Source organism: Kitasatospora sp. NPDC127060, assembly GCF_042724935.1.
Lineage (GTDB): Bacteria > Actinomycetota > Actinomycetes > Streptomycetales > Streptomycetaceae > Kitasatospora.
The window spans coordinates 1-54,938 of the sequence record NZ_JBHXEG010000025.1; the positions used below are offsets into that span (position 1 = coordinate 1).

The following is a 54,938-nucleotide window of genomic DNA, read 5'->3' on the forward strand; positions in this document are numbered from 1 at the left end:
GACGTCCCGATCACGTCCGAACCGTGGATGTCGTCGTCGTTCACGTGCACGGCCTTGTCCGCACCCATCGACAGCGCCTTGCGCAGCGCGTCCTTTGCGTCGTCCGGACCCACCGTCAGCACCGTCACCTCGGCGCCCTCGTTCGCCTCGGCGATCCGCAGCGCCTGCTCGACGCCGTACTCGTCCAGCTCCGACAGGAGGCCGTCCACACCCTCCCGGTCAGTGGTGTGGTCGTCCGCGAAACGACGGTCACCCGTCGCGTCCGGCACGTACTTCACACAGACGACGATCCTCAAGCTCATGAGCGGTTTCTCCTGTCACGGGTGCACGGATGCACTGGATCCATGGCCTCAGGTCAGGCCGAGGGTACTGAGTGCCAAGCCCGACCCGGCCGCCGTTCGCACGCCGCTAGCGCCACCTGGACCGGCAGGCCGTGTCGGATCTCTTCGACTGGCGTCAGAGGCTCCATCGAAAGAATACGGCACTCAGTACCCTTCGTAAAGGCACTCAGTACCCTACCCGGCGCCCAGCGGCCCGCCGTCCGGGCGACAAGCGGACACAAGGTTTCCGCAAGCCCACGCCAGGTCTCGTCAATGAATCCGCCAGCCGGCCCGGGGAGCATCGGTGGCGGGGCTCGTCGACGGCCCCGACCTGCGATCAAGGAGGGGGAAGGGAATGACCTTGGTGCACGGGGAACAGGACATCACGACCACCAACGGGACGCACAACGGCCACCGCGCGGACGGGAGGCCCGGTGGCGCGGCCTGGAGCAACAACGGGCCGTGGGAGACCCTGCCGGACCGCAAGCGGGTGCTGGTCGTCGCCCAGACCATGGTGTACGCCCAGCGGCTGCAGGACTTCTACGCACTGCTCGCCTCCGACCTGCGGATCCACGTGCAGTTCACGGTGGCGCCGCACATGTTCAACCGGGGTGCGGCGGAGGGGCTGCTGGCCCTCGGCGCCACCGTACTGCCCTGGGAGCAGGCCGTCCGGCGCGAGTTCGACCTCGTCCTGACGGCCGGCTCGCAGGGGATGGAGCAGTTGCACGGGCCGGTCGTGCGGCTCCCGCACGGGGCGGGCAACATCAAGCTGTCCCGGGGCGGCGGAGCGAACGGCGAACGGGCCGCCATCGGGTACGGCCCGGACTACCTGTGCTGGGAAGGCAGACTCGTCCCGAGCTCGTTCGCGCTGGCCCACCGCGAGGAGCTGGACGAACTCGGCCGCAGCTGCCCCGAGGCCCTGCCGATCGCGGAGGTGGTCGGCGACCCCTGCTACGACCGGATCGCCGCCGCACTACCGCACCGGGAGTACTACCGGACGGCGCTCGGGCTACGGCCGGAGGAGAAGCTCGTCCTGGTCTCCTCCACCTGGGGGGCCGGTTCGCTGTTCACCCGGCTCGACGCCGTCCTTCCCCGGCTGACCACCGAACTGCCCCGGCCGGGCTACCGCACCGCGCTGCTGACCCACCCGAACATCGCGGCGGCCCACAGCCCCTGGCAGGTGCGCTCCTGGGCGACGGCCACCGGGCGCGGGGCCGTGTCGGTCCTCCCTCCGGAGGCGGACTGGCGGCCGCTGCTGGTCGCCGCCGACTTCGTCATCGGCGACCACGGCTCGGTCACCCTGTACGGCGCGATGACCGGCGTGCCCGTGCTGCTGGCCGAGTTCCCGCACCGCAACGTCAACCCCCGCTCGCCCTCCGCCCAGCTCGCCCGGACCGCGCCCGCGCTCGCCCCCGGGCACCCGCTCACCGACCAACTCGCCTACGCCGCCGAGCAGTACCGCCCGGAGGAGTACGCGGCGATCGCCGACCGGATCAGCTCCGAACCCGGCCGCTTCGACCGCAACGCCCGCCGACTGCTGTACCGGGTGCTCGGACTCGGCCAGCCCGCGCACAGCCCGGCGGCGCCGCCGCTGCCGTTGCCGGCTCCGCTGGACGCCGTGCCGGACGGCCCGCTGGGCGGCCCGCTGCTGCCGGACTTCCGGCGGGCCGGATGACCGCCGACCTGTACACGGTCGTGCGGCTCGCGCCGGTGGTCGGCTCCCCGGCCGTGGTGTTCGAGGCGCTGGTGGTGTCCCCGGCCGGTGTCCGCCACGGGCTGCTGGTCGCCGACCGTCCGGGCCCGGACGGGTACGACCGGCCCGGGCCCGGCTTCGAGGACGAGCACCTGGCGGCCGACCTCACCGTGTCGGCGGGCTTCCGCCGACGGCGGCAGGCCGACGTCCTGCACCTCGGGCCGCTCCCCACGGCGGACCTCCACGTGCGGCTCGCGGAGGTGCTCTCGATGCACCCCGGATGTGCGCTGGCCACCGCCGAGACCCGGACGGGAGCGGCGCTGTTGCTCGCCCGGACGGGGGCGCGGCTCGTCCTGCCCGCCCCCGGTCCGGTCGGCGGTCCGGTCGGCGATCCGGCCGGCGGTCCGGCCGGCGGTGCGGTCTGCGCTGCGGTCCGATCGCTGACGCTCGGCTCGCTGGCACACGCATGGCTCGCGGCCGGGCGACGGCTGACCGAGCTCACCCGGATCGACGTCCTCGGGCATCCCTCCCCCGAGCCGGTGGCGGCCCGGCTCAGGACTCCGGCGCATCGAGACGGGGGGTGACGGCAGAGTCGACGGCGTACGCGGCGAGGCGGTCCGCCAGCCGGGCCGCCTCGGCCGTGGCACCCACCTCCCGGTAGCGGGCCAGGGACTCCTCGAACTGGGCACGCGCCGCCTCCGGGCGGCCACGCCGCTCCTCGACCTGCCCCGCGAACTCCAGCGTCCGCGCCTCCCAGTGCGCCGACAGCCCGGCGCGGAAACCCGCGAGAGCCTCCGCCAACCGGACCTCGGCGAGCTCGTACGCGCCCAGCAGGCCGTGCGCCAGGCCCAGGAAGGCCGTCGCGCGGGCCGCCTCGTAGTCCTCCCCGATCGAGGACAGCTCCCGGCCCGCCCGCTCGATCGGCCCCACCGCCTCGGCCGCCCGGCCCGCCAGCAGCAGCACCTCGCCGTACGCCAGCCGGGCCAGCGCCGAACCGCGCAGGTAGTCCTCCGCCTCCCGCAGCTCCACCACCCGGTGCAGGCACTCGGCGGCCTCGTCCAGACGGCCGGCCATCCGGTGGGTCTGGCTCAGCCCGTACAGCGCGTCCGCCTGGGCCAGCGGCTGGTTCGTCGCCCGGGCCAGGGCCAGCGCGTCGGCGAACCAGCGGGCCGCCTCCTCCCCGTCTCCCGCGTTCCGCAGGCCGTTCCCGCCGGAGGTCAGCATCCGCAGTTCGCCGGCCCGGTCCCCGGCCGACCGGGCCGCCCGCAGACCGATCCGGTGGGCCTCCACCCACAGCCGGGCCGGGCGCAGCCGCAGGAACAACGGCCACATGGCGTCGGCGAGTTGCCAGGCGGCAGCGGGGCGGTCCAGCTCCTCGCACCAGCGCAGGAGCTCGGCCAGCCGGTCGCGCTCCTCGTCCAGCCACTCCAGGGCGCGCACGTCGTCCGCGAACTCCCGTGCCGGGTGGATGGATCGGGTGAGGTAGTCGCGGGCGAGCGTACGGTGGCTCGGCGAGACGACCGCCTCGGCGGCCGTGGTGGAAGCGAGGTACCAGTCGACGATCCGGTCCAGGGCGGCCCGGGTCGGGTCGGCGTCCCGGGCCTCCGCCCCGCGGGCCCGGGCGTGCAACCGGACCAGGTCGTGGAAGCGGAACCGCTCCGGGCCCCTCTCCTCCAACAGGTGCACGTCGATCAGACCGTCCAGCAACAGGTCGGCCCCGGCCGGGTCGGTGTCCGCCAGGACGGCGGCGTTCTCCAGCGTGAACTCGGCGAACGGCAGCAGGCCCAGCAGTCCGTACAGCCGGGCGACCTCCGGCTCCAGCACACCGTAGGAGGCGTCCAGCAGGTCCCGCACCGTCTCGCCCCCCGCGTTCAGCGCGGCCAACCGGTCGCTTCCGCGCCCGAGCAGCTCGGCCGCCGCCGCCAGCGGCTGGGCCGGGCGTGCCGCGATCCGCGCCGCGGCCAGGCAGATCGCCAGCGGCAGCCCGGCGCAGGCGTCCACCACCTCGGCCGCGGCGACGCTCTCGTCGGCCACCCGGTGCTCGCCGACCCGCTCGGCGAGGATCTCGGTCGATGCCTCCGGCGCGAGCGGCTCCAGCGCGCGGAACACCGCACCGTCTATCCCCAGGCCGGTGAGCCTTCGCCGACTCGTCACCACGACCACCGTGCCGTCCGAGCCCGGCAGCAGCGGGCGGACCTGGGCCGCCGTCGAGGCGTTGTCCAGCAGGACGGCGATCCGCCGCTCGGCCGCCAGCGAACGCCACAGCGCGGCGCCCTCCGCCAGGCTCCGGGGCACCGGCGAGATCCCGAACGCCCGCAGGAACGCGCCCAACGCCTCGGCCGGATCGGCCGGCCCACCCGGCGCGTACCCGCGCAGATCGGCGTACAGCTGACCGTCCGGGAAGCGCCCGGCCAGGCCGCGCAACCACTGGGCGGCCAGTGCCGTCTTCCCCACCCCGGCCGGACCGGTCACCACGAAGGTTCCGTCCGGCGCGCCGCCGTCCGGGCCCAACGACCGGTCCAGCGCCGCCAGATCGTCCTCCCGTCCGATCAACCGCCGTGGACAGGGCGGGAGTTGCCGTGGCCGTGGCAGCGGCGAGGCGTGCAGGTGTACCCCGCCGTTGATCGTGCCCGCCTGCACCACCGAGCCACCGACCCCTCCGCCGCCGGTCAGCGAGTTGCGCACGACTCCGAAGGGCAGGTTGACATCCGTCACCGGCCACCACCGACCACGGCCGATCCTGTCACTGGCTCCCCCCGCCTTCGACGAATTAATCGTGTGCTTTTAGCAGATGACATGTCGTCAAGTCGAGAACATTCCCAAAGGACCATCCCCCGAACCCCATCGTGGTATAGCCGATCACCCCGAACGCATGCCATGCTCACCCGCGACACGGCAAGCTGGTAGCCAACCGGCGGGGGGCGTCACATGAAGTTCCATCTCCTGGGATCAGTTGAACTGTCGGTGAACGGAGAGCCATTGGCTCTCCACTCCGACAAACGGCGCCAACTGCTGGCTTCACTGGCCCTGGAGGCCGGAAGGCCGCTCTCCCACACCTCGCTCGCGTACCGACTGTGGGACGAGGAACCACCGCCCAGCGCGCTGACCAGCCTGTACAGCCACGTTTCCCACCTCCGGGCACTACTCAGACGCGCCGCCCTGGCCACCGGAACGGAGAACTCCAGGGAAGCCCCGACGATCGACACCCGATCGCACACGTACACCCTCCGGGCCGACTCACAACTCATCGACTGGCACCGATATCTGGACCTCTCCCAGCAAGCCGGACTTCTCGCCGAGAACGGACAGGACCACCAGGCCAGAACCGTCCTCAGCCGCGCCGAGGAACTCTGGGGCGGCGAACCCCTGGCCGGCCTGCCCGGCACCTGGGCCCGCAACACCCGCGCCACCATGGCCGACCAACGCTTCACCACCACCCTCCAACGGATCGAGATCGACCTGCGGATCGGCCGCCACCACGAACTGATCCCCGAACTCACCGCCCTGCGCGAGAACCGCCCCACCGACGAACGTCTCGCCGCCCTCCTGATGACCGCACTCCACGCAGCCGGCCGCCAGGCCGACGCCCTGGCCGTCTACCCCGCCGTCGTCCGGCTGCTCCGCGCCCACCTCGCCACCGAACCCGGCGAGGCGCTCACCCGGCTGCACCGGCTCATGCTCAACGGCGAGCCGCTGCCGGGGGCGCGGGCGCGGGTGTCCGCCGGCCCTCCGGCCGCTGCGGTGGCCACCGCCGGTCCCGGTCCCGGCCCCGGTCCGGTGGAAGCGCCCGGACGACACCGGTTGATCGGACGCCGGGACGACCTCCGACGCGTCCTGCCCGGCGCCGGAGCCGGCCAGGGCGGGGTCGTCACCGTCTCGGCGATCCTCGGCATGCCCGGAGTCGGCAAGACCACACTCGCCCTGCACGCCGCCGACCTGATGCGCGCGCACTTCCCCGACGGGTACGTCTACCTCAACCTGCGCGCCCACGTCGGCAACCAGCCGCCGCTCACCCCCGAGGCCGCCGGCGCCCTGCTGCTGAGACGCCTCGGCGTGCCCGCCACCACCATCCCGCTCGACGCCGACGAGGTCTTCACCCTCTGCACCGAGGCCCTCTCCGCCCGCCGGGCCGTCCTCGTCCTCGACGACGCCGCCAACGCCGCCCAGATCCGCCCGCTGCTGCCGCCCGCGCCGTCCGCCCTGATCATCGTCACCAGTCGCCAGCGGCTCGCCGAACTCCCCGGCTCCCGGCCGGTGTTCCTGGACGTCCTGCCGGTCGACGACGCCGTCACCCTCTTCACCAACGTGGTCGGCCCCGAGCGCTCCGCCGACCGGGACCGCGTGGTCGAGATCGTGAACCGCTGCGGGCTTCTCCCCCTCGCCATCGAACTCGCCGCCAGCCGCCTCAAGGCCCGCCCCTCCTGGACCCTCGACCACCTCGCCCGCCGCCTCTCCCGCAAGGCCCGCCTCGCCGAGATCCGCAGCGGCACGGCCAGCATCGCGCGCGCCTTCGAGGTCTCCTACCAGTACCTCCCGGCAGGCCAGCGATCCGCATTCCGGCTGCTCGGGCTGTACCCGGGACCGGATTTCGGAGTCCACGCGGCGGCGGCGCTGCTCGGACGGACGATCGATGAGACCGATGAGGTTCTTGAGGCCCTCCTGAACTGCCATCTGATCGTCGAAATCTCGCCCGAGAGATTCCAACTACACGACCTCCTGAGAGAGTTCGCGGTTGCGTTGGGCGTGGAGGAGGAGCAGCGGGAATCGGCAGTGGACCGCTTGCTCCGCTTCGCGCTGCACGCGGCTGACCAGGCGGATCGCCTGCTCTATCCCCGCAGATCCAGAACCGGACTTCCGGCGGACCGCGAATTCGATGACATGGACGATTGGTTGGGAGATATCGAGATCAATTCTCCCGCATCGGCCCGGACCTGGCTGGAGTCGGAGCACACGGCCCTGATCGCCCTGACCGCCCAGGCCCACCGGACCGGGCGCGCCGGGACCGGAGCCTGGCTCGCCCACGTCCTGGCCGGCCACCTGGACGCCGAGGCGTACTGGAGCGAGGCGCAGGAGATGCACCGGGCCGCAGCGGCCCACTGGCGGTCGGAGGCGAACGACCGGCAGGAGGCAAGGGCACTGATCGACCTGGGAGCGACCCTGGCCAACGCCTCCCACTACGAGTCCGCCGCCGAGGCGCTGGAACGCGGGCTGGCCCTCGCCCGCCGCCACGACGATCCTGATGCGACCGCGAACGCACTCAGCCTGCTGGGACAGGTGCGCTGGAACCAGAGCCGTCTCCAGGAATCGCTGGCGATCCAGGAGGAAGCACTGGGCATTCGACAGGCGATCGATGACCAGTGGAACGTCGCGCGCTGCCTGGCGAACATCGGCATCGTCCACCGCTCGATGGGGAATTACGAACTCGCGCTGGGCGCCTACAACAGGGCCTTGCCGATTTCCCGAAAATTCAGTGACCGGGTTTTCGAGCTGCGCATCCTGAACAACATCGGAGATCTCCAGCTTATCTCCGGAAACACATCGGCGGCGCGCCACACATTCGAGCAGATCCTGCACATCGGGCACGGCCACATATCCCAGTTCGACCTGTCCGTCGTCCACGTGAACCTGGCCGCCACCCTGGAAATTCCGGCGGAACTCGACTGCGCACTCTCGCTGTATCGGTCGGCATTGGAGACCTTCCGGTCGGTCGGCAGCGTCCGTTACGAGGCGGACGCCATCAACGGCCTGGGCTCGGCGTACCTCTCCGTCGGCCGGCACGAGGAGGCGCGCGACCAGTACGTCGTGGCCCTCGGCCTCGCGCGATCCATCGGCACCGCGCGGGAAGAAGCGACCGCCCTGCGGGGGCTCGGCCAGTGCGAGGCGGCGCTCGGAAACGCGGACAACGCCATCGAACATTTGCTCGCAGCCGTCAATCTTGCCGAGTCCGTCGGTATCGCCGATGAGGCGACCCAGGCCCGCATGGCACTCGTCGAGCTTCGCGCCCATCAAGCATGACAATCGCATTTTGCGTAAAACTTGCAAACGGCTAAGATCCCCAGGCGTCGGCAGATCTGCCGACGCCCCCCTTAGGCCTGCGAGTTACTCAGGAGTAGCGAATGTCAATAGGTCGTGAACCCACCTTCTGGGATATCCCCATCTGGTGTTAAGCGCCTAGGGCGACGGCCGCCTCTCCCGTGTACACGCTGAAAGTCAACGACTCCTGAAGGTACAGCTGTACCGAGTCCGCGTCGTGGGAGAGGTAGCCCACCGAGACGTCCTGCCCGAGGAAGAGCTCGAAGTCGCCGCCCCGGGTGGACAGCAGGAAAGCGCCCTCGATCGCGGGGGCCCAGATGATGTCCCCGTCGAGCAGCCGGGCCAGGTGATTGTGGATCGGGTACCCGTGATCACTGCGTTCGTTCACGGCGGTGAACGCCTCCGCGCCGAGCAGGAGTGAGTACGGGCCGCCGACACCCGCGAGGCGGAGGACGGTGAGGGCGCGGCTGACCGCCTCGGGGTACTCCCTCACGTCGCCCGGGAGTTGGACCGGCGGGTTGCTGGAGGCGGCTCGGATGCCCTCGATCTCGGCAGCCCGGTAGCCCTCGAAGACGGCGCGGTCCTCGGCGCGGGCGAGGGTGCGGGCCGCCTCCTTGACGGGCTGCCAGTCGGAGTCCCGGGAGCCGCGTTCGACGTCGTCGACGGCCGCCCGGCTGACGGTGAACGGGACGCGCAGCTCGACCACCGGGCGGGCGGCGCGGGCGTGGGCCCGGACGCCGTCGAGGGGTGGTTCGATGCCGGTGAGGTGCCCGGTGCCGACGGCGGCGAGGGTGGAGCCGCCGGGGCCGTCGAGGTCGACGACCCTGCGGCCGGCGATGTGCAGCTTGAAGGTCTGCCGGGCCTCCTCCTCGATCTCCTCCCAGGCGGCGGTGGAGACGGGGGCGAGCTCGCGGTGCAGGTTGTTCATGGCGCTGGTCCTGTTCAGGAGGTCGGCTTGAGGCTGCCGATACCGAGCGAGCCGTCCGGACGGACCCGGCCGTCGGCGGCGGCCGGGCCGGCGGCCACCACGGCGGCGGCGGGCGGCGGGGAGTCCAGGAGGTCGGCGGTCGGGACGAAGAACAGCGAGCCGGTGACGGCGGTGGAGAAGTCGAGCAGCCGGTCGGTGGTGCCGGGCGGCCGGCCGATGAACATGTTGCGCAGCATCTCCTCGGTCACCTCGGGGTCGCGGGCGTAGCCGATGAAGTAGGTGCCGAACTCGCCGCCCCGCTCGAAGGAGCCGAAGGCCATGTTGAAGCGGACGATCTTCCGCTCCTCACCGTCCGGGCCGGCGATCACGGTGAGTGCGACGTGCGAGTCGGCCGGTTTGGCGTCGTCGTCCAGCTCGATGTCGGTGAGCTTGGTGCGGCCGACCGCCCCCTCCTGCTGCTCGGTGCTCAGCGCGTTCCACTTGTCCAGGTCGTGCAGGTACTTCTGGACGATGACGTAGCTGCCGCCGGCGAAGTCCGGGTCCTCCGACCCCACCACGGCGGCGGTCTCGGCCGCTCGGCCCTCGGGGTTCTCGGTGCCGTCGACGAAGCCGAGGAGGTCCCGGTCGTCGAAGTACCGGAAGCCCTGGACGGAGTCGACCACGGTGGCGGCCCCGGCGAGGCGGGTGGTGAGTTGGCCGGCGAGTTCGAAGCAGAGGTCCATCCGCTCGGCCCGCAGGTGGAGCAGCAGGTCGCCGGGGGTGGCCGGGGCACGGTGGCGGGTGCCGGCCAGTTCCCGGAAGGGGTGCAGGGCGGCGGGCCGCGGGCCGTCGAAGAGGCGGTCCCAGAGTTCGGAGCCGATGCCGGTGACGCAGGTGAGGCCGCCCTCGGGTGCTCGGAAGCCGACGGCCCGGCGCAGTCCGGCGAGGTCGGGCAGGAGGTCGCGGACGGCGTCCTCGCGGCCGGGCTCGACGGTGAGGACGAGGAAGATCGCCGCGCCGGTCAGCGGGGAGAGGACGGCTTGCGGTTCGGGCGGCGTGCTCACGGCTGCCGCCTTCGAGAGGGCGTGCACAGGGCGTGACGAACCGGAACCAATCTGATCATGCCAATGATTACATCGCATAGCAGACACATCGGCGCGGCCGACACACAGCCGAGAGGCCCCGTCGGAGGGTGGTCCGACGGGGCCGTTGGGATGAACCCGCCTCGGACCCTCCAGAGCGGGAGGTCCTAGACCCGCAGCGCCGCCAGCTGCTCGGCGAACGGGACCACCTGCTCCGGCACGGCCGCCCCCGCCGCCGGGGCGCGCCCGGCCAGCAGGGCCGCCAGTTCGCCCGCCGCGCGGTCGATCCGGCCCGGCAGGCCGTCGGTGAGGGCGTCCCCGGCCGTGCCCCAGTCGTCGGTGGCCGCGTACACGGCGGTCGGCAGCACCACCGCGCGCAGGTAGCTGAACAGCGGCCGTACGGCGTGCTCCAGGGCGAGCGAGTGCCGGGGCGTGCCACCGGTGGCGGCGATCAGCACCGGCTTGCCCGTGAGCGCGTCGTGGTCGATCAGGTCGAAGAAGGACTTGAACAGACCGCTGTAGGAGGCGGTGAAGATCGGCGTCACCGCAATCACCGCGTCCGCCTCCGTCACCGTCCCGATGGCCTCGCGCAGCGCTGCGGCCGGGAAGCCGGTGACGAAGTTGTTGGCGATGTCCACCGCGAGGTCGCGCAGTTCGATCACCGTGACCTCGGCCTCACGCCCCTCCCCCGCGAGCCGGCGCACGGTCGACTCGGCGAGCCGGTCGGCCAGCAGACGGGTCGAGGACGGCTTGCTCAGCCCGGCACTCACCACAGCCAGCTTGAACACGGTCACCGGGAGACCTCCTCCTTCTGGTGGGCGTCCTGAGCGCCACTGACGTCCTGGGAGCCCTGGGCATCCCGGGCCGCGACCAGCGCCGCGTGGGTCGGTCCGTCCGGCACCTCGGCCGGGCGGCCCTTGGCGAACTCGGCGCGCAGCACCGGCACGACCTCCTCGCCGAGCAGGTCCAGTTGCTCCAGCACCGTCTTGAGCGGCAGGCCGGCGTGGTCCATCAGGAACAGCTGGCGCTGGTAGTCGCCGAAGGTCTCGCGGAAGGTCAGGGTCTTCTCGATGACCTCCTGCGGGCTGCCCACGGTCAGCGGGGTCTGCTCGGTGAACTCCTCCAGCGAGGGCCCGTGCCCGTACACCGGCGCGTTGTCGAAGTACGGACGGAACTCGCGCACCGCGTCCTGGGAGTTCCTGCGCATGAACACCTGCCCGCCGAGGCCGACGACGGCCTGCTCGGGAGTGCCGTGGCCGTAGTGGGCGTAGCGCTCGCGGTACAGGTCGACCAGCTTCTGGAAGTGCTCCTTGGGCCAGAAGATGTTGTTCGCGAAGAAGCCGTCCCCGTAGTAGGCGGCCTGTTCGGCGATCTCGGGGCTGCGGATCGAGCCGTGCCAGACGAACGGCGGGACGTCGTCCAGCGGGCGCGGGGTGGCGGTGAAGCCCTGCAGCGGGGTGCGGAAGCGGCCCTGCCAGTCGACCACGTCCTCGCGCCACAGCTGGTGCAGCAGCGCGTAGTTCTCGATCGCGAGCGGGATGCCCTGGCGGATGTCCTTGCCGAACCACGGGTAGACCGGGCCGGTGTTGCCGCGGCCCATCATGAGGTCCACCCGGCCGTCGGCGAGGTGCTGGAGCATCGCGAAGTCCTCGGCGATCTTCACCGGGTCGTTGGTGGTGATCAGCGTGGTCGAGGTGGAGAGGATGATCCGGTCCGTCTGCGCGGCGATGTAGCCGAGCATGGTCGTCGGCGAGGACGGCACGAACGGCGGGTTGTGGTGCTCGCCGGTCGCGAAGACGTCCAGGCCGACCTCCTCGGCCTTGCGGGCGATGGCCACCATCGCCTTGATCCGCTCGTGCTCGGTCGGGGTGCGGCCGGTGGTCGGGTCGGGGGTGACGTCGCCGACGCTGAAGATTCCGAACTGCATGCTGTTCACCACACTCCAGGAGGTCCCAGGTAGTCCAACTTTCAACCACCCTAGCACCCGGGTGCGGATCCTTATTCCCGCCGACAATGGAAGGCGGGGCGGGCGGCGACCGACCACGGGAGCGGGCCCCCCGGAAAGGCGGCCGACGATGGCGCCGTACATCGCGGTGAGCGCGCTGAGCCACGAGGGCCTGGTGCGGGAGCACAACGAGGACAGCCTCACGGTCGGCCCGTGGACGCTCTGCGCGACCGTGACCACCAACCCGCAGACCCTGCTCTTCCCGCTCGGCCCGCCCTGCGTCGTCGCGGTCGCCGACGGCCTCGGCGGCCACCCCGGCGGCGAGGTGGCCAGTGCGCTGGTCGCCCGCCGGCTGGCCGCCAGCGGAGCCGCCCTGAACGACGAGGAGGCCGTCCGGGAGGAACTGCAGGAGTGCAACCGGGCGGTCTACGCGGCCACCGCCGGGGAGCCGGAACTCGCCGCCATGGGCACCACCATCGCCGGGCTGGTGCTGCTGCCCGAGCAGGTGGTGGTCTTCAACGTCGGCGACAGCCGGGTCTACCGGGTCACCGGGGACGGGCTGCGCCGGGTGAGCGTGGACGACAGCCCGCCGCTCCCGCCCGGTCGGCGCACCACCTCGGTGGTCACCCAGACCCTGGGCGGCTCGCTCGGGCTGACCTTCGTCGAGCCGCACGTACGGGTCGCGCCGCTCGCGCCCGGCGACCGCTACCTGGTGTGCAGCGACGGCCTGACCGATCCGGTGCCCGAGGAGGAGCTGGCCGGACTGCTCGCCCGTCCGGACGAGACCTCCGACCGAGCCGACGGGAAGGCCGCCTTCGAGCTGTGGAAGGCGGCGGTCGAGGCGGGCGGGCCGGACAACATCACCCTGGCACTGGTGCGGATCGGCGCATAGCCGGGCACGCAGCCGAGCGCACAGCCGGGCAGGCAGCCGGGCGCGGTTCGCACGGAAACGCCCGGAGGCCGTGCTGACGATTCGTCACCACGGCCTCCGAGCAATTGAGTTGAGCCGCTCGCGCGGCGGCGTCGGCTACTTGCGCAGCAGCAGGATCACCCCGGCCATCACCAGTCCCACCAGCACGGCGGCCGCGCCGTACGCCAGCCGGTGCGCCTTGAGCACCGGCAGGAAGCGGTCCACCGCGTAGCGGCCCGGGCCGGTGAGCGCGAGGGCGGCGGCGCCCGCGGTCAGCAGCAGCACGTACTCGTTGCCCTTCGGGGCGAAGAAGCCGCCGCCCCAGGTGACGGCGATCGCGTTGACCATCGTGCCGACGATCGCGGCGCCCGCCAGCGGGGTCAACAGGCCGGCGGCGAGGCCGAGTCCACCCAGGGTCTCGGTCAGGCCGGCGACCACGGCCATGGTGTTGCCGGCCGGGTAGCCGCTCATGGTGAAGAACTGACCCGTACCGTCGATCCCGCCGCCCCCGAACCAGCCGAACAGCTTCTGACTGCCGTGCGCGGCCATGGTCAGGCCGAGCACCAGGCGCAGGAGCAGGAGTCCGGCGTCATAGGCATGCGGAGAGGTGGTCGCGGGCCCGGAGCCGTCCCGGGCGGAGCGGGCGGTGGGACTGGTGGCGGCGGTCGTGCTCGGGCTGCTGCTCGGCATGCGCGTCTCCATCGATCGGGGTCGGTCGTAGGGCTGTGGATGGTGGTGCGGCCGGGCAGGGTGTGACATCCCGTACCTGTTGTTGAAACTTGAACCGGCCGCTCACCCGACCGTACCGTGAAGTTCGAATTTGAACAACCTGCGCCCGGTGAACGACTCGCGCGCCCCACCGGGAGCGGGGCAGGGTGGAGACATGGCTCAACGCAGGCAACACCAGCGGGCCACCCGGCCCGGCACGCCCTATCCCGAGGCGCTCGCCGCCTTCGACGAGCGGGTCCGGCTGGTCCCGCCCGACCGGTGGGACGCCCCCACCCCGTGCGCCGACTGGTCGGTCCGCGACCTGGTCAACCACCTCACCGGCGAGCAGCTCTGGATCCCCGAGCTACTGATGGGCGCCACCCTCGCCGAGGTCGGCGGCCGCTTCGACGGCGACGTGCTCGGTGAGGACCCGGTCGCCGCCTGGACCTCCGCCGCGGAAGCCGCCCGACAGGCCTGGGAGGTGCCCGGCGCCACCGAGCTCACCGTCCACCTGTCCTTCGGGGACGTCTCCGGGCAGTACTACCTGGACCAGCTCACCACCGACCTGGTCGTCCACACCTGGGACCTCGCCCAGGGCATCGGGGCCCGCACCCGACTCCCGGCCACACTGGTGGACTTCGCCCTCGGCCAGTTCGGCGACTACGGCGATCTCTCCGGCAGCGGCCTCTTCGACCCACCGCTGCCGGTCCCCGAGGACGCGAGCCCGCAGACCCGGCTGCTGGCCCTCACCGGGCGCCGTGACGGGGGCTGAACCGGACGGGACCGGCCCGGACAGGGCCCGGACGGAACCGGACAGGGGCCGAACCGGGGCCGGACCAGGGGTTCCGCCCGGCGGCGCCGGATACTGGACAGTACGGGGGCCAGTCCTGATCCCGGACGAGAGGCGGGCGCGCCATGAACCGCAGGCCGGACATCCTCGGGGAGTTCACCGCCGACCACAAGGCCGCCACCGAGCTGCTCGACCGGACCCAGGCGGCCCCGGCCGGCTCGGCCGAGCGCGGCGAGCTGGTGACCAAGCTGACCGACCTGCTGTTCACCCACTGCGCCGCCGAGGAGGAGCAGCTCTTCCCGCTCGTCCAGCACGACGTGCCCGAGGGCGGGGCGCTGGTGTTCCGCAGCATCCACGACCACCTGGCGATCGGGCAGTACCTCGCCGACCTGCAAGGACTCGGCCCGGCCGACCCCGCCTTCGACACCCTGCTCAGCGGCCTCGCCGACACCCTCCGACGGCACCTGGCCGACGAGGAGGAGGTGCTCTTCCCCGCCGCCCGCAAGGCCCTGCCGGCGGCGGACCGCGCGGCCATGGGCGACCGGCTACGGGCGGAACGAGCCGAACTCGGCCACGCGGAACGGCCCGCCGGGCCGACATGACCCGCCGCACGGAATGACCCGCCGCACGGAATGACCCCCGGGCGGACCGACCCGCCGACTCGGCCCCGATCAGCCCTTCGGGCTGATCACCGCGAACCGGGCGCCCTCGCGGTCCCGCAGCCGGGCCACCCGGCCGTACGGGGTGTCGAAGGCCGGCCCGACCGCCGAGCCGCCCAGCTCCACGGCCAGGGCCAGCGCCCGGTCGGCGTCCGGGACGGCGAAGGACACCTCCCAGTGCGGCGGCATGCCCGCCGGGCCGCTCGACTGCTCCTTGGCCAGCGCCGCGACGCTGTGGCCCTCGGCGCGCAGCACCACCCGGTCGTGCTCCCAGCGGACCTCGAAGTGCCCCGGGTCCCGGTCGTCCCAGCGGAACACCTCGCCGTAGAACAGCGCCGCCGCGAACGGGTCCGGAGTGCGAAGCTCGATCCAGACCGGGGCGCCCGGCAGGTCCAGCTTCCGGGCGCGGCCCAGCGGGCCCTCCCAGATGCCGAACACCGCCCCGGCCGGGTCCGCCGCGAAGGCCACCCGCCCGGCATCGAAGGCCAGCGGGCCGACCGCCAGGGTCGCACCGCGCTCCCGCACCGCGTCGGCGACGGCGTCGGCGCTCTCCGTCCCGAAGTAGCTGGTCCAGGCCACCGGCACCGCCCCGAGACCGGCCACCCCCAGCCCGGCCACCGCCTCCCCGCCGACCACCGCGTGCGCGTACGGCCCGAAGCGCTCCGGCCCCGACTCGAACTCCCAACCCAGCAGCGGACCGTAGAACCCCTTGGCGCCCTCCAGGTCCCCGGCCATCAGGCTCACCCAGCACGGAACGGCCGCCACACAGCGCACCCGGGCGGCCGTCTCCTCGCCGCTCATCGCGAACCTCCTCGCCCACCCGGCCGCCGGGCCCCTCCCGACTCCCACGACCCACCGGCCGCCCGGGACGCCCACAGCCTAGGCCGACGGGGGGATCCGCCCCGGGAAGGCACGGCCGGGCTCAGCGCACCCAGTTCTTCAGCGGCTCGGTGTCCAGAGCGATGCCGACCGGGTCGGGGAGCCGGACCGTCCTGCCGAAATCGGCTTCGGCTTCGGCTTCGACTTCAGCGACCATCAGCACCGCCCCGGCGGCCACCCACTCCCCATGCCGACGAGGGCCTCGGAGGGTGCCAGGATTCCGTCCGGGCGCACACGCCCGTCCCCCGCCTCCTGAACCTGCGGGCCGTGGTTGCGCGGGAACGGCTCCGGCCTCACCTGGAGACCTGGAGGCCTGGAGGCCTGGAGACGGCCCCAATGTGACGCAGGTCACATCATGGACGGAAATTGCGGGGACAGATTCCCCGTTTCCGAGTACGTTGGAGAAAGCGGGGAGAACTTCCCCGGTATCCTGGAGGAGCAGTCGCCATGACCACCGTCGCCGCAGAGCCGGCCCGTTCCACGGGGAGTGTGCGTACGCCGAAGTTGCGTGCGGACGCCAGCCGGAACCGGGAGCGGATCGTGCTGGCGGCCCGGGACGCGTTCGTCGAGCACGGTGCCGAGGTGCCGCTGGACGAGATCGCGAAGCGGGCGGGGGTCGGCAATGCCACGCTGTACCGGAACTTCCCGGACCGCACGGCGCTGATCCAGGAGGTGGCACTGCTCGTCAAGACCCGCATCCTGGCCCTCGCCGAGAAGGCGACGGCTGAGGCGGACGCGGGCGAGGGCGGCGGTCCGTTCGAAGCTCTGCAGCGGTTCGTGCACGCGACCGTGGCGGAGAAGGTCGGCGGGCTCTGCGCCGTCTTCACCAGCACCGTCGACCCGGACGACCCGGAGTTGACCGAGACGCGGGAGCGCCTGCGGTCCGCCGTGAGCGGACTGATGGAGCGCGCCCGGGCCACCGGCGAACTGCGGTCCGACGTCGACCACGGGGACCTGTTCGTCGCGATCAGCCAGCTGTCCCGGCCGCTGCCTGGCACCTCCTGCCGACTGCTCGACGATTTCGTCCACCGCCACCTGCAACTGTTCCTGGACGGCCTGCGCACGCCGGCCCGTTCGGCGCTGCCCGGCCGGGCCGCGACCTTCGAGGACTTCCGCTCCCGGGACTGACCGATCCATCCGGACCCGACACCACTGATCCGACCCACCAGCACCCCGCCCCCGCGCGGCTGACCGGCGCCGTTGCCGGACGCCTCCGGGCGCCCTCGCACCCGTACGGCAACCTGCCGTTCCCGTACGGCAGTTGACCGTTCTCGCACACCTCGCACCGTGAAATGGGTACCCCCATGTCTCAATCCGACGCCGCCCCGCAGGCGACGCTGCCCGATCCCCGGCGCTGGAAGGCGCTGATCTTCATCGGCCTCGCCCAGCTGATGGTCGTCCTCGACGCCACCATCGTGAACATCGCCCTGCCGTCCGCCCAGACGGACCTGGGCATATCCGACGGCAACCGCCAGTGGGTGATCACCGCCTACGCGCTGGCCTTCGGCGGCCTGCTGCTGTTCGGCGGCCGGATCGCGGACCTGTGGGGCCGTAGGCGGACCTTCATGGTCGGTCTGACCGGCTTCGCCCTCGCCTCCGCGCTCGGCGGCTTCGCGGTCAACACCGCGATGCTGCTCGGCGCCCGCGCGCTGCAGGGCGTGTTCGGCGCACTGCTCGCACCGGCCGCGCTGTCGCTGCTCGCGGTGACCTTCACCGAGGCCAAGGAGCGGGCCAAGGCCTTCGGCATCTACGGGGCGATCGCCGGTGGCGGTGGCGCCATCGGCCTGATCCTCGGCGGTGCGCTGACCGAGTACCTGAACTGGCGCTGGACCTTCTTCGTCAACATCCCGTTCGCCATCGCTGCCATCGCCGGCGCCGTCCTGGTGATCCGCGAGCCCGCCGGGGGCCGCAACCGCAACAAGCTGGACATCCCCGGCGTGCTGCTGGTGACCACCGGTCTGGTCTCGCTGGTGTACGGCTTCACCCGCGCCGAGTCCAGCGGCTGGACGGCCGGCAGCACCCTGTCGCTGTTCGCCGCGGCCGTCGTCCTGCTGGCCGCCTTCGTCCTGGTGGAGCTCAAGGTCAAGGCCCCGCTGCTGCCGCTGCGCGTGGTGCTGAACCGCAACCGCGGCGGGGTCTACCTGTCGCTGGGCATGGCCGTGATCGGCATGTTCGGGCTGTTCCTCTTCCTGACCTACTACCTGCAGGTCGTGCGTGGCTACAGCCCGGTGCTGACCGGTGTGGCCTTCCTGCCGATGGTGGCGGGCATGATCACCGGCTCCACCCAGATCGGTGCCCGGCTGATGACCCGGGTCCCGGCGCGCTACCTGATGGCGCCCGGCTTCCTGACCGCCTCGGCGGGCATGTTCCTGCTGACCCACATCGGCCTGGACACCTCCTACCCGGCGCTGATCCTGCCCGGTCTGGTCCTGATGGGCCTCGGCATGGGCACCGCGTTCATGCCGGCCATGAGCCTGGCCACCCACGGCGTCCAGCCGCGGGACGCGGGCGTGGCCTCGGCCATGGTCAACACCTCGCAGCAGGTCGGCGGCGCCATCGGCACCGCGCTGCTGAACACCATCGCGGCCAGCGCCACCACCAGCTGGCTGACCTCGCACGCCGCCGCCATCGCCACCGCCGCCACCCCGGAGGCCGCCAAGGCCGTGCAGTTCCAGGGCATGGTGCACGGCTTCTCGACCGCGATCTGGGTGTCCTTCGGGATCCTGGTGGCGGCCGCCACGGTCGCCTTCACCTTCATCAACGCCGGTCGGCCGGGTGCGGCGGGCGCCGGCTCGGACGCGGGTGCGGTGAAGGTCGACGAGGTGCCGGTACTGGTGCACTGACCCTCTCGGGCCCCTGCGGGGTGCCGCCCTTCCACGGGCAACTCGGGTGCGAACGCGGCCCGTCCGGTGTCTTCCACGACACCGGACGGGCCGCTCGCGTTGTGGCGGGTCGCGCGCCAGAGCAGCTTCCACCCCCTCCGATAGAAGTGGGGACCACTCCCCGATATGGTGACCCAAGCATGAAACGGGGAACTATCCCCGTTTACTTCGGACCCGAGGTGCGTGGACATGACGCGGAATCAGAACCCAGGACGGGGGCGGCGGGCCGCCGACTGGGCGGACGGCAGGCTGGGGATCCACACCCTGGCCCGGGCCAACCTGCGGAAGATCTTTCCGGACCACTGGTCCTTCATGCTGGGCGAGATCTGCCTCTACACCTTCCTGATCATCATCCTGACCGGTGTCTGGCTGACCCTGTTCTTCAAGCCCAGCATGGGCGAGGTGGTCTACAGCGGCTCGTACGTCCCGCTCAAGGGCGTCCCGATGTCCGAGGCCTACGCCTCCACCGTGGACATCAGCTTCGAGGTGCGGGGCGGGCTGCTGATCCGGCAGATCCACCACTGGGCGGCGGTCGTCTTCGTCGCGGCCATGTTCGTGCACATGATGCGGGTGTTCTTCACCGGCGCGTTCCGCAAGCCGCGTGAGATCAACTGGGTCTTCGGCTTCCTGCTGCTGTTCCTCGGCATGCTGGACGGCTTCTTCGGCTACTCGCTGCCGGACGACCTGCTGTCGGGCACCGGCATCCGTTTCATCGAGGGCGTGGTGCTGGCCCTGCCGCTGGTCGGCACCTACATCCAGATGTTCCTGTTCGGCGGGGAGTTCCCGGGGCACGACATCGTGCCGCGGTTCTTCACCATCCACGTGCTGCTCGTCCCGGGCATCATGCTCGGCCTGCTGGTGGCGCACCTGATCCTGGTCTTCTACCACAAGCACACCCAGTGGGCCGGGCCCGGCCGCACCGAGAAGAACGTGGTCGGGATGCCGCTGATGCCGGTCTACACGGCCAAGGCCGGCGGGTTCTTCTTCCTGGTCTTCGGGATCATCGCGCTGATGTCGGCGGTCGCCACGATCAACCCGATCTGGGCCTACGGCCCGTACCGTCCGGACCAGGTGTCGACCGACGCCCAGCCGGACTGGTACATGGGCTTCGCCGAGGGCCTGATCCGGGTGATGCCCGGCTGGGAGATCGGGATATGGGGGCACACCCTCAACCTCGGGGTGCTGATCCCGTTCACGCTCTTCCCGGTGATCCTCGGCGCGATCGCGGTCTACCCGTTCATCGAGGGCTGGGTGACGAACGACGGACGGGAGCGCCACCTGCTCGACCGGCCGCGCAACGCCCCCGTGCGCACCGCTCTCGGCGCGGCCTGGATCAGCGTCTACCTGGTGATGCTCGCGGGCGGCGGCAACGACCTCATCGCCACCCATCTGCACCTGTCGCTCAACACCATCACCCACGCGGTGCGGATCGGCTTCTTCGTCGTCCCGGTGGCCGTCTTCGTGGTCACCAAGCGCTGGTGCCTGGGCCTCCAGCGACGGGACCGCGACAAGGTGCTGCACGGGCGGGAGACCGGTGTCATCAAGCGGCTGCCGCACGGCGAGTTCACCGAGGTGCACGCCGGGCTCGCGCCCGCCGAACTGCACCGGCTCACCGCCCACGAGCAGCCCCGCCCCCTCGAACTGCCGCCCGCGGTGGACGAGAATGGAGTGGCCCGGCCGACGGGCGCGCTCACCCGCACCCGCGTACGGCTGTCCCGCGGGTTCCACGGCGAGCACGCCAGGATCGCCAAGCCCACCGCCGGGGAGTACCGCGAGCATCGTGAGATCACCCAGGGCGAGGGCCACGGTCACCACTGACCCGCCCCCCGACAGAGGGAGGAGATCATGCCCGACCGAACCGAGCAGCTCGCCGACAGCAGGTACCTCCTGCTGACCACCTTCGCCGACGACGGCAGCCGGCTGGACTCCCAGCTCTGGGTGGTGCCGGACGGCCCGGCACTCGGCGTCTGGACCCCGGCCCACTCCGGGGAGGCCGAACGGATCCGCCGCCACCCCCAAGTGCTGATCGGCCCCTGCGACGCCCACGGACGCCCGACCGGCCGGCGCCTCCCGGCCCGTGCCCGGCTCTGCGACCCCGACGCGACCGCGCGCTACCGCACCTCACTGATCAACAAGTACGGCCTCACCGCGCTGATCGTGCTGGCCCGCAGCCGGTTCCGGGTCGGACTGGCCGGGACGGTCGGGATCCGGATCACGCCGAACGAGCTGGAACAGCGGCTGGTCGGGCCGGAGTGGCGGCCGCCGGGCACGTACTGCGTCAACTGACGCCCGCCGTGGGGCCGGGACCGCGCGGCGGGGACCCTGACGCCAGGCCCGTGCGGCGGGGACCGGTCCGTCAGTCCCCGTCGTCCGGCGCCCGGGCCAGGTCCCCGGGCTCGCAGGCCTCCCGGCCGGTCCCCACGTGCACGACCTTGACCGCCCGTTCGGGGCCGCCGGGCACGACCTGCTGCTCGTGCCCGCAGCGCGGGCAGATCAGCGGGATTCGCGCGCGGCTCGGGTCCCGTCCGGCCTGGTCGCCGCCCGGGTGCGGGGCGGTCACGAGAGCGGGTGGGTCGGGACCGGGCTGACCTCCTGGATCTCGCCGTGGGCCTTGGAGAGCAGCTGCGAGGCGAGGTCGTTAAGTGCGCGGGCGCCCGCGATCTCCTCTCCGACCCGCAGTTGTTCCGGGTCCGATGGGTGGCGGCTGCTGTGGCCGTGGGCGCGCAGTTCACTCCCGTCGCCGAGCCGGAGCAGGGCGGCCGCGGTCGTCCGCGGGCCGTCCTCGCGGAACTCCATCTCGATGTGCCAACCGACCAGAGTCTGCATGGCGGATCACCTCCATCGGTTACTCCTCCAGGGTGCGCCGCACCCAGCGTGAACACCAGGCCAGCCGGACCGGGGGCGGGTTGAACGCGTTCAACAATGCCGCGTAGAGTCACCGACGCACGGCATTTGAACGGGTTCAAGAGGAGGGTGTCCGCCATGGGCAAGGGCACGACGGAACTGGTCGACCTCCTGGTCCTGCTCGGCATGGGCGCCGTCCTGCCGCTCGGCCTCGCGCTCGTCGACGAACCCGGGCTGGCCCGGATCCGCCGGCTGTGGCCGCTCGCGGCCGTCCCCGGGGCGCTCTCGCTCTGGCTTCCGCGCGGCGCCCTCGCCACCGGCACCGCGGTCGCCTACGCCCTCGGCACCCTGGCCGTGGCCCTGCACGCACCCCGGCGACTGGCCCGGACCCGCTCCCTCGTCCCCGCCGAGATCGCCGTGCTCACCGCACTCGCCGCCCCCTCGGTGGCCGGGGTCGCGCTGGTCGCCGAACGCTCCGGCTATCCGCTGTTCGGCTTCGAGCCGCACATCCTCGCGCTGACCGTCCCGCACTTCCACTACGCCGGATTCACCGCCGCGCTGATCGCCGGACTGGTCTGCCGGGCCTCGGAGCCCGGCTCCCGAGCGGCCCGCTGCGCGGCCCTCAGCGTCCCCGCCGGCACCCTGCTGGTACTCGCCGGGTACTTCCTCGGCAACTGGTGGCAGTTCGCCGGAGCCGTCGTCCTCAGCACCGGGATGTGGCTGGTCGGCCTGGTCAGCTGGCGCGAACTGCGCCCCCGCACCGCGGACCGGACGGCCGCCCGGCTGCTCGCCCTCTCCTCCGCCGTGCTGGCGCTCACCATGCTGCTCGCCCTGTGGTGGGCGCTCGGCCGGGCCGCCGGACTCCCCCACCCCACCCTGAGCTGGATGGCCGCCACCCACGGCCTCGGCAACGCGCTCGGCTTCGCCCTCTGCGCGCTCCTCGCCTGGCGCCGGACCACCACCGCGAAGGACCCCCGGTGAACGACTACAGCTACCCCGAGCAGGGCGCCAGCCGCACCGGCGAACTGCCCGCCGGCTACCGCCACCTGCGGCACCGGGCCCGCATCGGCCACGGCCGCGCCGCCCTGGACGTCGCCGGGGCCGCCCTGCTCGGCTGGCGGATGCACCGCCTGGCCGGCGTGCGGATCGACGCGGAGGCCGAGGAGGCCGCCCCGGGCGTCGCCGTCCGCTGCGCGATCGGCGTCGGCCCGCTGCGGGCGGGCGCGCCCAACCGGGTGCTGGCCGCCGTCAACGGCCCGGACCGGTACGGCTTCACCTACGGCACCAGGCACGGGCACCTCGGCCGGGGCGAGGAGACCTTCCTGGTCGAACTGGCGCCGGACGGGTCGGTCTGGTTCAGCGTCACCGCGTTCAGCCGGCCGGTCGCCTGGTGGGCCCGGCTCGCCGGTCCACTGTTCCCGCTCCTCCAGCACGCCTTCGCCCGCCGCTGCGGGCGGGTGCTGGCCTCGATCGCGGCGGACGCCGGATAGCGGGATGAGACCGACCGGCACATGGTGAGTGGGCGAAGGAGCGGCGTCGGGGTGCGTGCACCGCAAGGCGGAGGAGGGAGCCCGACGCAGCGCATCGGCGACCGACGACAACGCGGCGAGGTTCCTGCCCCGGCGTAGCGCGCCCGACGCGAATTGTCAGACACGCCCCACCACCACCTCACCGTCAGCGCCCGGATGCCCCGGCTGCTGGAGGCCGACCCGGAGTCGTTGGTGCGGGCGGTGGAGGAACTGCACGAGGCGCGGCAGCTGCGGCTGGCGCGGGCGGAGCGGTACGCGGCGCAGCGGCGGGTGGAGAAGCCGGCCGGGAAGCCGTCGGCGTCGGAGCCGGCCCGGTGGAACCGGCGCCGGCCGGGCTCGCCCGACCAGGCCTGGTACCACGGGTCGGCTGGAGCCGGACCTGGCGGCGGGAGCACAAGGCCGGCGACGGCGGGCCCGATCCGCGCCGGCCCGCCCACCTGGCCACGGCCCGGGTCGGGCGGCTGGTCACGTACGACGGGCCGCACCCGCTGCCCCGAGTCGGGCCGGTCGCACTCAGGTGTGGTGCGCGGGGACGGACACCAGCAGGGCACCGGTGTTCTGCACCCGCACCTCGAAGTGGTCGATGTCGCCCGGCTGGAGGGCCGCGCCGCCGGTGGTGCGCAGCGTGCCGGCGCCGTCGCCCGGCCGGCCGTAGCCGTCCGCCGGGACGCTCCAGGTGGTGACGGTCTGCTGGTCGCCACCGTGCGAGACGGCGACCAGGCGGCAGGTCAACGGGCCCTGCACGCCGGATAGTTGCAGGCTGACCTGGCTGCCCCAGGTCTTGCCGTCGACCCCGACGGCGGCCTTGGCGCCGGTGGCCGGGTCGGTGGCGCTGAACTGTTCGGCGACGGCGACCACCGCGGGCGTGGAGTCGGCGGTGAGCACCGCGGCCGTGATGGCCGGGCCCGCCGCGACCGCCGCGGTGGCGGCCAGGGCCAGCACCAGCCGCCGCACCCGGCCGCGCCGCCGGCCGGCCGTCACCTCGGCGACCAGCCGGTCCAGGACGCGTCCGTCCGGGGCCGGCGCAGGTTCGGCCGGGTCCAGTCCGGCGGTCTTCGCCGATGTCACGTACTCGGCCAACAGCGGCTCGACGAAGCTGAGTTGGTCCACCTGCCCGGCACACTGCGGGCAGTGCGCCAGGTGCCGTTCGAAGGCGGTGCGCTCGGCGGGCTCCAGCAGGCCGAGGACGTACGCCCCGACGTCCAGGTGCTCGGAGCCGCCGGGCGGCCCTTCGGGCAGGCCGGGGGTGGAGTCGGGCCGGTCGGTCACGATGTCACTCCCCGTTCCTCCAGCGCGAGCCTGAGCGAGCGCAGTGCGTAGAACACCCTCGACCGGACCGTCCCGGCCGGGATGCCGAGTTCGACGGCCGCCTCCTTGGCGGTGCGGCCCTTGAGGTAGGTCTCGACGATGATCTCCCGGTGGGCGGGCGAGAGGTCGGCGAGCGCGTCGGCGACGGTCATCATCCGCAGCGCCTGGTCGATCTCGTCCTCGGCGGGCAGCTGTTCCAGGACCGCCGCGTCCACCTCGCGCGGGCGGGCGCCGGCGCTGCGGTGGCCGTCGATGACGATCCGGCGGGCGACGGTGACCAGCCAGGGCCGCAGCGAGCCGGCCTGCGGGTCGAGCCGGTGGATGTTCCGCCAGGCCCGGACCAGCGTCTCCTGGACGACGTCCTCGGCGCGCTGCCGGTCCCCCGCGACCAGGTGGAGGACGAAGCCGAAGAGCGGACCGGCGTGATCGCGGTACAGGGCCCTCATCAGCTCCTCGTCCGCGGCCCCCGTGCCGTACCCGGCCCGGCCGCCGCCGGGATGCTCCTCGGTCACCACTTCATCGTTGCGCAACCGGGCCTCCCGGTCCAGGGTGGTCGGCGGTCGACGGCATCAGTACCCCGGCGCCGGGGTGCTGGGCTGCGGGGTGGGGGTGGCGGGCGCCGGAGTGGTGGCCGGCATCGCCTTGCCGCCGGTCGGGGTCACCGCGAACCACTTGCCGGCCACGCCCTCACCCTTGGTGTCACCGGGCTTGCTGTCCGGCGAGTAGCGGTAGACCGGCCAGCCGTTGACGGTGACCTGCTTGGTGCCGTCGTCGCGGGTGAAGCTGCCGACCAGCTTGCTGTCGATGCCCTTGACCGTCACGTCGCCGCCGGCGTGCTCGGGCGGCCACAGGGAGGCGCAGCTACCGTTGCAGTAGGAGTCCGAGGGGTTGTTCTGGTCCTGGTCGAAGCGGTAGAGCGTGAAGCCCGCGCTGTCGGTGACGATGGTGCCGAGCTTGGGGTCGTGGGCGGTCTGCAGGGTGGCGGCGGCCGGGGAGCCGGAACCGCTCGGCGGGCCGGGCGTGCTCGATGTGCCGGACCCGGAGGACCCGCAGCCGGCGATCAGGGCCGCCGCGGCGAGGCCGGAGGCGGCGAGCACGGCGGCCCGGCGGGTACGGGGGGTGCTGCTGCGCATGGGGAGCCTCCCGGGTCGGTGAACGAACTGGACACCCCTCTGTACGGACGGTGGCGGCCGGGTGCTCAATCCGGGCCGACCCCGGAATACCCCGGCGGGCATCACCGTTGTGGCGGGCAGACGATCTGTACCGCCACCAACTTCGGAAGGGAAGGATCCGCGAGATGAGCAACATGGTCGAGCTGACCAAGGAGAACTTCGACGACATCGTCCCGGGCCCGGAGGGCAAGGACTTCGTCTTCATCGACTTCTGGGCCGGGTGGTGCGGGCCGTGCCGCCAGTTCGCCCCGGTGTACGAGAAGGCCGCGGAGCGCCACCCGGACCTCGTGTTCGCCAAGGTCGACACCGAGGCCCAGCAGGAGCTGGCCGCCGCGTTCGGCATCCAGTCGATCCCGACGCTGGCGATCGTCCGCGAGGGCGTGCTCGTCTTCTCGCAGGCCGGCGCGCTGCCGGAGCCGGTGTTCGAGGACCTGATCGGGCAGGCCCGCAAGCTGGACATGACCGAGGTCAAGCGCAAGGTGGCGGAGGAGCAGGCGGCCGGGGGCCAGGCCTGAGCCGTCCCGCTCCATCCCGGTCTGTTCTGTTCTGTTCTGTTCTGTTCTGTTCTGTTCTGTGCCGGGGCCCGGGGAGCCACTGCTCCCCGGGCCCCGGCCGTGCGGTCCCGCCCGCCGTCCGGCCGTCCGGAGGGCGGGAATCCGGAGGCGGGAGTCCGAAGACGGACCCTAGAGTCACCGGTGACGGATCCCACCGTGGAAGGAGCGGTGCACCATGAGCACGTTCGTACTGGTCCCCGGGTTCTGGCTCGGCGCCTGGGCCTGGGACGAGGTGGCCGCACCGCTGCGCGCGGCCGGGCACGGGGTTCATCCGGTGAGCCTGCCGGGCCTTGCCGAACGGGCGGGCGAGCAGGGCGAGTTCGGGCTGGCGGAGCACATCGCGGACCTGGCCGGGCTGCTGGTGCGCGAGGACCTCTGGGACGTGGTGCTGGTCGCCCACAGCGGCGCCAGCGCCCCGGTGGGCGGAGTCGCGGACCGGCTGCCGGAGCGGATCCGGCGGGTGGTTTACCTGGACAGCGGCCCGATGGCCGACGGCACCTCGGTGTACGACCTGTGGCAGCCCGACTTCCAGGCGGAGGCCGACGCCACCGTGGTCGACGGCCGCCTCCCGATGCCCTCCTGGGAGTACATGGCCGCCCACGGCTCCAGCACCGAGGGCCTGGACCCGGCCGCACTGGGGCGGATCCGGGCCCGGCTCACCCCGCAACCGGCCGGGACGTACCGGGACGCGCTGCGGCTGACCGGCGCCGGGGCGAAGCTGCCGCAGGCGCTGATCTCCTGCTCCTTCCCGCTGGAGCAGGTGCGGGCGCTGATCGCGGCCGGTCACCCGTGGTTCGCCGGGCTGGACGGGCCCAACTGGGAGCTGCGCGAACTGCCCACCGGGCACTGGCCGATGTTCTCCCGGCCGGCCGACACGGCGGCGCTGCTGGCGGAGCTCGCGGCGATCTGACCCGCTCCGCGTGTTCGCCCGCGGGCCCCGCCCCGGGCAGGATGGGGCCCACGCCGGCGGCCCGCGAAGCCGCCCCGGCGTGGACAGAGCGCACGGACCCGCGAGACCACGGAGGACGGGACATGACCAGCAGCACCGCCGAGGAGTACGACGTCATCGTCCTGGGCGCGGGCCCGACCGGCGAGAACGTGGCCGACCGGACCGTCGCCGCAGGCCTGCGCACGGTGATCGTGGAGGCCGAACTGGTCGGCGGGGAGTGCTCGTACTGGGCCTGCATGCCGAGCAAGGCGCTGCTGCGGCCGGTGGCCGCGCTCGGCGACGCCCGCGCGGTCGGCGGCGCCCGCGAGGCGGTGGGCGGCGGGCGGCTGGACCCGGCGGCGGTGCTGGCCCGGCGGGACTCCTTCGCCTCGCACTGGAAGGACGACGGCCAGGTGCAGTGGCTGCGGGACACCGGCATCGAGCTGGTCCGCGGCCACGGCCGGCTGGCCGGCGTGCGGACGGTCACGGTGGAGGCGGAGGACGGCACCGAGCGGGTGCTCACCGCCCGGCACGCCGTCGCCGTGTGCACCGGCAGTCGGCCGGTGCTGCCGGCCTCCGTGGCCGGGCTGGCGGAGGCCCACCCGTGGACCAACCGGGAGGCGACCGGCTCGCCGACCGTCCCCGGGCGGCTGGCCGTGGTCGGCGGCGGGGTGGTCGGGGTGGAGATGGCCACCGCCTGGCGGGCGCTCGGCTCCGAGGTGGTGCTGCTGGTGCGCGGCGACGCGCTGCTGCCGCGGATGGAGCCCTTCGCGGGCGAGCTGGTCGCCGACGGGCTGCGGGAGGCCGGGGTGGACCTGCGCTTCGGCACCGAGGTGACCGCCCTGGAGCGCGGCGGGGCCGACGGACCGGTGGAGCTGACGCTCTCCGGCGGCGAGCGGCTGACCGCCGACGAGGTGCTGTACGCGACCGGACGGGCCCCGCGCACCGCCGACATCGGGCTGGAGCAGGTCGGGCTGCGGCCGGGCGGCTGGCTGGACGTGGACGACAGCTGCACCGTGCTGGGCGTGGACGGCGAGTGGCTGTACGCCGCCGGGGACGTCAACCACCGGGCGCTGCTCACCCACCAGGGCAAGTACCAGGCCCGGATCACCGGGGCGGCGATCGCCACCCGCGCCCAGGGGCGCGCACTGGACACCTCGCGCTGGGGCGCGCACTCCGCATCCGCCGACCTGGCGGGCGCGCCGCAGGTGGTGTTCACGCAACCGGAGGTCGCGGCCGTCGGCCTGACCCTGGCCGAGGCCGAACGGCTCGGGCTGCGGGTCAAGGCCGTCGACCACGAGATCGGCAACGTCGCCGGGGCCTCGCTCTACGCCGACGGCTACCGCGGCCGGGCCCGGGCCGTCTTCGACCTGGACCGGGAGGTGATCGTCGGCGCCTGCCTGGTCGGCCCGGCCGTCGCCGAACTGCTGCACTCGGCCACCGTCGCGGTGGTCGGCGAGGTGCCGATCGACCGGCTCTGGCACGCCGTCCCCGCCTACCCGACGATCAGCGAGGTCTGGCTGCGGCTGCTGGAGGGCTGCCGGGGCTGAGCCTCCCCCACCCGGGGCGCGGCGCGGCGAGATGTGACCACCGGTGGACGGCGGGACACTGGCTGGTGGGGCGCGTCCGCCGCGCCCGGGGGGCCGTCCCGGGGGCCGTGCTCGTGATCAGGTGGTGTGAGGCATGACCGAGGTGTTGTTGGCCGTCGGAACCGAGAAAGGCCTCTTTCTCGGCCGCAGCCGCGACCGGCTGGACTGGGAGTTCAGCGGGCCGCACTTCCCGATGAACGCGATCTACTCCGTCTCCATCGACCGCCGCGAGGAGCGGACCAGACTGCTGGTCGGCGCCGACAGCAGCCACTGGGGGCCTTCGGTGTGGCGCTCCGACGACCTCGGCGCCAGCTGGTTCGAACCGCCGCAGCCGGCGATCCGCTTCCCCGAGTCCACCGGCGCCTCGCTCACCAGGGTCTGGCAGCTCCAGCCCGCCGGGCCGGAGGATCCCGGCGTGGTGTACGCGGGCACCGAACCCGCCGCACTGTTCCGCTCCACCGACGGCGGCGAGACCTTCGCCCTGGTCGAGTCGCTCTGGAACCACCCCCAGCGGCCCGAGTGGGGCGCCGGCTACGGCGGCCAGGGGCTGCACACCATCCTCACCGACCCGCGCGACCCGCAGCGGCTGCTGGTCGCCGTCTCCAGCGGCGGCGTCTACCGCAGCAAGGACGGCGGGGACACCTGGGCGCCCTCCAACACCGGCCTGCGCGCCGAGTTCTTCCCGGAGGAGAAGCAGTACCCCGAGTTCGGCCAGTGCGTCCACAAGATCGCCCCGGACCCGGTCCACCCCGACCGGCTCTACCTGCAGAACCACGGCGGCGTCTACCGCAGCGACGACTGGGGCGAGAACTGGCGCTCCGTGGCGGACGGGCTGCCCGCCGAGTTCGGCTTCGCCGTCGCCGCCCACCCGCGCCGGGGCGACACCGCCTACCTGTTCCCGCTCGGCGGCTCGGACGACCGGATCCCGCCCGGCCGGCGCTGCCGGGTCTTCCGCACCACGGACGGCGGCACCAGCTGGCAGCAGCTGGCCAACGGCCTGCCGGGCGAGGACCACTACGGCATCGTGCTGCGCGACGCCCTGCGCACCGACGACGCCGACCCGGCCGGGATCTACTTCGGCAACCGGACCGGCGACGTGTACGGCAGCCGCGACGAGGGCGAGACCTGGTCGCTGCTGATCTCCCACTTGCCGGACGTGCTCTGCGTCCGTGCGGCGGTGGTGAGTTGAGCCCCACCGGGCGGTGACCCCGGCTCGGGACGCAGCACCCCGCCGAACGAGACCCGTCGGCCGAAAACCTGTTGCCGGGACACTCCGGCCCGGTGAGCATGGGCCGCCGACGAACGATCTCGCGAAGTGGGGTGGGCCATGCCCGAAACGGACTGGGTGGTCAGGCACGACGGCGACGGCGTACCGGTGCTGCGGTACCAGGTGGGCGAGCGGGACGGGCGGCCGTGGGCCGACCTGCTGGAGGTGCTGGACGAATCGGTGGACGCCGCCGAGTACATCCGCGCCGAACTGCCCGGCTGGGTGGTCTCCGGCAGCCCCGAACTCGGGCAGCGCCTGCTGGCGCGGGGCGCGACGGCCCTGCGCCACGCCCACACCTTCGGGCGGGACCTCCGCGCCGACCCGCCGCCCGCCGACTGGGCCGGGTTGCCCCTGCGCGAGGGCCTGCGGGCGGTGCCCTGCGACCGGGCGCCCGAGGAGCTGTTGGAGTCCTGGCGGGCCGCCTTCGACCCCACCCACGTGGACCGCTTCCACGGCGACGACAGCCGCGCCCTGGCCGAGCGCATCGGCCCGCTGCTGGCCGGGAAGGCCATCGGCCCGGTGCTGCCCTCCAGCCTGCTCGCCGTGGACGCCGAGGACCGGGTGGTCGGCGCCGCCGTGCTGACCGACCGCGACGGCCTGCCCTGGGTCGCCGAGGTGTTCCGCCACCCGCGGCGCGGCTACCGCGGCCTCGGCGCCGACCTGCTGCGCCGGACGGTCGCGGACGCTGCCGGGCGCGGGCTGGCCGAGGTGCACCTGGCGGTCACCGAGGGCAACCCGGCCCGCCGGGTCTACGAGGCGCTGGGCTTCCGGCTGCGGGAGACCTCGCTGACCGTGATCGTGCCGGACGCCGCCTGGGTGCACTGACCACGGAGGTGGGTGACGGAACTCGTGGCGGCGTGATCGACGCCACCCCCGACCGCCGAAAACGCGCTGGTCGGAGCCGCTGTGTAGGCTCATCCGTCATGGCGAGGGTGACACGGGACGATGTGGCGCGGGTGGCGGGGACGTCCACGGCTGTCGTGAGTTATGTGATCAACGACGGTCCGCGTCCGGTGGCACCGGCGACCCGGGCCCGGGTGCTCGCCGCGGTGGAGGAGCTCGGCTACCGGCCCAACCGGGTCGCCCAGGCGATGGCCCGGCGGCGGACCGACCTGCTCGGGATGGTCGTGCCGGACGCCCGTCAGCCCTTCTTCGCCGGACTGGCCCACGCCGTGGAGCAGGCCGCCACCGAGCACGGCCGGCTGCTGCTGATCGGCAACTCCGACTACGCCGACGAGCGCGAGGCGCACTACATCCGGGCCTTCCTCGGGATGCAGGTGGACGGCCTGATCCTGGTCACCCAGGACCCGGCCGCCCCCGGACTGACCGGCTTCGACTCGGCCGACGGCACCCCGGTGGTACTGCTGCACCACCGTACGGAGAGCGCCGGCGGCGTGGCCGTGGTGGCGGACGACGAGGGCGGCGCCCGCGAGGTGGTCCGCCACCTGCTCGGCCACGGCCACACCGAGGTGCACTGCTTCGGCGGCACCCTGGCGCTCAGCCCGCTCGACCCGGTCACCGGGCGGACGACCGGCTGGGCCGCGGCGCTGGCCGAGGCCGGGCTGTCCACCGACGGGCGGCTCACCCCGGCGCCCTTCGACCGGGTCCGGGCGCACGCCGAGGCGCTCACCCTGCTCGGCCGGCCCGACCGGCCGTCCGCGGTGTTCTGCGCGACGGACGACCAGGCGATCGGCCTGCTGCGGGCCGCCGACGACCTCGGCATCCGGGTGCCGGAGGACCTCGCGGTGGCGGGCTTCGACGACATCGCCGAGGCGGTGATCGCCGGACCGGCGCTGACCACCGTCACCACCGCCCAGGACGAGATGGCCCGGGCCGCGGTGGACCTGGTGCTCGGCGGGGCGGAGCGCCGCGCCGCCGGGGCCCGGACCTTCCCGGCCCGGCTGGTGGTGCGGCGCTCCTGCGGCTGCCCGGCCGGATCCGCGGCCCGACAGCCCTGAGCCGTAGGTCGGTTCAGCTGGAAGGCCGTGCGTCAGTTCAGCTGGAAGTCGGCCTCGACCGGGTAGTGGTCGCTGGGCGCGTTGGTGTCCGGCGAGCCCGGCGCCCAGCCGGTCTGCGGGTCGAAGTCGATCTTCACGGTGGACATCGAGGCGGGCACCGGGCGGCCCGGGGCGTTGAGGTAGCCGATGTAGTCCAGGTCGTCCCGGTAGTCGGTCGGGAAGGTCTCCACGCCCGCCATGTACTGGCACCAGGAGGAGACCGGGCAGTCCATGGTGGTGCGGGCCTGGTTCGGGTCGGTGGCCGGGGTGCCGAGCACGCCGTTGACCGCGTTCTGGGCGTTGGTGTAGTCGCCGCGGCCCTGGCCGTGGAAGTACTCGACGTTGAGGTCGCCGCCGATCAGCACCGGGGCGCTGCTGCCGACGATGCCGTCGACCCAGGCGCGGATCTCGGCGAGCTGGCCGAGCCGGGTGGACTGGGTGGTGTCGGTGGAGGTGTCGGCCTCGTCGGCCTGGAGGTGGGTGCCGACCACCCAGGCGGTGCTGCCGTTCTTGTTCACCTGCACCAGCGCCGCGCCCTTGTTGGCGTGGTAGTCCCAGGTGCCGTAGGTGGAGTTGCTGAACACGTGGGCGTACTGGGCGGTGATCGGGTACTTGGAGAGGATCATCGTGCCGCCGTTGATGACGAACCACGAGCTGGAGCAGTTGCCGCTGACACCCGTCCAGCCGCCGCCGGAGCAGGTCTGGCCGACCACCGGGGTGCGGTAGGGGTAGAGGTCGGCGAGCTTGGCGTTGATGTCGGCGGTCGAGCTGTTGTTGAACTGCTCGTCCAGGACGACCACGTCGGCGTTGTGCTGCCGGACGATCCGCTCGATCACCGGGGTGCGGCGGGCCGCCTGCTCGTTCTGGGTGCTGTCGACGACGGCGGTGCCGAGGTCGACGTTGAACGCGAAGACGGACAGCGTGGTGGGGCTCGCCGCGGTGGTGGCGGACGCGCTCGGGGCGGTGCCGCCGAGCAGCAGTGCGGCGGCGGCCGCCGAGGTGAGGGCGGTGGCCGTACGACGCGAGAGCATGGGCGTTCTCCTGGGGGTCCGTCAATCCGGTGGGGCCCGGGCGGGCCGGGGTGGCCGGCCGCCGGGGATTGGCGGGGGAACGCTAGCTACTGCCCGGTACTTCGGGAAGAACGCCAGGCGATCAGTTGCGATCGCTCCTGTGGCGGCGAGATGTCTGTACAGGTCAGGGCCGTCGACCGACAAGATGTCTGTACACCCTTGCACCGGACGCCTGCGGTCGAGTGACGACCGGTCAGCCGTCCGACAGTTCGTCCGCGAGCAGGTCCATCAGCAGGTTGTCGTGCCAAGTGCCGTCCGAACCGCGCTCGTACTGGCGCATGGTGCCGACCGGGCGGAAGCCGACCTTGGTGTAGCAGCGGATCGCGGCGAGGTTGTCCACGGCCGGGTCGATCACCAGCCGGTGGTAGTGGCGCTCGTGCACCAGGTGCCGGGCCATGGTGCGCACGGCGTCGGTGCCCAGGCCCAGGCCGTGCACCGAAGGGTCCAGGAAGATGTCCATCCCGGCGTGCCGGTACTCGTCGTCGTTCTCGGCGTACCACTGCACGGCGCCGACCACCCGGCCGCCCACGTCGATCGCGAAGGTCTCGGTGTCGGGCGATTCCAAGTCCCTCGCGACCTCGTCCACCAGGTCGTCACCACCCCGCCAGCGGGCGAACACCTCGGGCGTGCTGCGGATCGCCACCAGCGCCGGGATGTCGTCGGCGGTGGCCGGGCGGAGGGTGACCAGGGTGCCGTGCAGAATCGTCCCCATATGGGGCATGTTGGCACGGAAAGCCGCGCCGGTCGAGCGGTTTGCCGGGCGCCCGGGGCGGGCCCCGGGGCCGCCGGTCGGGATGGGACGCCGGGGTGGACCGGGGGCGGACCCCGGGGTGGGGCGGGCTACCCGACGGGCTGGGTCGGGTCGCCGAGCGGGCCGAGCCAGACGGCGGTGACGGCACTGACGAAGCGGGCGCCGCAGTGGTCGTCCGGGACGACCAGCTGCGGGCCGGCCGCGTCCAGCGGGGCGCCGTCCATGCTGGTCGCGAGCAGGATCCGGCGGCCGCCGAAGTCCGGGTCGATCTCGGCCCAGGAGACCACCGCCCGGTGGCCGTCGGCGCCGACCACGTCGAGCAGGAAGCGCAGCCGCTGCTTGCGGCCGGAGAAGTCGATCCGGGGGCGGGCGGCGAGCAGGACGTCCAGCAGGGCCGGGCCCTCGTACCCGTGGCGCCGCTCACCCTCGGTCAGACAGTCGAAGCTGACCTCGACCCGGTGCGCGGGGAGGGCCCGCAGCTGCTCGACGGTCAGCTCGGCCGGCTCGTCGAGGTGGCCGTGCAGCCGGACGGTGGGCCTCGTCGGGGTCACGCCGGGTCTCGCCGGGGTCATGGCGCTCCTTCCTCCCGGGCCGTGCCACTGCGGCCCGGGAGGAGGACTACCCGAGGGGAGCTCCGACATTCGCAGTTGCGGCGCCGAATGGTCCTGTTCAGCAGCAGCCGCCATGGCAGAGCCGACTTTCAGCTCGCACCTGCGGGCAGCGCCGCTGTGCGCGCCGGGGGCGGCTACCCGGTGACCGGCCGGCCGGCGAGCAGTCCCCGGAGGTACGCCATGTGCGTGGAGGCGCAGCAGATCAGCACGGGTTCGTCGCCGTCACGACATTCGGCGACGGACCAGAGGCCCTTGATCCCGTCCGGGTCGCCCTTCTTCCGCGCCCGAACGGTGAGCAGTTCCAGCCGGTCGAGCGGCAGCGGCAGGTTCCGCACGTCGTCGCCCTCGTGCGGGCCGACCACGAGCGCGGCGGCCGAGGCCCGCAGATAGCGGTCACCCGGGCGGCAGTAGGACCCGCTCCCGAAGACCCGCCCCTCGAACGCCACCACCCTGCCTGCCTTGAAGTCCGCCCGCTCGGCCGTCTCCCGACCGCCCACGGGGCCGAGCGCCAGCACGTCGGTCACCACTTCCAGGATCTCCGCGAGCATCTCCGTGCTCCCCCTCCTCCGGCTTCGCGTTCGAACCATTCGATCACGGACGGCGCAACCCGCGAACCCGGCTTCGCAAACCGGCGGAAAGATTCTTCGCGGCGGGTGTCGATCCGGCGCCGGCCAGATCGACGCAGGGGTGAGCGGCGGGGAACGGCCCCGCCCGCCGGACCGAGGAGTCACCGTGCCACGCTTCATGACGCTGATCCGCATCGACGAGAACGCCCGGAACGACTGGGAGCCCGACCCCGGGTTCGAGCAGCGGATGGGGGCGCTGTTCGAGGAGATCACCAGGGCCGGGGTGATGCTGGAGACCGCCGGGCTGACCCCGACCGCCCAGGGCACCCGGCTGAGCTGGACCGACGGGAAGGTCGGCTGCACCGACGGGCCGTTCACCGAGACCAAGGAGGTCGTCGGCGGCTACGCGATCCTGCAGTGCAAGGACAAGGCGGAGGCACTGGAATGGACCCGCCGCTTCCTGCGGACCCACCCGACCCACTGGCCGGTCGAGGCGGAGGTCCGGCAGATCGAGGAGATGCCGCAGCCCCCGCAGTGACGGCCGTGGCGCCCGGGGAGGCCCCGGTTGCCTCCCGATCCGCCGGCTGCTCTGATGGGTGGCCGTGACGGAGAGGGAGGCGACGGGCGTCGTCGAGGCGGTGTTCCGGATCGAGTCCGCGCGGATCATCGCCGCGGCCGCGCGGATCGTCCGGGACCTCGACCTGGCCGAGGAACTGGCGCAGGACGCCCTGGTGGCCGCGCTGGAGCAGTGGCCGCGCGACGGCGTCCCGGACAACCCGGGCGCCTGGCTGACGACCACCGCCAAGCGGCGGGCCGTCGACCTGGTGCGCCGCCGGGAGGTCTACGCCCGCAAACTCGCCGAGGTGGGGCGGTCGTTGGAGGACGCCCCGGAGCCGGCCGAGCCGTCCGATCCGGAGTCCATCGACGACGACCTGCTACGGCTGATCTTCACCGCCTGCCACCCGGTGCTCTCCCCGCAGGCCCGGATCGCGCTCACCCTGCGGCTGCTGGGCGGGCTGACCACCCCGGAGATCGCCCGCGCCTTCCTGGTGCCGGAGTCGACGGTGGCCCAGCGGATCGTCCGGGCGAAGCGGACGCTGGCCGCCTCACGGGTGCCGTTCGAGGTGCCGTACGGGGATGACCGGGCGCAGCGGCTGTCCTCGGTGCTGGAGGTCGTCTACCTGATCTTCAACGAGGGCTACTCGGCCACCGCCGGGGACGACCTGCTCCGCCCGCAGCTGTGCGAGGACGCGCTGCGGCTGGCCCGGGTGCTGGCCGCACTGGTGCCGGACGAGCCGGAGGCGCACGGGCTGGCGGCGCTGCTGGAGTTCCAGGCCTCCCGGACGGCCGCCCGCACCGGGCCGGACGGGCGGCCGGTGCTGCTGGCCGAGCAGAACCGGGCGCGCTGGGACGGGCTGCTGATCCGGCGCGGCTTCGAGGCGTTCCGTCGTGCGGGCGGCGGGCCGTACTCGGTGCAGGCCGCGATCGCCGCCTGCCACGCCAAGGCGCAACGGTACCAGGACACCGACTGGGAGACGATCGCCGCGCTGTACGGGCGGCTGCTGGTGCTGACACCCTCGCCGGTGGTGGCGCTGAACCGGGCGGTGGCCGTCTCGATGACCCAGGGTCCGGCCGCCGCGCTGGAGCTGGTGGACGCGCTGGCGGCGGAGCCGGCGCTGCGCGACTACCACCTGCTGCCGAGCGTGCGGGGTAATCTGCTGGCCCGGCTGGGGCGGACGGCGCAGGCGCGGGCGGAGTTCGAGCGGGCGGCGGAGCTGACCCGCAACGAGCGGGAGCGGGAGCTGCTGCGGGAGCGGGCGGCTTCGCCGGGGAGCCTCTCGCCGGGGAACCAGAGCGCTTAGGGGGTCTCGTCCTGGCGCAGGCGGGCGCTGACCGCGCCGAGGCCCTCGGCGAGGACGGCGAGCTGTTCGCGGGTGAGCACGTCGATCAGCAGCTCGCGCACCAGGGCGACGTGGCCGGGGGCGGCCTGACGCAGGGTCTCCCGCCCGTGGTCGGTGAGTTCGGCGATGACGCCGCGCACGTCGCTGGGGCAGGAGCGGCGGCCGACCAGGCCCATCCGCTCCAGCTGGGTGACCTGGTAGGTGAGGCCGCTCTTGGAGGTGACCAGCCTGTCGGCGAGTTCGGTCATCCGCAGCGAGTCGCCGGGGGCGGCGGAGAGGTGGACCAGGATCTCGTACTGCTGGTGGGAGAGGCCGGAGTCGTCCTTGAGCTGTCGTTCCAGCCGCCGGTTGAGCAGGTTGCTCGCGACGACGAAGCCCCGCCAGGCGGCCATCTCGTCCTGGTCGAGCCAGCGGGGTTCGTTCAGTGAGGACATGGAGCGGAGTCTACTCCTGTTGTTCAAATTCGAACGAAGGTGTACCGTCCCGAGATAGAGGTTCAAATTTGAACTACTCACTGGATCCTTGAGGAGGACGCCATGAGCACCGCGGCCCCCGAGCGCATGCCCGCCCTGTACCTGTCGCACGGCGCGCCGCCGCTCGCCGACGACCCGATCTGGCCGGGCGAGCTGGCCGCCTGGTCCGCCGACCTGCCGCGGCCCAAGGCCGTCCTGATGGTCTCCGCCCACTGGGAGGAGGCCCCGCTGGCCGTCGGCGCCGTCACCACCGTCCCACTGGTCTACGACTTCTGGGGCTTCCCCGAGCACTACTACACGGTCCAGTACGCCGCCCCCGGCGCGCCGGAGCTGGCCGAGCGCGTGCGCAAGCTGCTGCGCGCCCCCGGCACGCCCGTCCAGGACATCCCCGACCGCGGACTCGACCACGGCGCCTACGTGCCGCTGGTGGAGATGTTCCCGGCGGCCGACATCCCGGTGCTGCAGATCTCCATGCCCACCCTGGACCCCCAGCGGCTGCTGGAGATCGGCCGCCGGCTCGCCCCGCTGCGCGACGAGGGCGTGCTGATCATCGGCAGCGGCTTCTTCACCCACAACCTGCGGGCGCTCAGCAGCGACGGCCGGATCACCTCGGTGATGGCCGAGTTCGACGACTGGGGCAGGCGCGCCCTGGACGCCCACGACCTGGACGCGCTGCTCGACTTCGAGCACAAGGCCCCGGCCGGACGCCTCGCCCACCCGCGCACCGAGCACTTCGCCCCGCTGTTCGTCACCCTCGGGGCCGGCGAGGCCGACCTCGGCAGCCAGCGCAGCGTGATCGACGGGTTCTGGATGGGGCTGGCCAAGCGGTCGATCCAGCTGGGCTGAACGAGTGTGCCAGGGCGTGGCTCCCGTCCACGTCGGTCACAGGGCGCAGCAGGTGAAGCGCTCGCCGATGTGCTCGGGCTGCTCGATCTCGTCCACCAGGGCGACCGCGTAGTCCGGCACCGAGATCCGGCTCTGCCCCGCGGCGTCGGTGAGCAACTGCTCCAGGCCCGTCCGGTAGCGGCCGGTCCGCTCCCCCGGGCCGATCTCGGCGGCCGGGCTGAGCACCGTCCAGCGCACGTCGGAGACCGTCCGGTAGTAGTCCAGGGCCGCGCCGTGGGCATGCATGATCTGCAGGATCGGCTCCGGCAGGCCCGGGATGTCCCAGACCCGCACGCCCGGCGCGGTCTCCAGGCTGCCCGCGCCGCCGACCGCGACCAGCCGGGGCGCGTCGCCGGCGAGCGCCCGCAGGCCCTCGACCAGCGAGCGGGCGGCGGGTTCGATCAGCGCCAGGTGGCCCGGGCCGTCGCCGCCGCCGACGGCGCTGACCAGGACGTCCCGGCCGGCCGCCACCCGGGCCACGTCGGCAGGGTCCAGCACGTCGCCGCGCTCCACGGCGGCGGCCTCACCCCGGTAGCGGTCCGGCTCGCGGACCACGGCGGTGACCTCGTGCCCGCGGGCCGCCGCCTCCGCGACGACGGCGCTGCCGATGGTGCCGTTGGCGCCGATCACGGCGATTCTGGCCATGGGGTACCTGCCTGGTGCTCGGAGGCGTCGCCTCGTTGGTGTCAGACAGGGTCGATTATCGGCCGGACCCCCGGCGAAGGCCCGGCCACAGGGCCAGGGGACTCGGGCGGTGGCGCGGAGCTCAGGCGGTGGCGGTGGCGATCCGCTCGGCCTGGCTGCGCTCCACGCACAGCTCGTTGCCCTCCGGGTCGGCCATGGTGACCCACCCGGTGCCGTCCGGGCGGCGCTGGTCCGACACCACGGTGGCGCCCAGGGCGAGCAGGCGCTCCACCTCCTCGTCGCGGCTGCGGTCCTGCGGCTGGAGGTCGAGGTGGACCCGGTTCTTCACCGACTTGCCCTCGGGCACCTGGATGAAGAGCAGCGAGGCGCCGGCGGAGTTCACCACCGCCTCAGGGTCCCCCGGGTTGTCGTCCTCGGCGACGGTGCCGTCCAGCACCTGCGCCCAGAAGTCCGCGAGGGCGAACGGGTCCGCGCAGTCGATCGTCACGTGTCGCACCAGAGAAGCCATGCGCCCACTCTCACCCGCGCCGATCGACCGTGTCCAGCCTTTTCCGGGAGTGCCGGTGACCGTCCTTCGGGTACGGCGGGAAGGCCGGAACGATCTCCGTGAGGGCGTAGCCGCTCTTCTCCGCGACCCGGCAGGAGGCGTGGTTGTCGCCCTCGTGCAGCAGGTCGATCCGGAGCAGGCCGTCCCCGGCGAAGACCTCGAAGGCCCAGCGGGTGAGACCCTCCACCGCGCGCGGGGCCACGCCCCGGCCGCGCGCCGCGGCCACCGTCCAGTAGCCCACCTCGGCCCGCTCCCGGCCCGGGGCGCCGCGCTTGAGCACCACGTTGCCGACCAGTGCGCCGGCGTCCAGGACGGCGAAGGCGTACCGGGTGCCGGCCGCCCGGCCCTCGTACTGCACCGCCAGCCAGTGGGCGGCCTGTTCGGCGTCCCGCACCGGGGACCGGGTGAAGCGGCGCAGCGTCTCGTCCCGGTAGGCCTCGATCAGGGCCGGGGCGTCGGTGTCCTCGAAGGGACGCAACAGCAGGCCGTCCGTCGTCGGACGGGTGGTCAGGTGGTTCACAGGTGATCTCCCGCTCTGGTCCGTTTGCGATCCCTACGGACGAGCTGCAGGTGCCCCGCGGTTGCGGCTTGACCCTGACACTGGCGGCAGGGTCGGAGGCTTGCCCCATGAGCGGAGAGAACGAAGCGGGAACGGGTCGGGTCGTGGTGGTCACCGGGGCCGGGACGGGGATCGGGCGGGCGACCGCGTGGGCCTTCGCGGCCGAAGGGGCCCGGGTGGTGGCGGTCGGGCGGCGCCCCGGACCGCTGGCGGAGACGGCTGCCGCGTATCCGGGGCTGATCGAGCCACTGGTCGCGGACATCACCGCGCCGGACGCCCCGGAGACGGTCGTCGGTGCGGCCGTGGAGCGGCACGGGCGGCTCGACGTGCTGGTCAACAACGCCGGCATCGTGCACAGCGAGCAGCGCCTGGGAAGTTACGAACGGGCCGGCGTGGAGCGGCTGTTGGCCACCAACCTGATCGCCCCGGTGCTGCTCGGACAGGCCGCGGTGCCGGCGCTGGGCGCGAGCCGGGGGGTGGTGGTCAACGTGAGCACAGCCGTCGGACAGCGCGGCTGGCCCACCAACTCGGTGTACGCGGCGGGCAAGGCGGCGCTGGAGACGATCACCCGCAGCTGGGCGGTGGAACTGGCACCGCGCGGCATCCGGGTGGTCGCGGTGGCGCCCGGGGCGATCGACACCCCGATCGGCGAACACTCCGGCTTCAGCCCCGAGCAGTCGGCGGCGATCCGCAAGTGGCAGTTGGAGATCACCCCGCTGAGCCGGATCGGCCGGCCCGCCGAGGTGGCCTGGGCGATCACCCAACTGGCCTCGCCGCAGGCATCGTTCGTGACCGGCGTAGTGTTGTCCGTGGACGGGGGTGCGCTGGTGGCCTGAGGAACGGACGGGGGGAGCCGCGGTGCGGATCGGTGAACTGGCACGGCGGACGGGCAGTACCGCCCGGGCGCTGCGGCACTACGAACAGGCCGGGCTGATCGAGTCCGAGCGGGCCGCCAACGGCTACCGGGAGTACCGGGATTCGGCGGTCCCGCGGGTCCGCAACATCCGCGCGCTGGTCGCCGCCGGGCTCACCATGGAGGACCTCCGGCCACTGCTCGGCTGCCTCGACGGGGACGTGCTCTCCCGGCCGCCGTCCGAACAGGTGCTGGGGATCGTCCGGGAGCGGCTGGCGGCCCTGGAGCGCCGGATCGCCGCCCAGGCCGAGGCCCGGGACCGACTGACGGCCGCCCTGGCGGCGGCCGAGCGGATGCGTTCGGACGGGTGACACCCCCGATCGGGGGTGTGCACGCGGTCCACCGGAGAGGACAGTGGGCGCATGCAGATTCCACTCTCCGTGATGGACTTCCTCGACCGGGCCGAGCTGGTCTACGGCGACCGGGTCGGGATCGTCGACGAACCGGTGCAGCCGGCCGAATCCTGGGGCGACCTCAGCTACCGGCGGGTCGCCGAACTCGCCCGGGCCCAGGCCGCCGGACTGGACCGGCTCGGCGTCGGGCCGGGCGAGCGGGTCGCGATCGTCTCGCACAACTCGGCCCGGCTGCTCACCTCCTTCTTCGGGGTGAGCGGCCACGGCCGGGTGCTGGTGCCGGTCAACTTCCGGCTGCGGGCCGAGGAGGTCGCGTACATCGTCGAGCAGAGCGGCGCCTCGGTGCTGCTGGTCGATCCCGAACTCGCCGACCCCCTGCACGGAGTGGTGGCCAAGCACAGGTTCGTACTCGGCGCGGACAGCGACGCCCTGCTGTACGACTTCGCCAACCCGCCCCGCCGGTACGCGATCTCCGAGAACGACACCGCCACCATCAACTACACCAGCGGAACCACCGCCCGCCCCAAGGGCGTTCAGCTCACCCACCGCAACGTCTGGCTGAACGCCACGCTGATGGGCCTGCACTACGGCGCGAACGACCGGGACGTGTACCTCCACACCCTGCCGATGTTCCACGCCAACGGCTGGGGCCTGCCGTTCTCGCTCACCGGGCTCGGCGCCCGGCACATCGTGCTGCGCAAGGTGGACGGTGCGGAGATCCTGCGCCGGGTCGAACGGCACGGGGTGACCTTCCTGTCCGGCGCGCCCGCCGTGGTGCAGATGGTGCTGGACGCGGCCGCCGACTGGGACGGCCCGGTGCCCGGCCGGGACCGGGTGCGGATGATCGTCGCCGGCGCGCCGCCGCCGACCGCGGTGGTGCAGCAGGTCGAGGAGCAGCTGGGCTGGGAGTTCATGCAGCTCTACGGCCTGACCGAGACCTCCCCGATCGTCACCGTCAACCGCTCCCGCGCCGAGTGGGACGCCCTGCCGGCCGCCGAACGGGCCGAGAAGCTGGTGCAGGCCGGCGCCCCGGCGCTCGGCACCCGACTGCGGGTCGACGCCCAGGGCGAGGTGCTGGTGCGCTCCAACACCGTGCTGGACGGCTACTGGCAGCAGCCGGAGGCCACCGCCGAGGCGCTGCGCGACGAGTGGTTCCACACCGGCGACGGCGGCACCCTCACCGACGGCCAACTGACCATCTCCGACCGGAAGAAGGACGTCATCATCAGCGGCGGGGAGAACGTCTCCTCGATCGAGGTGGAGGACTGCCTGTACAGCCACCCGGCGGTGGCCGAGGTCGCGGTGATCGGGGTGCCGCACGAGAAGTGGGGCGAGACGGTCAAGGCGCTGGTGGTGCTCCGGGAGGGCCAGGAGGCCGTCACCGAGGCAGAGTTGATCGCGCACTGCAAGCAGCGGCTGGCCGGCTACAAGTCGCCCACCTCGGTGGAGTTCCGGGCGGAGCTGGCCCGCACGGCCACCGGGAAGCTGCAGAAGTTCCGGCTGCGCGAGCCGTACTGGAGCGGCCGGGAGCGGCAGGTCAACTGATGAGCCCCGTCTCGCGTGCGGCGAGGGCGAGTTCGGTGCGGTTGCGGACGCCGAGCTTGTGCATCGCGGACTTGAGGTAGCCGGTCACGGTGTTGCAGGTCAGGCCCAGGTGGGCGGCGATCTCCGGGTTGGTCCGGCCGGTCGCCGCCCAGCGCAGCACCTCGTGCTCGCGCCGGGTCAACGGGCTCGCCGGTGGTGTCCGTCGGGGTTTCGTACGGTTCCAGGCCGCCGCTCCGGCCAGCGCCCGGGTGGCGGCCGCGGCCAGCTTGCCGACGGCGGAGATCCGGACGTCCCCGAACGGCACCACGGTGCGCAGCGAGGCGTACACCACGCCGTGCACGGTGTCGCCGTCCAGCAGCGGGACGGTGAGCATCGCGTACAGGTCGTCGGCGGCCACGGCCGCGTCGTACTGGTGCGAAATGGTCGTCGCCGCACGGTAGTCGGGCACCCAGGTGGGCGCGCGCTCGGCCAGCGCCCGGCCGCCGAGGCCCAGGCCGGCCGGGACGGGAACGTCGTGCAGCAGGTCCGCCCGGGTGCCCGCCCAGTGCCGCAGCACCATGCCCTCGCTCCCGGCGGCACCCCCGGGCAGCGGCTCGGGCACGCCGACCAGGCCGACGTCCACGCCGCACTCGGCCACCACCCGGCGGGCGAGGTCGCCGAGCACGGCGCGCCGCACCAGCTCGGCGGCGCGCGCGGCGAGTTCGGGGTCGTCGGGGGCGCCGTTCGGCACGGCGGGGAGGGGGTCCACGGCCCTGGTCATCGCGGAATTGTCACATGCGTCGGAGCCGGTGGCGAGAGTTCTGACGTGCGTGTTCCCCGGATCGGCGGGCGCCGGCGCCGGTCGGGGCGTAGGGTGCGGCCGCAGGCTACCGGCGGGTAGCAACTGCCCTGACCGGAGAAGGGGAAACCGATGACCGACCCGAACGCCCCGGACGACGTCCTGCACGGCCTGTTGGCCGACCTGCGGGCCGAGAGCGCCGCCCTGGACGCGCTGGTGGCCGGGCTGCCCGCCGAGGGCTGGGCCGGGCCCACCCCGGCCGAGGGCTGGACGGTCGCGCACCAGATCGCCCACCTCGCCTGGACCGACGACTGGACGGCACTGGCCGCCCGCGACCCGGAGGGCTTCACCGCCTCGCTCGGCGGCCGCTTCACCGAGCTGCTGGCCGCCGGGGCCGACCCGGTCGAGGAGGGCGCCCGGGAGGGGGCGGCCGCCGAACCCGCCGCCCTGCTCACCCGCTGGCGGGCCGGCCGGGAGGAGGCGCAGGCCGCTCTGGCCGCCGCCCCCACCGGCGTCCGGCTGCCCTGGTTCGGCCCGCCGATGAAGCCCGCCTCGATGGCGACCGCCCGGCTGATGGAGACCTGGGCGCACGGCCAGGACGTCGCGGACGCGCTCGGCGCGACCCGGGAGCCCACCGCCCGGCTGCGGCACATCGCCCACCTGGGCCTGCGCACCCTCGGCTTCGCCTTCGCCGCCCACGGCCTGCCCGCGCCGGAACACCCGGTACGGCTCGAACTGACCGCACCCGACGGGGTTTCGTGGGCCTTCGGCCCGGCGGACGCGACCGACGTGGTGACCGGCCCGGCCCTGGACTTCTGCCTGCTGGTGACCCAGCGCCGCCACCGCGACGACCTCGCCCTGACCGCCACCGGCCCGGTCGCCACCGCCTGGCTGCCGATCGCCCAGGTCTTCGCCGGCCCGCCCGGCAAGGGGCGGGCGCCCGGCACCGGAGCCTGAACGGGCCCGGGGCGGGCCCGCGCATAGACCGCGAGGTGGCCGAACGCGCCTATCGGAGGAGGCACCATGAGCTTCTACGAGCGGCACCGCCGTTCGACTTCGACCTGGACCTGAGCGGGCTGGTGCGCTACCCCGACTGAGTGGTTCAGTGAGTGGTCCAGTGAGTGGTCCAGGGCTGCGGCGGTCTCAGAGCCCGATCCGCAGCGGGGTGAGCCGGGTGGCGATCAGGTTGGTGGCGCCGCGATCGCGTTCGATGTGGCCGTGCACCAGCAGGCCGGCCCGGTCCAGGGCGGTGCGGCGCTGGGTCTCCCAGACCGGGCGGTTGCAGATCACGTTGATCAGGCCGGTCTCGTCCTCCAGGCTGAGGAAGAGCACCCCGCCGGCCGTCGGCGGGCGCTGCCGGTGGGTGACCAGGCCGCCGACCACCACCGCCGTTCCCGGTGGCACGTCCGGGAGTTGGGCGGCGCTGAGGGCGCCGCCGCGGTCCAGGTGGGCGCGCAGGTGCTGGAGCGGGTGGCTGGTGGCGGAGGTGCCGGTAGCCCACAGGTCGGCGATGGTCTCCTCGACCGGACTCAGGCCGGGCAGCTCCGGGGCCTCGGTACCGGGCGTGGTGCCGGGAAGCAGGTCGGTCGAGATCCCGGCGAACGCGCCCGCCGCCCACAGTGCCTGACGTCTCGTCAGGCCGAAGCAGTCGAAGGCCCCGGCCGTGGCCAGCGCCTCCAGGACGGGCGCGGGCAGGCCGGTGCGGCGGGCGAAGTCCTCCAGGTCGGCGTACGGCTGCCCGGCCGCGATCGCCTCGGCCTGCGGGGCGCCGATGCCGCGCACCGTCTCCAGGCCGAGCCGGATGGCCGGTTGCGGCCGGCCGGCGGTCAGCGGGGGCGCGGGCGTCGGGCCCCGGTAGGGCTCCAGGGTGGGGCGCGGTCCGCTGGCGTTGACGTCCACCCCGCGCACCCGGACGCCGTGCCGCCGTACGTCGGCGACCAGGCTGAGCGGCGAGTAGAAGCCCATCGGCTGGTTGGCCAGCAGGGCGCAGGTGAAGGCCGCCGGGAAGTGGTGCTTGAGCCAGGCGCTGGCGTACACCAGGTAGGCGAAGCTGATCGCGTGGCTCTCCGGGAAGCCGTAGTTGGAGAAGGCCTCGATCTTGCCGTAGACGTCCTCGGCGACCTCGGCCGGGATGCCGCGCTCGGCCATCCCGCTCAGCAGCCGTTCGCGCAGCCGGGCGACCCGCTCGTGGGAGCGCTTGGCGCCCATCGCCTGGCGCAGCCGGTCGGCCTCGGAGGGGCTGAACCCGGCGCAGTCGATGGCGAGTTGCATCATCTGCTCCTGGAACAGCGGCACCCCGAGGGTCTTGCCGAGGGCGTTCTCCATCAGCGGGTGCGGGCAGCCGGGCGGTTCCACCCCGGCGCGGCGGCGCAGGTACGGATGGACGGAGCCGCCCTGGATCGGGCCGGGGCGGATCAGTGCGACCTCGACCACCAGGTCGTAGAAGTGGTCCGGCTTGAGCCGGGGCAGGGTGGCCATCTGGGCCCGGGACTCGACCTGGAAGACGCCGACGGTGTCGGCGCGGCGCAGCATCGCGTACACGCCCTCGTCGTCGTCCGGGATGGTCGCCAAGTCATAGTGCAGGCCGTGGTGTTCGGCGATCAGGTCGCAGGCGTCGTGCAGTGCGGCGAGCATGCCGAGGCCGAGCAGGTCGATCTTCACCAGTCCGGCACCGGCGGTGGACTCCTTGTCCCACTGCAGGACGGAGCGCCCCGGCATCCGGGCCCACTCGGTCGGGCAGATCTCCCCGATCGGCTCCTTGGTGAGCACCATGCCGCCCGAGTGGATGCCCAAGTGGCGGGGCAGACCGTGGAGTTGGCCGGCGAGCGAGAGGACGTCGGCCGGGATGACGGCGTCCGCGCCGGGGGCGGAGCGGAAGTCGGTCTGCCGACTGAAGGCGTCCACCTGACCCTGCGGGTAGCCGAGCACCCGGGCGGCGTCGCGGATCGCCAGCCGGGGGCGGTAGGTGATCACATTGGCGACCTGGGCGGCGTGCTCACGCCCGTAGCGGCGGTAGACGTACTGGATGACCTCCTCGCGGCGGCGGTTCTCGATGTCCAGGTCGATGTCGGGCGGGCCGTCCCGGGCGGTGGAGAGGAAGCGCTCGAACAGCAGCCGGTAGTGGATCGGGTCGACGGCGGTGATCCCGAGGGCGTAGCAGACCGCCGAGTTGGCGGCCGAACCGCGGCCCTGGCACCAGATGTCCTGGCTCCGACAGAAGTCCACGATGTCGTGCACGATCAGGAAGTAGCCGGCCAGGTCGAGGTCCTCGATCACGTCCAGTTCCTTGGCCAGCTGGCGGCGGGCGGCGGCGTTGCCCGAGCCGAAGCGGGCCGGGCCGCCAGCCGCGACCAGGGCGCGCAGGTGGCCGATCTCGCTCTCACCCTCGGGGACGGGGTAACCGGGCAGTTCCGGGTCCAGCTTGGCGAAGTCGAAGGCGCAGGCCCGGCCCAGTTCGGCGGTGGCCCGCTGCACGCCGGGGAAGCGGGCCAGCCGGGCGGCCATCTCGCGGCCCGAGCGCAGGTGCGCGGTGCCGGACGCCCGCGTCCAGCCGGCCGCTTCCTGCAGGGTGCGGCGCTCCCGCAGGGCGGCCAGGCTCTGCGCGAGGCGGCCTTGGGCGGGGCCGGCGTGGTGGGCGTTGGTGGAGGCGACGGCGGGGATCCCGAGTCCGGCGGCGAGCGCGGCGAGGGCGTCGTTGCGCCGGTCGTCGCCGGGCAGCCACTGGTCGATCAGCTCGACGTACACGTTCTCGCGGCCGAACGCCTCGGTGAGGGTGTGGAGTCGACGCTCGGCGTCGCCGGTCGCGAGGCCCGCCGGGACCCGGCCGAGGCGGCAGCCGGTGAGCACCGCCCAGTGGCCGCCGTGCGCCCCGGCGAGCGTCGCGAGGTCGTACGCCGGGCGGCCCTTGGCGCCGCCGGCCAGTTGGGCGGCGGCGATCGCGGCGGAGAGCCGGCGGTAGCCGTCCGGGTCACGGGCGAGGACCAGGAGGTGTTCGTTCGAGTCTTCCTGACGGAGCGTCAGTTCGGCTCCGAAGGCGGTGGCCACGCCCGTCCCCCGGGCCGCCTCGGCGAGCCGGACGGCGCCGTAGAGGCCGTCGTGGTCGGTGACCGCCAGGGTCTCCACGCCCAGCCGGGCCGCCTCGGCGACCAGGTCCTCCGGGTCGCTGGCACCGTCCAGGAAGCTGAAGGCGGAATGGACGTGCAGTTCGGCCCAGGGTTCGTCGCCGTCGCTCCCGGCCTTCGCCGCAGGGGGTTCCCCGTCGGGACGGCGCAGCGGGACGACCGTGCGGTCCGGCGCGGTGCCGGTCAGCCGGCGGTGCAGTTCGCTCCAGGGGAGGGTGGGGTGGCTGGTGAAGCCCATCGGGTTGCCTTCGTCGTTCTGGTGCTGGTTCTGCTCCCCCCGGGGGGCCGGATCACCGGGATCGCGCGGAGCGCCGGGATCAAGCGGAGCGCCGGGATCAAGCGGAGCGCCGGGATCGCCGGGTCACCCGGGTCGCCCGGCTCGTCGGGATCGCCGGTCAGTCGTAGCCGGCCTCCAGGTACCACCCACCCCCCTCCACGGTGAGCAGCAGCGCCCGGCCGCCGTCCACCACCACCTGGAACCGGGCCCGGCGGCGGGCGAGCGACTGGTCCCACCAGTACTCGACCGCCGGCCAGGGCCCGGTCCAGCCCGCCACCCGTTCCTCGCGGCCCCCGACCACGACCAGGGCCGGCCGGGCCGACACCCCCGCCCGGCCGTCCACCGTGACCGGCCGGCCGGCCTCGTCCAGCACCCGCACCGGCGCCGGCTCGCGCAGCACCACGGCCGGCCAGAGATCCGCCGAGCGCTCCGCCAGCCGCCCCGGCCAGGGCGCGTCCGCCGGGGCCGCCGTCTCGTACGGCTCGCCCCACGGCACCCGGACCTGCTGCTCGCCCGGGCCGCGCCCGCCGGCCGGCTCGATCCGGCGCAGCCCGGCGTGCCCGAGCACCGCCTGCACCCGGGCCACCGCGCGCTCCACCCGGTCGTCCGCGACCGCTTGGCCCCACAGGGCGAGCTGGCGGCCCTGGTCCGGGGAGAGGCCGTCGGGGGCGAGCCGGAGCAGGGCGAAGCCCGTGCCGCCGTCGCTGAAGGTGCCCGCGCCGCCGGCGGTGAAGGTGCCCGCGCCCTGCCAGGCCTGGAGCTGCCAGCGGACCCGTTCGGCCAGCGCCGTCGCGGACAGTCGGCCCTCGTGCCGCCACAGCCGCGAGACCGTCCGGCCGTCCGCGCAGGCCACCTCGACGGCCACCCGGCGGCAGGTCAGCCCCGCCCCGGCCAGCCGCTGGTGCAGCTGCTCGGCCAGCGTGCGGGCGACGAACACCAGCGGCTCGGCCAGCGGCTCCGGCGGGTCGAAGCGCTGCTCGACGGCGAGGTCGGGCTCCGCGTCGCGCGGGACCAGCGGGCGCGGCTGCAGGCCCCGGGCCAGCCGGTGCGCGAGCGTCCCGGTCGGGCCGAAGCGGTCCGCGACCGCCTCGGGCGGCAGCGCGGCGAAGGCCCCGACGGTGGGCAGGCCGAGCCGCCCGAGCAGTTCGGCCAGCGGCTCGTCGCCCAGCGCGCCCACCGGGTAGGGGGCGAGGAACTCCGCCGTGCGCCCGGTGGGGACCAGCACCCCGGCGCGGGCGGCGAGCACGGCGGCGAACAGGCCGTCGGCGACGCCGATCCGGGCGTGGGGGGTGGTGGGGTTCGGGTTCCGGTTCGGGTGGGGGTCGGGGTCGGGGTGGGGGTGCGCTTGCGGTTGGGGCTCGATGGGCTCGGTGAGCTCGGTGAGCTCGGTGAGCTCGGTGAGCTCGGTGAGCTCGGTGAGCTCGGTGAGCGGCGGTTGGGCGGTCTGGGGCTCGGTGGGCACCGTGACCGCGCCGGGGACGGCGTCCGGGACGGGCGGTCGCCCGAGGGCGTCCGCCACCGCCGTACCGACCAGGGCCGCCAGCGCCTCCTCACCGCCGAAGTAGCGGCCCGGGCCCTTCACCGGGATGGCGCACAGGCCCGGACGGATCACCTCCACCCGGGGCGTGAACGCCTCCACCGCCGCGACCACCGGCTCGAAGCGGCGGGTCTCCGCCTCCGGGTCGCGGTCGCGCAGCTCCAGCTCCGGGCAGAGCCGCTGGGCCAGCTTGAGCCGCTGCCCCTGCCGCACCCCGGCCGCCCGGGCACCCGCCGAGCAGGCGAGGATCCGCCCGCCCTCGGTCACCGCCACCGGGTCGTCACCGGTGACGGCCACCACCGGCCAGTCCGGGCACCAGACCACCAGCACCCGGGGGGTCCGGTCCTCGTCGGTCGTCGTCGGCACGTCACACCACCGCCGCCACGAGCGGTACCGCCGGTTCGGTCACGGACCGTGACTGCTCCCGGACCGGGCGCACCGCGCCGTTCTCGTCCGGCAGCCAGAGCCGGGCCGTCCGGCCTCGCACCGCCGAGCCCCGGCCCTCGGCCACCACCTCCACCTGCCGCCCGGCGAGCTGCCCGTGGCCGTCCCCCAGTCCGAACCAGCGCCCGGACCGCACCCCCAGCCGCAGCACCGCGCCCGGCCACGGCCCGGCCACCAGCAGCACGCAGCCGCTGCGCCGCAGGACGGCGGCCAGCCGGGTGGCCAGCTTGGGCGGCACCGGCCCGTCCGGGCGCAGCATGATCAGTTCGACCGCGCCGGCCAGCACCGACACCACCTCGGGCCAGTGCTGCCCCGGGTCGTCCGCGACCAGCAGCCGGCGCAGGTCCAGCCCGTAGCCCTCGGCGGCGGCGAGCCCGAGGTCGGGCAGTCCGACCGCCGCCGCCCAGCCACCCCCGGCGTCCCGGACCCCGGCAGCCAGCGCCAGCAGCAGTCCGGCGTCCCCGCCCGCGACCGACACCGCCGTACCGCGCCGCAGTCCGCCGTCCGGCAGCACCTCCCGCAGTGCGGGCGGCACCGGCACCAGCCCACGCCCGGTCGCCGGCCGCCCGTCCTCGGGCACGGCAGCCGGGAGCGCCGCCGACCGCAGCGCGGGGCGTTCGGGCTGCTCAGCGGCAGATTCGAAAACAGATTCGAAAACGGGCACAGCCCCAGGATCGAACATCCGTTCGCAAAGATTCAAGTCCACCCCACCGCCCTCACCCGTCACACTCCGTGTAGACCGCGCCGAACGCGTGAACTCCCTTGGGCCGATCGGGCGACCGACAACCCTTTTTTCCTTGACGACTTTTTTTGTCGGATGGACGCTGGAACGGTGCTGGACGTCGCTGTGATCGAAGAACCCGCCGCGGCCGAGGCCTCCCTGGACCCGATCCGGTCCCGGATCCTCGCCGCCCTCGCCGAACCCGGCTCGGCCGCCAGACTGGCCACCCGCCTCGGACTGCCCCGGCAGAAGGTCAACTACCACCTGAAGGAACTTGAACGGCACGGACTCGTCGAACTCGCCGAGGAACGCCGCAAGGGCAACGTCACCGAACGGGTGTACCGCGCCACCGCCGCCTCCTACGTGATCTCCCCCAGCGTCCTGGCCGCCGTCAGCCCGGACCCCTCCCGTGCACCCGACCAGCTCTCCGCCCGCTGGCTGCTGGCCCTGGGCTCCCGACTGGTGCAGGAGGTCGGAGCCCTGCTGACCGGCGCCTCCCGGGCCGGCCGGCGGGTCGCCAGCTTCGGCATCGACGCCCAGGTGCGGTTCGCCTCCGCGGCCGACCGGACGGCCTTCGCCGAGGAACTGGCCCAGGCCGTCGCCACCCTGGTCAGCCGCTACCACGACGAGTCCGCCCACGGCGGCCGCAGCCACCGGGTCGTCGTCGGACTGCACCAGATCCCCTCGGCACCGCACCCCGGCACCGAGGCCCACCCCCAGGCAGACCCGGCCGCAGCCCCGGCCGCCGATCCGGCTGTCGATCCCGCCGCCGATCCCGCCGCCGATCCGGCTGTCGCCACGCCCGAGCAAGGGGGCCGGAGATGACTCACCCGTTCGAGATCGAACTGGAGACCACCCTCCCGGCCACCCCCGACCAGGTCTGGGAGACGATCGCCACCGGACCGGGGCTCGACTCCTGGTTCATGGGGCGCAACGAACTCGACCCGCGCGAGGGCGGGACCGCCAGCATGGAGACCGGGGGCCACCGCGCGGAGGCCGTCATCACCGCCTACGAGCCCGGCAAGCGGCTGGCCACCCGCACGACCACCGCCGAGGACGGCCGGTTCATGGCCTTCGAGTACCTGATCGAAGGCCGCGACGGCGGCAGCACCGTGCTCCGCGTCGTTCACAGCGGCCTGCTCGGCGACGACTGGCAGGACGAGTACGACGCGCTGGGCCGCGGCTGGCCGTTCCACCTGCACACGCTCCGCCAGTACCTCGCCCACTTCCCCGGACGCACCGGCACCCCCGTCTTCGCCGCGGCCCCGGCGGCCGGGCGACCGGACCCGGAGGTCCGGAGCACCCTCGCCCACGCCCTGGCACTACGACTCCCGGTCACCGTCGGCGCCCGGGCCCACGCCGAGCCGGCCGGGCTGCCGCCGCTGGACGGCGAGGTGGTCTGGGCGGACGACGAGCGCTTCGAACTGCGCACCGCCGACGGGCTCTACACCTTCCACCACGGCGCGGGGACGGTGCTGATGTGCCATCACCTCTTCGGGCCGGGGGCGGCGGACGGGGGCGGCGGACGGGGTCGGGGGTGGGGCTGGAGCTGGGGCGGGGGCCGAGGCCGAGGGTGCCTGGCAACGGTGGCTGGCCGGGCTCCTCGCCTGACGTTGCTCCCGCTGCGGCAGCCGCGGAGCGGACAGAACCACTGGCCCGCCTGAACAGCTGACCGACCAGAACCGACCCACGAGAACCGACCCACGAGCACCGACCCACGAGCACCGACCCACGAGCACCGAGGAACCACTCATGCGCACCCTGATCAGCACCGCCTTCATCTCGCTCGACGGCGTCGTCGAGGCCCCCGGCGGCGAACCCGGCTACCGGAACTCCGGATGGACCTTCAAGGACGTCGAGTTCCTCCCCGAGGCCTACGAGATCAAGGGCCGGGAGCAGGAGGAGGCCACCGCCATGCTGATGGGCCGGGTCAGTTACCAGGCCTTCAGCCCGGTGTGGCCGGACATGGCGGAGTTCGCCCGCTACAAGACGCTGCCGAAGTACGTCGCCTCCACCACCCTCACCGAGGCCGACCTCGTCCAGAACTGGGGCGAGACCACCATCCTGCGCTCGGTCGACCAGGTCGCCGCCCTGAAGGAGACCGAAGGCGGCCCGATCATCCTCCACGGCAGCGCGACCCTGAACCACGGCCTCTCGGACGCCGGCCTGATCGACCGCTACCACCTGCTCGTCTACCCCCTGCTGCTCGGCGCCGGCAAGCGCCTGTTCAGCGCCACGGACAAGGACGCCCAGAAGCTGGAGCTGGTCGAGCACGAGGTCTACGGCAACGGCCTGCAGAAGCAGGTCTTCGACGTCGTCCGCTGAGCGGGCACTCCCCCTGCTCCCTCCTCCCCTGGCGGCCGGGCCCGTCGCGGACCGCCGGGGGCGGTGGGCCCCGGACCGGGGCACGGCAGTGGTCCGGCGGCCCTGACGGCCCTGACGATCCGTCCGAGGGCAAAACCGGTGGACAGGTTGGCGCAGATCAACAGACTTGCCCCATGACGGCGAACGACGACAAGAACGACCTGCGGATCTACGTCCAGGACGCCCGCGACGCCCTGCTGTGGAAGCTGGACGGCCTCTCCGAGTACGACCTCCGGCGACCGCTCACCCCCACCGGAACCAACCTGCTGGGCCTGGTCAAGCACGTCACCGGGGCCGAGGCGCTGTACCTCGGCGAGACCTTCGGACGCCCCTTCCCCGAACCGACCCCGCTGTGGATCGTCGGCACCGCCGAGCCGAACGGCGACCTCTGGGCCCGGGCGGACGAGAGCACCGAGGAGATCCTCGACCGCTACCGCCGGGTCTGGGCCCACTCGGACGCCACCATCGAGGCGCTGCCGCTGGACACCGTCGGCCGGCTCCCCTTCGGCAACCGCCCGGAGCAGACCCTGCACCGAGTACTCGTCCACGTGATCGCCGAGACCCATCGGCACGCCGGCCACGCCGACCTGGTCCGCGAACTCATCGACGGCGCCACCGGGCAACGCTCCGACGGCGCCAACACGGCCCCCGGCGACACGGCTTGGTGGCGGGCCCACTACGACCGAGTGGAGCGGGCCGCCCGGGAGGCGGACGGGCGGGAAGCGGACGGGCAGGCGTGACGGGTTCGGGCGTGACGGGTTCGGGAGCGGCAGGTTCGGGAGCGGCAGGCATGGCGGACGGTGGGGGCATGGCGGGGTGGCGGGTGTAGTGGGCATGGGGCAAGGGTCAGGACGGCCGTCCGGTGTGAGGACTGCGGGGGTGTCGCCGTTCGGAGCGCGCCGGGCAGTTCCTCCACGGTGGACGGGAGTTGTGGTGGGACGCCGAAATCCACCGTCCTGCGGACTGAACATGTGCGAGCACTCGGGCCCGGAGCCCGCACGGAGGACGTTCGCGCCGCACTGCCGGCCACTCACGGACCGGCCCGGCTGCGGCTCTCCGGGCCGCTCGGCGATCCGGTGGCTGCGCTACGGGTGCTGCGCGAGGGATCCGGGGACTCACTTCGAGCGGTGCGCGAACTGCTGCATGAGCTGCGGGAGTTCGGGCTGAGCGGGACGGCCTTCGAGATGGCGTGGTGGCGGGTTCGGCTGACCGAGCGGGCGGTCGCGGCGGAGGTCGAGGAGGGCTTCGGGCGGGCGTACCGCTACGTGGGGCCACCGGAGCTGCGGCCGTCGACGGCGGGTGGGTGCGAGGGCTTCGGCGGTCAACCGGTCCGGACGGCGGGCGAGTTCGCCGCCTGGGCGGAGGCGCGGGCGGCGGCGGAGTTCGTGGAGCCGTTCACCTTCGTGGTGGACCTGGGCGGGGCGCTGCGGCTCGCTCCGCGTCGCAGTGAGCATGTGGTCTGCGCGGGCGGGGAGTCGGTGCTGAGCGCCGGGGAGGTCGGGTTCCGGCGGGCGGACGGCGGGGGCCGGGAGGTCGGGGCGGTCAGCAACCTGTCCACCGGCTACTGCCCCGACGTCACCTCCTGGCCGGCCGTCGCCGCCGCCCTCGACCGGCTCGGGCTGCCGCACCCCGGCGGCTTCACCCACGCGGTGGTGTTCCGCCGCTGCCCGGGGTGCGGGCGCTGCGGCATCGTCCGGGAGGGGCACTACGTCTGCGTGTTCTGTGACGGGGACCTGCCGGAGCGGTGGAACGTGGACGACCCGGCGCTGCCGTAGAGCCGCTCCGGGCGTCGCCCGGCACAGCGGGGCCGTCACCCTGGCCTGGCCGGCGGGTGTCGGCCCGGCTGGTGACCCGGCTGGTGACCTGGCTGGCGGCCGTCGG

At 73.4% G+C, this 54,938-nt stretch carries 56 protein-coding genes; 30 read left to right on the top strand and 26 right to left on the bottom strand.

Annotation, left to right across the window (positions count from 1 at the left end; genetic code table 11):
• Window positions 1-302, bottom strand: a 302-nt coding sequence (locus tag ACFWIS_RS16240; protein WP_380457043.1) for an electron transfer flavoprotein subunit beta/FixA family protein, incomplete at its 3' end; no start/stop codon positions are given.
• 373 nt (window positions 303-675) lie between these two features.
• Here ACFWIS_RS16240 and ACFWIS_RS16245 point away from each other — a divergent pair.
• Together ACFWIS_RS16245 and ACFWIS_RS16250 are read left to right on the top strand one after the other, a co-directional pair.
• Complete coding sequence (locus ACFWIS_RS16245) at window positions 676-1,995, top strand: hypothetical protein (protein WP_380457045.1); 1,320 nt, start codon at window positions 676-678, stop codon at window positions 1,993-1,995.
• Complete coding sequence (locus tag ACFWIS_RS16250) at window positions 1,992-2,597, top strand: hypothetical protein (protein WP_380457047.1); 606 nt, start codon at window positions 1,992-1,994, stop codon at window positions 2,595-2,597. Before ACFWIS_RS16245 ends, ACFWIS_RS16250 begins: the two co-directional genes overlap by 4 nt.
• Here ACFWIS_RS16250 and ACFWIS_RS16255 read toward each other — a convergent pair.
• Window positions 2,566-4,728: an AAA family ATPase gene (locus ACFWIS_RS16255; RefSeq protein WP_380457049.1), complete on the bottom strand. Its 2,163-nt coding sequence runs from the start codon at window positions 4,726-4,728 to the stop codon at window positions 2,566-2,568. The genes ACFWIS_RS16250 and ACFWIS_RS16255 overlap by 32 nt on opposite strands.
• Window positions 4,729-4,992: 264 nt before the next feature.
• Between ACFWIS_RS16255 and ACFWIS_RS16260 the strand changes: the two genes are divergently transcribed.
• Window positions 4,993-8,028, top strand: a complete 3,036-nt coding sequence (locus ACFWIS_RS16260) for a BTAD domain-containing putative transcriptional regulator (RefSeq protein ID WP_380457050.1) — start codon at window positions 4,993-4,995, stop codon at window positions 8,026-8,028.
• A 148-nt stretch (window positions 8,029-8,176) separates the two neighbouring features.
• On the opposite strand, the gene ACFWIS_RS16265 is transcribed toward ACFWIS_RS16260, so the two are convergent.
• The 4 genes from ACFWIS_RS16265 to ACFWIS_RS16280 form a co-directional block, all read right to left on the bottom strand.
• Window positions 8,177-8,974 carry a family 1 encapsulin nanocompartment shell protein gene (locus ACFWIS_RS16265; RefSeq protein WP_380457051.1) on the bottom strand — a complete coding sequence of 266 codons (798 nt, stop codon included), beginning with the start codon at window positions 8,972-8,974 and terminating at the stop codon, window positions 8,177-8,179.
• A 14-nt stretch (window positions 8,975-8,988) separates the two neighbouring features.
• The gene (locus tag ACFWIS_RS16270) at window positions 8,989-10,017 is read right to left on the bottom strand and encodes a Dyp-type peroxidase (protein ID WP_380457053.1); all 1,029 of its coding nucleotides are present in this window, start codon (window positions 10,015-10,017) and stop codon (window positions 8,989-8,991) included.
• A gap of 185 nt (window positions 10,018-10,202) precedes the next feature.
• The gene (locus ACFWIS_RS16275; RefSeq protein ID WP_380457055.1) at window positions 10,203-10,829 is read right to left on the bottom strand and encodes an FMN reductase; all 627 of its coding nucleotides are present in this window, start codon (window positions 10,827-10,829) and stop codon (window positions 10,203-10,205) included.
• Window positions 10,826-11,962 (bottom strand): LLM class flavin-dependent oxidoreductase, encoded by a 1,137-nt coding sequence (locus ACFWIS_RS16280; protein WP_380457057.1) that lies wholly within the window; start codon window positions 11,960-11,962, stop codon window positions 10,826-10,828. Before ACFWIS_RS16280 ends, ACFWIS_RS16275 begins: the two co-directional genes overlap by 4 nt.
• A gap of 148 nt (window positions 11,963-12,110) precedes the next feature.
• Here ACFWIS_RS16280 and ACFWIS_RS16285 point away from each other — a divergent pair, with 148 nt between their 5' ends.
• The gene (locus ACFWIS_RS16285; RefSeq protein WP_380457059.1) at window positions 12,111-12,872 is read left to right on the top strand and encodes a PP2C family protein-serine/threonine phosphatase; all 762 of its coding nucleotides are present in this window, start codon (window positions 12,111-12,113) and stop codon (window positions 12,870-12,872) included.
• A 135-nt stretch (window positions 12,873-13,007) separates the two neighbouring features.
• Here the strand turns inward: ACFWIS_RS16285 and ACFWIS_RS16290 are convergent, their stop codons facing one another.
• Window positions 13,008-13,580 (bottom strand): DoxX family protein, encoded by a 573-nt coding sequence (locus tag ACFWIS_RS16290; protein ID WP_380457061.1) that lies wholly within the window; start codon window positions 13,578-13,580, stop codon window positions 13,008-13,010.
• A 193-nt stretch (window positions 13,581-13,773) separates the two neighbouring features.
• On the opposite strand from ACFWIS_RS16290, the gene ACFWIS_RS16295 reads away from it, so the two are divergent.
• Both ACFWIS_RS16295 and ACFWIS_RS16300 read left to right on the top strand, forming a co-directional pair.
• Window positions 13,774-14,370: a TIGR03086 family metal-binding protein gene (locus tag ACFWIS_RS16295; RefSeq protein ID WP_380457063.1), complete on the top strand. Its 597-nt coding sequence runs from the start codon at window positions 13,774-13,776 to the stop codon at window positions 14,368-14,370.
• Between the two features lie 143 nt (window positions 14,371-14,513).
• Complete coding sequence (locus ACFWIS_RS16300) at window positions 14,514-14,990, top strand: hemerythrin domain-containing protein (protein WP_380457065.1); 477 nt, start codon at window positions 14,514-14,516, stop codon at window positions 14,988-14,990.
• A 69-nt stretch (window positions 14,991-15,059) separates the two neighbouring features.
• Here the strand turns inward: ACFWIS_RS16300 and ACFWIS_RS16305 are convergent, their stop codons facing one another.
• Window positions 15,060-15,848, bottom strand: coding sequence for a VOC family protein (locus ACFWIS_RS16305; RefSeq protein ID WP_380457067.1), 789 nt, complete (start codon window positions 15,846-15,848; stop codon window positions 15,060-15,062).
• 121 nt (window positions 15,849-15,969) lie between these two features.
• Window positions 15,970-16,104 carry a hypothetical protein gene (locus tag ACFWIS_RS16310; protein ID WP_380457069.1) on the bottom strand — a complete coding sequence of 45 codons (135 nt, stop codon included), beginning with the start codon at window positions 16,102-16,104 and terminating at the stop codon, window positions 15,970-15,972.
• Between the two features lie 269 nt (window positions 16,105-16,373).
• On the opposite strand from ACFWIS_RS16310, the gene ACFWIS_RS16315 reads away from it, so the two are divergent.
• The 4 genes from ACFWIS_RS16315 to ACFWIS_RS16330 all read left to right on the top strand — a co-directional run bounded on the left by ACFWIS_RS16315 (window position 16,374) and on the right by ACFWIS_RS16330 (window position 21,094).
• On the top strand, window positions 16,374-17,054 hold the full coding sequence (locus tag ACFWIS_RS16315; RefSeq protein WP_380457071.1) for a TetR/AcrR family transcriptional regulator: 681 nt from the start codon (window positions 16,374-16,376) through the stop codon (window positions 17,052-17,054).
• Between the two features lie 176 nt (window positions 17,055-17,230).
• Window positions 17,231-18,769 carry an MFS transporter gene (locus ACFWIS_RS16320; RefSeq protein ID WP_380457073.1) on the top strand — a complete coding sequence of 513 codons (1,539 nt, stop codon included), beginning with the start codon at window positions 17,231-17,233 and terminating at the stop codon, window positions 18,767-18,769.
• A 228-nt stretch (window positions 18,770-18,997) separates the two neighbouring features.
• Complete coding sequence (locus ACFWIS_RS16325) at window positions 18,998-20,626, top strand: cytochrome bc complex cytochrome b subunit (protein WP_380457075.1); 1,629 nt, start codon at window positions 18,998-19,000, stop codon at window positions 20,624-20,626.
• A gap of 27 nt (window positions 20,627-20,653) precedes the next feature.
• Window positions 20,654-21,094, top strand: coding sequence for a PPOX class F420-dependent oxidoreductase (locus ACFWIS_RS16330; RefSeq protein ID WP_380457077.1), 441 nt, complete (start codon window positions 20,654-20,656; stop codon window positions 21,092-21,094).
• Between the two features lie 70 nt (window positions 21,095-21,164).
• Here ACFWIS_RS16330 and ACFWIS_RS16335 read toward each other — a convergent pair whose 3' ends face one another.
• Together ACFWIS_RS16335 and ACFWIS_RS16340 are read right to left on the bottom strand one after the other, a co-directional pair.
• Window positions 21,165-21,368: a hypothetical protein gene (locus tag ACFWIS_RS16335; RefSeq protein WP_380457079.1), complete on the bottom strand. Its 204-nt coding sequence runs from the start codon at window positions 21,366-21,368 to the stop codon at window positions 21,165-21,167.
• Complete coding sequence (locus ACFWIS_RS16340; protein ID WP_380457080.1) at window positions 21,365-21,634, bottom strand: DUF1876 domain-containing protein; 270 nt, start codon at window positions 21,632-21,634, stop codon at window positions 21,365-21,367. Before ACFWIS_RS16340 ends, ACFWIS_RS16335 begins: the two co-directional genes overlap by 4 nt.
• A 156-nt stretch (window positions 21,635-21,790) precedes the next feature.
• Here ACFWIS_RS16340 and ACFWIS_RS16345 point away from each other — a divergent pair, with 156 nt between their 5' ends.
• Together ACFWIS_RS16345 and ACFWIS_RS16350 are read left to right on the top strand one after the other, a co-directional pair.
• On the top strand, window positions 21,791-22,633 hold the full coding sequence (locus ACFWIS_RS16345; RefSeq protein ID WP_380457082.1) for a YndJ family protein: 843 nt from the start codon (window positions 21,791-21,793) through the stop codon (window positions 22,631-22,633).
• Entirely contained in the window at window positions 22,630-23,142 is a 513-nt protein-coding gene (locus ACFWIS_RS16350; protein ID WP_380457084.1) for a DUF1990 family protein, read from the top strand. The genes ACFWIS_RS16345 and ACFWIS_RS16350 overlap by 4 nt, the downstream gene beginning before the upstream one ends.
• A 552-nt stretch (window positions 23,143-23,694) precedes the next feature.
• Here the strand turns inward: ACFWIS_RS16350 and ACFWIS_RS16355 are convergent.
• The 3 genes from ACFWIS_RS16355 to ACFWIS_RS16365 are packed head-to-tail and all read right to left on the bottom strand — an operon-like array spanning window position 23,695 to window position 25,622.
• Window positions 23,695-24,450, bottom strand: coding sequence for a zf-HC2 domain-containing protein (locus ACFWIS_RS16355; RefSeq protein ID WP_380457086.1), 756 nt, complete (start codon window positions 24,448-24,450; stop codon window positions 23,695-23,697).
• Entirely contained in the window at window positions 24,447-25,004 is a 558-nt protein-coding gene (locus ACFWIS_RS16360; RefSeq protein ID WP_380457156.1) for a sigma-70 family RNA polymerase sigma factor, read from the bottom strand. The genes ACFWIS_RS16355 and ACFWIS_RS16360 overlap by 4 nt, the downstream gene beginning before the upstream one ends.
• A 54-nt stretch (window positions 25,005-25,058) precedes the next feature.
• Window positions 25,059-25,622 carry a hypothetical protein gene (locus ACFWIS_RS16365; RefSeq protein ID WP_380457088.1) on the bottom strand — a complete coding sequence of 188 codons (564 nt, stop codon included), beginning with the start codon at window positions 25,620-25,622 and terminating at the stop codon, window positions 25,059-25,061.
• On the opposite strand from ACFWIS_RS16365, the gene ACFWIS_RS16370 reads away from it, so the two are divergent.
• The 6 genes from ACFWIS_RS16370 to ACFWIS_RS16395 all read left to right on the top strand — a co-directional run bounded on the left by ACFWIS_RS16370 (window position 25,517) and on the right by ACFWIS_RS16395 (window position 31,957).
• Window positions 25,517-26,176, top strand: a complete 660-nt coding sequence (locus ACFWIS_RS16370) for a thioredoxin family protein (RefSeq protein ID WP_380523886.1) — start codon at window positions 25,517-25,519, stop codon at window positions 26,174-26,176. The genes ACFWIS_RS16365 and ACFWIS_RS16370 overlap by 106 nt on opposite strands.
• A gap of 214 nt (window positions 26,177-26,390) precedes the next feature.
• Entirely contained in the window at window positions 26,391-27,125 is a 735-nt protein-coding gene (locus ACFWIS_RS16375) for an alpha/beta fold hydrolase (RefSeq protein WP_380456381.1), read from the top strand.
• Between the two features lie 122 nt (window positions 27,126-27,247).
• Window positions 27,248-28,693, top strand: coding sequence for a dihydrolipoyl dehydrogenase family protein (locus ACFWIS_RS16380; protein WP_380456379.1), 1,446 nt, complete (start codon window positions 27,248-27,250; stop codon window positions 28,691-28,693).
• A 133-nt stretch (window positions 28,694-28,826) separates the two neighbouring features.
• Entirely contained in the window at window positions 28,827-29,921 is a 1,095-nt protein-coding gene (locus tag ACFWIS_RS16385) for a WD40/YVTN/BNR-like repeat-containing protein (RefSeq protein WP_380456377.1), read from the top strand.
• A 138-nt stretch (window positions 29,922-30,059) separates the two neighbouring features.
• Window positions 30,060-30,824, top strand: coding sequence for a GNAT family N-acetyltransferase (locus ACFWIS_RS16390; RefSeq protein WP_380456376.1), 765 nt, complete (start codon window positions 30,060-30,062; stop codon window positions 30,822-30,824).
• A gap of 98 nt (window positions 30,825-30,922) precedes the next feature.
• Entirely contained in the window at window positions 30,923-31,957 is a 1,035-nt protein-coding gene (locus tag ACFWIS_RS16395) for a LacI family DNA-binding transcriptional regulator (protein WP_380456374.1), read from the top strand.
• 32 nt (window positions 31,958-31,989) lie between these two features.
• Here the strand turns inward: ACFWIS_RS16395 and ACFWIS_RS16400 are convergent, their stop codons facing one another.
• The 4 genes from ACFWIS_RS16400 to ACFWIS_RS16415 form a co-directional block, all read right to left on the bottom strand.
• The gene (locus ACFWIS_RS16400; RefSeq protein ID WP_380456372.1) at window positions 31,990-33,027 is read right to left on the bottom strand and encodes a sphingomyelin phosphodiesterase; all 1,038 of its coding nucleotides are present in this window, start codon (window positions 33,025-33,027) and stop codon (window positions 31,990-31,992) included.
• A gap of 232 nt (window positions 33,028-33,259) precedes the next feature.
• Entirely contained in the window at window positions 33,260-33,778 is a 519-nt protein-coding gene (locus tag ACFWIS_RS16405) for a GNAT family N-acetyltransferase (protein ID WP_380456370.1), read from the bottom strand.
• Between the two features lie 128 nt (window positions 33,779-33,906).
• Complete coding sequence (locus ACFWIS_RS16410; protein WP_380456368.1) at window positions 33,907-34,389, bottom strand: molybdopterin-dependent oxidoreductase; 483 nt, start codon at window positions 34,387-34,389, stop codon at window positions 33,907-33,909.
• A gap of 173 nt (window positions 34,390-34,562) precedes the next feature.
• Window positions 34,563-34,976, bottom strand: a complete 414-nt coding sequence (locus tag ACFWIS_RS16415; protein WP_380456366.1) for a hypothetical protein — start codon at window positions 34,974-34,976, stop codon at window positions 34,563-34,565.
• Between the two features lie 184 nt (window positions 34,977-35,160).
• Here ACFWIS_RS16415 and ACFWIS_RS16420 point away from each other — a divergent pair, with 184 nt between their 5' ends.
• A complete protein-coding gene (locus ACFWIS_RS16420) occupies window positions 35,161-35,532 on the top strand; it encodes a YciI family protein (protein WP_380456364.1) in 372 nt (123 codons plus the stop codon).
• Window positions 35,533-35,590: 58 nt separating this feature from the next.
• Window positions 35,591-36,856 carry an RNA polymerase sigma factor gene (locus tag ACFWIS_RS16425; protein WP_380456362.1) on the top strand — a complete coding sequence of 422 codons (1,266 nt, stop codon included), beginning with the start codon at window positions 35,591-35,593 and terminating at the stop codon, window positions 36,854-36,856.
• Here the strand turns inward: ACFWIS_RS16425 and ACFWIS_RS16430 are convergent.
• Window positions 36,853-37,320: a MarR family winged helix-turn-helix transcriptional regulator gene (locus tag ACFWIS_RS16430; RefSeq protein WP_380456389.1), complete on the bottom strand. Its 468-nt coding sequence runs from the start codon at window positions 37,318-37,320 to the stop codon at window positions 36,853-36,855. The genes ACFWIS_RS16425 and ACFWIS_RS16430 overlap by 4 nt on opposite strands.
• Before the next feature lie 111 nt (window positions 37,321-37,431).
• Between ACFWIS_RS16430 and ACFWIS_RS16435 the strand changes: the two genes are divergently transcribed.
• Window positions 37,432-38,214, top strand: coding sequence for a dioxygenase (locus ACFWIS_RS16435; protein ID WP_380456361.1), 783 nt, complete (start codon window positions 37,432-37,434; stop codon window positions 38,212-38,214).
• Between the two features lie 36 nt (window positions 38,215-38,250).
• Here the strand turns inward: ACFWIS_RS16435 and ACFWIS_RS16440 are convergent, their stop codons facing one another.
• The 3 genes from ACFWIS_RS16440 to ACFWIS_RS16450 all read right to left on the bottom strand — a co-directional run bounded on the left by ACFWIS_RS16440 (window position 38,251) and on the right by ACFWIS_RS16450 (window position 39,965).
• Window positions 38,251-38,898, bottom strand: coding sequence for an NAD(P)-dependent oxidoreductase (locus tag ACFWIS_RS16440; protein ID WP_380456359.1), 648 nt, complete (start codon window positions 38,896-38,898; stop codon window positions 38,251-38,253).
• A gap of 121 nt (window positions 38,899-39,019) precedes the next feature.
• Complete coding sequence (locus tag ACFWIS_RS16445; protein WP_380456357.1) at window positions 39,020-39,406, bottom strand: VOC family protein; 387 nt, start codon at window positions 39,404-39,406, stop codon at window positions 39,020-39,022.
• 10 nt (window positions 39,407-39,416) lie between these two features.
• Complete coding sequence (locus ACFWIS_RS16450; RefSeq protein WP_380456355.1) at window positions 39,417-39,965, bottom strand: GNAT family N-acetyltransferase; 549 nt, start codon at window positions 39,963-39,965, stop codon at window positions 39,417-39,419.
• 107 nt (window positions 39,966-40,072) lie between these two features.
• Between ACFWIS_RS16450 and ACFWIS_RS16455 the strand changes: the two genes are divergently transcribed.
• The 3 genes from ACFWIS_RS16455 to ACFWIS_RS16465 are packed head-to-tail and all read left to right on the top strand — an operon-like array spanning window position 40,073 to window position 42,815.
• Window positions 40,073-40,840 carry an SDR family NAD(P)-dependent oxidoreductase gene (locus ACFWIS_RS16455; RefSeq protein ID WP_380456353.1) on the top strand — a complete coding sequence of 256 codons (768 nt, stop codon included), beginning with the start codon at window positions 40,073-40,075 and terminating at the stop codon, window positions 40,838-40,840.
• Window positions 40,841-40,862: 22 nt separating this feature from the next.
• Window positions 40,863-41,228 (top strand): MerR family transcriptional regulator, encoded by a 366-nt coding sequence (locus tag ACFWIS_RS16460; protein WP_380456351.1) that lies wholly within the window; start codon window positions 40,863-40,865, stop codon window positions 41,226-41,228.
• Window positions 41,229-41,279: 51 nt separating this feature from the next.
• Window positions 41,280-42,815, top strand: a complete 1,536-nt coding sequence (locus tag ACFWIS_RS16465; RefSeq protein ID WP_380456349.1) for an AMP-binding protein — start codon at window positions 41,280-41,282, stop codon at window positions 42,813-42,815.
• On the opposite strand, the gene ACFWIS_RS16470 is transcribed toward ACFWIS_RS16465, so the two are convergent.
• A complete protein-coding gene (locus ACFWIS_RS16470; protein WP_380456347.1) occupies window positions 42,808-43,575 on the bottom strand; it encodes a LuxR C-terminal-related transcriptional regulator in 768 nt (255 codons plus the stop codon). The two genes, ACFWIS_RS16465 and ACFWIS_RS16470, sit on opposite strands and share 8 nt — an antisense overlap.
• Before the next feature lie 150 nt (window positions 43,576-43,725).
• On the opposite strand from ACFWIS_RS16470, the gene ACFWIS_RS16475 reads away from it, so the two are divergent.
• On the top strand, window positions 43,726-44,550 hold the full coding sequence (locus tag ACFWIS_RS16475) for a TIGR03084 family metal-binding protein (RefSeq protein WP_380456345.1): 825 nt from the start codon (window positions 43,726-43,728) through the stop codon (window positions 44,548-44,550).
• A gap of 186 nt (window positions 44,551-44,736) precedes the next feature.
• Here the strand turns inward: ACFWIS_RS16475 and ACFWIS_RS16480 are convergent, their stop codons facing one another.
• The 3 genes from ACFWIS_RS16480 to ACFWIS_RS16490 all read right to left on the bottom strand — a co-directional run bounded on the left by ACFWIS_RS16480 (window position 44,737) and on the right by ACFWIS_RS16490 (window position 50,507).
• Complete coding sequence (locus ACFWIS_RS16480) at window positions 44,737-47,952, bottom strand: error-prone DNA polymerase (protein WP_380456343.1); 3,216 nt, start codon at window positions 47,950-47,952, stop codon at window positions 44,737-44,739.
• Between the two features lie 157 nt (window positions 47,953-48,109).
• Window positions 48,110-49,894, bottom strand: coding sequence for a DNA polymerase Y family protein (locus ACFWIS_RS16485; RefSeq protein ID WP_380456342.1), 1,785 nt, complete (start codon window positions 49,892-49,894; stop codon window positions 48,110-48,112).
• 1 nt (window position 49,895) lies between these two features.
• Window positions 49,896-50,507 (bottom strand): hypothetical protein, encoded by a 612-nt coding sequence (locus ACFWIS_RS16490; protein ID WP_380523888.1) that lies wholly within the window; start codon window positions 50,505-50,507, stop codon window positions 49,896-49,898.
• 297 nt (window positions 50,508-50,804) lie between these two features.
• Here ACFWIS_RS16490 and ACFWIS_RS16495 point away from each other — a divergent pair, with 297 nt between their 5' ends.
• From ACFWIS_RS16495 to ACFWIS_RS16515, 5 genes are all read left to right on the top strand, one after another.
• Window positions 50,805-51,518, top strand: a complete 714-nt coding sequence (locus tag ACFWIS_RS16495) for an ArsR/SmtB family transcription factor (protein ID WP_380456388.1) — start codon at window positions 50,805-50,807, stop codon at window positions 51,516-51,518.
• Window positions 51,515-52,357, top strand: coding sequence for an SRPBCC domain-containing protein (locus tag ACFWIS_RS16500; RefSeq protein ID WP_380456340.1), 843 nt, complete (start codon window positions 51,515-51,517; stop codon window positions 52,355-52,357). Before ACFWIS_RS16495 ends, ACFWIS_RS16500 begins: the two co-directional genes overlap by 4 nt.
• An 88-nt stretch (window positions 52,358-52,445) precedes the next feature.
• Window positions 52,446-53,018 carry a dihydrofolate reductase family protein gene (locus ACFWIS_RS16505; protein WP_380456338.1) on the top strand — a complete coding sequence of 191 codons (573 nt, stop codon included), beginning with the start codon at window positions 52,446-52,448 and terminating at the stop codon, window positions 53,016-53,018.
• 173 nt (window positions 53,019-53,191) lie between these two features.
• On the top strand, window positions 53,192-53,797 hold the full coding sequence (locus tag ACFWIS_RS16510; RefSeq protein ID WP_380456336.1) for a DinB family protein: 606 nt from the start codon (window positions 53,192-53,194) through the stop codon (window positions 53,795-53,797).
• A 387-nt stretch (window positions 53,798-54,184) separates the two neighbouring features.
• Window positions 54,185-54,832, top strand: a complete 648-nt coding sequence (locus ACFWIS_RS16515; RefSeq protein WP_380456335.1) for a hypothetical protein — start codon at window positions 54,185-54,187, stop codon at window positions 54,830-54,832.
• The last annotated feature ends 106 nt before the right edge of the window (window positions 54,833-54,938 follow it).

Bases quoted from the DNA above. Each gene is read 5' to 3' on its own strand.
- ACFWIS_RS16245 (WP_380457045.1), top strand. From the start codon at position 676: ATGACCTTGGTGCACGGGGAACAGGACATCACGACCACCAACGGGACG.
- ACFWIS_RS16250 (WP_380457047.1), top strand. From the start codon at position 1,992: ATGACCGCCGACCTGTACACGGTCGTGCGGCTCGCGCCGGTGGTCGGC.
- ACFWIS_RS16265 (WP_380457051.1), bottom strand. From the start codon at position 8,974: ATGAACAACCTGCACCGCGAGCTCGCCCCCGTCTCCACCGCCGCCTGG.
- ACFWIS_RS16280 (WP_380457057.1), bottom strand. From the start codon at position 11,962: ATGCAGTTCGGAATCTTCAGCGTCGGCGACGTCACCCCCGACCCGACC.
- ACFWIS_RS16285 (WP_380457059.1), top strand. From the start codon at position 12,111: ATGGCGCCGTACATCGCGGTGAGCGCGCTGAGCCACGAGGGCCTGGTG.
- ACFWIS_RS16290 (WP_380457061.1), bottom strand. From the start codon at position 13,580: ATGCCGAGCAGCAGCCCGAGCACGACCGCCGCCACCAGTCCCACCGCC.
- ACFWIS_RS16295 (WP_380457063.1), top strand. From the start codon at position 13,774: ATGGCTCAACGCAGGCAACACCAGCGGGCCACCCGGCCCGGCACGCCC.
- ACFWIS_RS16300 (WP_380457065.1), top strand. From the start codon at position 14,514: ATGAACCGCAGGCCGGACATCCTCGGGGAGTTCACCGCCGACCACAAG.
- ACFWIS_RS16305 (WP_380457067.1), bottom strand. From the start codon at position 15,848: ATGAGCGGCGAGGAGACGGCCGCCCGGGTGCGCTGTGTGGCGGCCGTT.
- ACFWIS_RS16315 (WP_380457071.1), top strand. From the start codon at position 16,374: ATGACCACCGTCGCCGCAGAGCCGGCCCGTTCCACGGGGAGTGTGCGT.
- ACFWIS_RS16320 (WP_380457073.1), top strand. From the start codon at position 17,231: ATGTCTCAATCCGACGCCGCCCCGCAGGCGACGCTGCCCGATCCCCGG.
- ACFWIS_RS16325 (WP_380457075.1), top strand. From the start codon at position 18,998: ATGACGCGGAATCAGAACCCAGGACGGGGGCGGCGGGCCGCCGACTGG.
- ACFWIS_RS16330 (WP_380457077.1), top strand. From the start codon at position 20,654: ATGCCCGACCGAACCGAGCAGCTCGCCGACAGCAGGTACCTCCTGCTG.
- ACFWIS_RS16340 (WP_380457080.1), bottom strand. From the start codon at position 21,634: ATGCAGACTCTGGTCGGTTGGCACATCGAGATGGAGTTCCGCGAGGAC.
- ACFWIS_RS16345 (WP_380457082.1), top strand. From the start codon at position 21,791: ATGGGCAAGGGCACGACGGAACTGGTCGACCTCCTGGTCCTGCTCGGC.
- ACFWIS_RS16370 (WP_380523886.1), top strand. From the start codon at position 25,517: ATGTGCCGGACCCGGAGGACCCGCAGCCGGCGATCAGGGCCGCCGCGG.
- ACFWIS_RS16365 (WP_380457088.1), bottom strand. From the start codon at position 25,622: ATGCGCAGCAGCACCCCCCGTACCCGCCGGGCCGCCGTGCTCGCCGCC.
- ACFWIS_RS16375 (WP_380456381.1), top strand. From the start codon at position 26,391: ATGAGCACGTTCGTACTGGTCCCCGGGTTCTGGCTCGGCGCCTGGGCC.
- ACFWIS_RS16380 (WP_380456379.1), top strand. From the start codon at position 27,248: ATGACCAGCAGCACCGCCGAGGAGTACGACGTCATCGTCCTGGGCGCG.
- ACFWIS_RS16385 (WP_380456377.1), top strand. From the start codon at position 28,827: ATGACCGAGGTGTTGTTGGCCGTCGGAACCGAGAAAGGCCTCTTTCTC.
- ACFWIS_RS16390 (WP_380456376.1), top strand. From the start codon at position 30,060: ATGCCCGAAACGGACTGGGTGGTCAGGCACGACGGCGACGGCGTACCG.
- ACFWIS_RS16395 (WP_380456374.1), top strand. From the start codon at position 30,923: ATGGCGAGGGTGACACGGGACGATGTGGCGCGGGTGGCGGGGACGTCC.
- ACFWIS_RS16400 (WP_380456372.1), bottom strand. From the start codon at position 33,027: ATGCTCTCGCGTCGTACGGCCACCGCCCTCACCTCGGCGGCCGCCGCC.
- ACFWIS_RS16405 (WP_380456370.1), bottom strand. From the start codon at position 33,778: ATGGGGACGATTCTGCACGGCACCCTGGTCACCCTCCGCCCGGCCACC.
- ACFWIS_RS16410 (WP_380456368.1), bottom strand. From the start codon at position 34,389: ATGACCCCGGCGAGACCCGGCGTGACCCCGACGAGGCCCACCGTCCGG.
- ACFWIS_RS16415 (WP_380456366.1), bottom strand. From the start codon at position 34,976: ATGCTCGCGGAGATCCTGGAAGTGGTGACCGACGTGCTGGCGCTCGGC.
- ACFWIS_RS16435 (WP_380456361.1), top strand. From the start codon at position 37,432: ATGAGCACCGCGGCCCCCGAGCGCATGCCCGCCCTGTACCTGTCGCAC.
- ACFWIS_RS16440 (WP_380456359.1), bottom strand. From the start codon at position 38,898: ATGGCCAGAATCGCCGTGATCGGCGCCAACGGCACCATCGGCAGCGCC.
- ACFWIS_RS16445 (WP_380456357.1), bottom strand. From the start codon at position 39,406: ATGGCTTCTCTGGTGCGACACGTGACGATCGACTGCGCGGACCCGTTC.
- ACFWIS_RS16455 (WP_380456353.1), top strand. From the start codon at position 40,073: ATGAGCGGAGAGAACGAAGCGGGAACGGGTCGGGTCGTGGTGGTCACC.
- ACFWIS_RS16465 (WP_380456349.1), top strand. From the start codon at position 41,280: ATGCAGATTCCACTCTCCGTGATGGACTTCCTCGACCGGGCCGAGCTG.
- ACFWIS_RS16470 (WP_380456347.1), bottom strand. From the start codon at position 43,575: ATGACCAGGGCCGTGGACCCCCTCCCCGCCGTGCCGAACGGCGCCCCC.
- ACFWIS_RS16475 (WP_380456345.1), top strand. From the start codon at position 43,726: ATGACCGACCCGAACGCCCCGGACGACGTCCTGCACGGCCTGTTGGCC.
- ACFWIS_RS16480 (WP_380456343.1), bottom strand. From the start codon at position 47,952: ATGGGCTTCACCAGCCACCCCACCCTCCCCTGGAGCGAACTGCACCGC.
- ACFWIS_RS16500 (WP_380456340.1), top strand. From the start codon at position 51,515: ATGACTCACCCGTTCGAGATCGAACTGGAGACCACCCTCCCGGCCACC.
- ACFWIS_RS16505 (WP_380456338.1), top strand. From the start codon at position 52,446: ATGCGCACCCTGATCAGCACCGCCTTCATCTCGCTCGACGGCGTCGTC.
- ACFWIS_RS16510 (WP_380456336.1), top strand. From the start codon at position 53,192: ATGACGGCGAACGACGACAAGAACGACCTGCGGATCTACGTCCAGGAC.